This is a genomic window from Lactiplantibacillus sp. ME-2, assembly GCF_022549155.1.
In the GTDB taxonomy this organism is placed as follows: domain Bacteria; phylum Bacillota; class Bacilli; order Lactobacillales; family Lactobacillaceae; genus Lactiplantibacillus; species Lactiplantibacillus plantarum.
Genome location: NZ_JAKZEQ010000025.1, coordinates 1 through 53,536, shown reverse-complemented (window position 1 = coordinate 53,536; position 53,536 = coordinate 1). Strand labels below are relative to the sequence as shown.

Annotated in this window: 54 protein-coding genes, 1 tRNA gene and 1 other annotated feature; of the genes, 6 read left to right on the top strand and 49 right to left on the bottom strand. The window is 45.6% G+C overall.

The features are described from left to right. The 17 genes from MMY95_RS10135 to MMY95_RS10055 form a co-directional block, all read right to left on the bottom strand. The coding region (locus MMY95_RS10135) for a KxYKxGKxW signal peptide domain-containing protein (protein ID WP_241277628.1) at window positions 1-4,654 on the bottom strand (4,654 nt) is incomplete at its 3' end. A 628-nt stretch (window positions 4,655-5,282) separates the two neighbouring features. Continuing rightward, on the bottom strand, window positions 5,283-5,603 hold the full coding sequence (locus MMY95_RS10130) for a bacteriocin immunity protein (RefSeq protein ID WP_003640386.1): 321 nt from the start codon (window positions 5,601-5,603) through the stop codon (window positions 5,283-5,285). Window positions 5,604-6,038: 435 nt separating this feature from the next. After that, window positions 6,039-6,395 (bottom strand): 50S ribosomal protein L19, encoded by a 357-nt coding sequence (rplS, locus tag MMY95_RS10125; RefSeq protein ID WP_003640385.1) that lies wholly within the window; start codon window positions 6,393-6,395, stop codon window positions 6,039-6,041. A 157-nt stretch (window positions 6,396-6,552) separates the two neighbouring features. Then, window positions 6,553-7,293: a tRNA (guanosine(37)-N1)-methyltransferase TrmD gene (gene trmD / locus MMY95_RS10120; protein ID WP_087509322.1), complete on the bottom strand. Its 741-nt coding sequence runs from the start codon at window positions 7,291-7,293 to the stop codon at window positions 6,553-6,555. Further along, the gene (gene rimM, locus MMY95_RS10115) at window positions 7,293-7,817 is read right to left on the bottom strand and encodes a ribosome maturation factor RimM (protein ID WP_003640383.1); all 525 of its coding nucleotides are present in this window, start codon (window positions 7,815-7,817) and stop codon (window positions 7,293-7,295) included. The genes trmD and rimM overlap by 1 nt, the downstream gene beginning before the upstream one ends. Window positions 7,818-7,977: 160 nt before the next feature. Beyond that, the gene (locus MMY95_RS10110; protein WP_003640382.1) at window positions 7,978-8,235 is read right to left on the bottom strand and encodes a KH domain-containing protein; all 258 of its coding nucleotides are present in this window, start codon (window positions 8,233-8,235) and stop codon (window positions 7,978-7,980) included. Window positions 8,236-8,252: 17 nt separating this feature from the next. Next, on the bottom strand, window positions 8,253-8,525 hold the full coding sequence (rpsP, locus tag MMY95_RS10105; RefSeq protein ID WP_003638633.1) for a 30S ribosomal protein S16: 273 nt from the start codon (window positions 8,523-8,525) through the stop codon (window positions 8,253-8,255). A gap of 96 nt (window positions 8,526-8,621) precedes the next feature. Beyond that, window positions 8,622-10,076, bottom strand: a complete 1,455-nt coding sequence (gene ffh / locus MMY95_RS10100; RefSeq protein ID WP_011101484.1) for a signal recognition particle protein — start codon at window positions 10,074-10,076, stop codon at window positions 8,622-8,624. A gap of 22 nt (window positions 10,077-10,098) precedes the next feature. Then, window positions 10,099-10,446: a putative DNA-binding protein gene (locus tag MMY95_RS10095; RefSeq protein WP_003640380.1), complete on the bottom strand. Its 348-nt coding sequence runs from the start codon at window positions 10,444-10,446 to the stop codon at window positions 10,099-10,101. Window positions 10,447-10,623: 177 nt separating this feature from the next. Next, window positions 10,624-12,162, bottom strand: a complete 1,539-nt coding sequence (gene ftsY / locus MMY95_RS10090) for a signal recognition particle-docking protein FtsY (protein ID WP_003640379.1) — start codon at window positions 12,160-12,162, stop codon at window positions 10,624-10,626. An 18-nt stretch (window positions 12,163-12,180) separates the two neighbouring features. After that, entirely contained in the window at window positions 12,181-15,738 is a 3,558-nt protein-coding gene (gene smc / locus MMY95_RS10085; RefSeq protein WP_021355950.1) for a chromosome segregation protein SMC, read from the bottom strand. A 30-nt stretch (window positions 15,739-15,768) separates the two neighbouring features. Then, window positions 15,769-16,464 (bottom strand): ribonuclease III, encoded by a 696-nt coding sequence (gene rnc, locus MMY95_RS10080; protein WP_003640377.1) that lies wholly within the window; start codon window positions 16,462-16,464, stop codon window positions 15,769-15,771. Between the two features lie 416 nt (window positions 16,465-16,880). Continuing rightward, complete coding sequence (gene acpP, locus MMY95_RS10075; RefSeq protein ID WP_003640376.1) at window positions 16,881-17,126, bottom strand: acyl carrier protein; 246 nt, start codon at window positions 17,124-17,126, stop codon at window positions 16,881-16,883. 38 nt (window positions 17,127-17,164) lie between these two features. Next, a complete protein-coding gene (gene plsX, locus MMY95_RS10070; protein WP_003644323.1) occupies window positions 17,165-18,211 on the bottom strand; it encodes a phosphate acyltransferase PlsX in 1,047 nt (348 codons plus the stop codon). 41 nt (window positions 18,212-18,252) lie between these two features. Further along, window positions 18,253-20,292: an ATP-dependent DNA helicase RecG gene (gene recG / locus MMY95_RS10065; protein ID WP_241277627.1), complete on the bottom strand. Its 2,040-nt coding sequence runs from the start codon at window positions 20,290-20,292 to the stop codon at window positions 18,253-18,255. 142 nt (window positions 20,293-20,434) lie between these two features. Next, window positions 20,435-22,141, bottom strand: a complete 1,707-nt coding sequence (locus MMY95_RS10060) for a DAK2 domain-containing protein (protein WP_003644321.1) — start codon at window positions 22,139-22,141, stop codon at window positions 20,435-20,437. Between the two features lie 36 nt (window positions 22,142-22,177). Further along, a complete protein-coding gene (locus tag MMY95_RS10055; protein ID WP_003638623.1) occupies window positions 22,178-22,540 on the bottom strand; it encodes an Asp23/Gls24 family envelope stress response protein in 363 nt (120 codons plus the stop codon). Between the two features lie 235 nt (window positions 22,541-22,775). Between MMY95_RS10055 and rpmB the strand changes: the two genes are divergently transcribed. Beyond that, window positions 22,776-22,961 (top strand): 50S ribosomal protein L28, encoded by a 186-nt coding sequence (gene rpmB, locus MMY95_RS10050; protein WP_003638622.1) that lies wholly within the window; start codon window positions 22,776-22,778, stop codon window positions 22,959-22,961. Between the two features lie 85 nt (window positions 22,962-23,046). Here rpmB and MMY95_RS10045 read toward each other — a convergent pair whose 3' ends face one another. The 12 genes from MMY95_RS10045 to gmk all read right to left on the bottom strand — a co-directional run bounded on the left by MMY95_RS10045 (window position 23,047) and on the right by gmk (window position 35,383). Then, a complete protein-coding gene (locus MMY95_RS10045) occupies window positions 23,047-23,190 on the bottom strand; it encodes a hypothetical protein (RefSeq protein ID WP_013355499.1) in 144 nt (47 codons plus the stop codon). Between the two features lie 128 nt (window positions 23,191-23,318). Next, the gene (locus MMY95_RS10040; protein WP_063722802.1) at window positions 23,319-23,978 is read right to left on the bottom strand and encodes a thiamine diphosphokinase; all 660 of its coding nucleotides are present in this window, start codon (window positions 23,976-23,978) and stop codon (window positions 23,319-23,321) included. After that, window positions 23,978-24,631: a ribulose-phosphate 3-epimerase gene (gene rpe, locus MMY95_RS10035; RefSeq protein WP_053267673.1), complete on the bottom strand. Its 654-nt coding sequence runs from the start codon at window positions 24,629-24,631 to the stop codon at window positions 23,978-23,980. Before rpe ends, MMY95_RS10040 begins: the two co-directional genes overlap by 1 nt. Before the next feature lie 9 nt (window positions 24,632-24,640). Continuing rightward, window positions 24,641-25,537, bottom strand: a complete 897-nt coding sequence (gene rsgA / locus MMY95_RS10030) for a ribosome small subunit-dependent GTPase A (RefSeq protein WP_003644320.1) — start codon at window positions 25,535-25,537, stop codon at window positions 24,641-24,643. An 84-nt stretch (window positions 25,538-25,621) separates the two neighbouring features. After that, on the bottom strand, window positions 25,622-27,646 hold the full coding sequence (pknB, locus tag MMY95_RS10025; RefSeq protein ID WP_241277626.1) for a Stk1 family PASTA domain-containing Ser/Thr kinase: 2,025 nt from the start codon (window positions 27,644-27,646) through the stop codon (window positions 25,622-25,624). Continuing rightward, window positions 27,643-28,389 (bottom strand): Stp1/IreP family PP2C-type Ser/Thr phosphatase, encoded by a 747-nt coding sequence (locus tag MMY95_RS10020; protein WP_003640367.1) that lies wholly within the window; start codon window positions 28,387-28,389, stop codon window positions 27,643-27,645. Before MMY95_RS10020 ends, pknB begins: the two co-directional genes overlap by 4 nt. A gap of 17 nt (window positions 28,390-28,406) precedes the next feature. After that, window positions 28,407-29,750 (bottom strand): 16S rRNA (cytosine(967)-C(5))-methyltransferase RsmB, encoded by a 1,344-nt coding sequence (gene rsmB / locus MMY95_RS10015; protein ID WP_053267670.1) that lies wholly within the window; start codon window positions 29,748-29,750, stop codon window positions 28,407-28,409. Next, window positions 29,747-30,700, bottom strand: coding sequence for a methionyl-tRNA formyltransferase (gene fmt / locus MMY95_RS10010; RefSeq protein WP_241277625.1), 954 nt, complete (start codon window positions 30,698-30,700; stop codon window positions 29,747-29,749). The genes rsmB and fmt overlap by 4 nt, the downstream gene beginning before the upstream one ends. Window positions 30,701-30,723: 23 nt before the next feature. Then, a complete protein-coding gene (gene priA, locus MMY95_RS10005) occupies window positions 30,724-33,141 on the bottom strand; it encodes a primosomal protein N' (protein ID WP_053267669.1) in 2,418 nt (805 codons plus the stop codon). A gap of 22 nt (window positions 33,142-33,163) precedes the next feature. Then, the gene (coaBC, locus tag MMY95_RS10000) at window positions 33,164-34,501 is read right to left on the bottom strand and encodes a bifunctional phosphopantothenoylcysteine decarboxylase/phosphopantothenate--cysteine ligase CoaBC (RefSeq protein WP_173670121.1); all 1,338 of its coding nucleotides are present in this window, start codon (window positions 34,499-34,501) and stop codon (window positions 33,164-33,166) included. 52 nt (window positions 34,502-34,553) lie between these two features. Then, window positions 34,554-34,766, bottom strand: a complete 213-nt coding sequence (gene rpoZ / locus MMY95_RS09995) for a DNA-directed RNA polymerase subunit omega (RefSeq protein ID WP_003640362.1) — start codon at window positions 34,764-34,766, stop codon at window positions 34,554-34,556. Beyond that, a complete protein-coding gene (gene gmk / locus MMY95_RS09990) occupies window positions 34,763-35,383 on the bottom strand; it encodes a guanylate kinase (protein WP_003640361.1) in 621 nt (206 codons plus the stop codon). The genes rpoZ and gmk overlap by 4 nt, the downstream gene beginning before the upstream one ends. Before the next feature lie 192 nt (window positions 35,384-35,575). Here gmk and MMY95_RS09985 point away from each other — a divergent pair, with 192 nt between their 5' ends. Further along, complete coding sequence (locus MMY95_RS09985; protein ID WP_003645156.1) at window positions 35,576-35,911, top strand: hypothetical protein; 336 nt, start codon at window positions 35,576-35,578, stop codon at window positions 35,909-35,911. Window positions 35,912-36,116: 205 nt separating this feature from the next. On the opposite strand, the gene MMY95_RS09980 is transcribed toward MMY95_RS09985, so the two are convergent. The 19 genes from MMY95_RS09980 to MMY95_RS09890 all read right to left on the bottom strand — a co-directional run bounded on the left by MMY95_RS09980 (window position 36,117) and on the right by MMY95_RS09890 (window position 51,096). Then, a complete protein-coding gene (locus MMY95_RS09980) occupies window positions 36,117-36,770 on the bottom strand; it encodes an ABC transporter permease (RefSeq protein ID WP_003640359.1) in 654 nt (217 codons plus the stop codon). Beyond that, a complete protein-coding gene (locus MMY95_RS09975; protein WP_003640358.1) occupies window positions 36,770-37,705 on the bottom strand; it encodes an osmoprotectant ABC transporter substrate-binding protein in 936 nt (311 codons plus the stop codon). Before MMY95_RS09975 ends, MMY95_RS09980 begins: the two co-directional genes overlap by 1 nt. 12 nt (window positions 37,706-37,717) lie before the next feature. Next, window positions 37,718-38,347 (bottom strand): ABC transporter permease, encoded by a 630-nt coding sequence (locus MMY95_RS09970; protein ID WP_003644316.1) that lies wholly within the window; start codon window positions 38,345-38,347, stop codon window positions 37,718-37,720. Continuing rightward, complete coding sequence (locus MMY95_RS09965; protein ID WP_003645157.1) at window positions 38,344-39,528, bottom strand: betaine/proline/choline family ABC transporter ATP-binding protein; 1,185 nt, start codon at window positions 39,526-39,528, stop codon at window positions 38,344-38,346. The genes MMY95_RS09970 and MMY95_RS09965 overlap by 4 nt, the downstream gene beginning before the upstream one ends. 377 nt (window positions 39,529-39,905) lie before the next feature. Continuing rightward, window positions 39,906-41,600 carry a DNA repair protein RecN gene (gene recN, locus MMY95_RS09960; protein WP_003645158.1) on the bottom strand — a complete coding sequence of 565 codons (1,695 nt, stop codon included), beginning with the start codon at window positions 41,598-41,600 and terminating at the stop codon, window positions 39,906-39,908. A gap of 102 nt (window positions 41,601-41,702) precedes the next feature. Beyond that, on the bottom strand, window positions 41,703-42,161 hold the full coding sequence (locus MMY95_RS09955; protein WP_003640354.1) for an arginine repressor: 459 nt from the start codon (window positions 42,159-42,161) through the stop codon (window positions 41,703-41,705). Between the two features lie 83 nt (window positions 42,162-42,244). Then, a complete protein-coding gene (locus tag MMY95_RS09950; RefSeq protein ID WP_003640353.1) occupies window positions 42,245-43,063 on the bottom strand; it encodes a TlyA family rRNA (cytidine-2'-O)-methyltransferase in 819 nt (272 codons plus the stop codon). Between the two features lie 14 nt (window positions 43,064-43,077). Next, window positions 43,078-43,968 (bottom strand): polyprenyl synthetase family protein, encoded by an 891-nt coding sequence (locus MMY95_RS09945; protein ID WP_011101471.1) that lies wholly within the window; start codon window positions 43,966-43,968, stop codon window positions 43,078-43,080. Then, on the bottom strand, window positions 43,961-44,191 hold the full coding sequence (locus tag MMY95_RS09940; protein WP_003640351.1) for an exodeoxyribonuclease VII small subunit: 231 nt from the start codon (window positions 44,189-44,191) through the stop codon (window positions 43,961-43,963). The genes MMY95_RS09945 and MMY95_RS09940 overlap by 8 nt, the downstream gene beginning before the upstream one ends. Then, window positions 44,191-45,534: an exodeoxyribonuclease VII large subunit gene (xseA, locus tag MMY95_RS09935; protein ID WP_104795688.1), complete on the bottom strand. Its 1,344-nt coding sequence runs from the start codon at window positions 45,532-45,534 to the stop codon at window positions 44,191-44,193. The genes MMY95_RS09940 and xseA overlap by 1 nt, the downstream gene beginning before the upstream one ends. Next, window positions 45,527-46,387, bottom strand: a complete 861-nt coding sequence (locus tag MMY95_RS09930; protein WP_003645162.1) for a tetrahydrofolate dehydrogenase/cyclohydrolase catalytic domain-containing protein — start codon at window positions 46,385-46,387, stop codon at window positions 45,527-45,529. Before MMY95_RS09930 ends, xseA begins: the two co-directional genes overlap by 8 nt. A 146-nt stretch (window positions 46,388-46,533) precedes the next feature. Then, window positions 46,534-46,953: a transcription antitermination factor NusB gene (gene nusB, locus MMY95_RS09925; RefSeq protein WP_033608626.1), complete on the bottom strand. Its 420-nt coding sequence runs from the start codon at window positions 46,951-46,953 to the stop codon at window positions 46,534-46,536. Then, complete coding sequence (locus MMY95_RS09920) at window positions 46,950-47,408, bottom strand: Asp23/Gls24 family envelope stress response protein (RefSeq protein WP_003640347.1); 459 nt, start codon at window positions 47,406-47,408, stop codon at window positions 46,950-46,952. The genes nusB and MMY95_RS09920 overlap by 4 nt, the downstream gene beginning before the upstream one ends. A 49-nt stretch (window positions 47,409-47,457) precedes the next feature. Next, window positions 47,458-48,015 carry an elongation factor P gene (efp, locus tag MMY95_RS09915; protein WP_003640346.1) on the bottom strand — a complete coding sequence of 186 codons (558 nt, stop codon included), beginning with the start codon at window positions 48,013-48,015 and terminating at the stop codon, window positions 47,458-47,460. Window positions 48,016-48,085: 70 nt separating this feature from the next. Continuing rightward, window positions 48,086-49,147 carry an aminopeptidase P family protein gene (locus tag MMY95_RS09910; protein WP_241277624.1) on the bottom strand — a complete coding sequence of 354 codons (1,062 nt, stop codon included), beginning with the start codon at window positions 49,145-49,147 and terminating at the stop codon, window positions 48,086-48,088. 193 nt (window positions 49,148-49,340) lie between these two features. Next, complete coding sequence (gene rpmA, locus MMY95_RS09905; protein WP_003638594.1) at window positions 49,341-49,619, bottom strand: 50S ribosomal protein L27; 279 nt, start codon at window positions 49,617-49,619, stop codon at window positions 49,341-49,343. Window positions 49,620-49,643: 24 nt separating this feature from the next. Further along, window positions 49,644-49,979 carry a ribosomal-processing cysteine protease Prp gene (locus MMY95_RS09900; protein ID WP_003640344.1) on the bottom strand — a complete coding sequence of 112 codons (336 nt, stop codon included), beginning with the start codon at window positions 49,977-49,979 and terminating at the stop codon, window positions 49,644-49,646. A gap of 21 nt (window positions 49,980-50,000) precedes the next feature. Further along, on the bottom strand, window positions 50,001-50,309 hold the full coding sequence (rplU, locus tag MMY95_RS09895) for a 50S ribosomal protein L21 (RefSeq protein WP_003640343.1): 309 nt from the start codon (window positions 50,307-50,309) through the stop codon (window positions 50,001-50,003). A 22-nt stretch (window positions 50,310-50,331) separates the two neighbouring features. Continuing rightward, window positions 50,332-50,405 (bottom strand) — a sequence feature (ribosomal protein L21 leader region). 61 nt (window positions 50,406-50,466) lie between these two features. Then, on the bottom strand, window positions 50,467-51,096 hold the full coding sequence (locus MMY95_RS09890) for a TetR/AcrR family transcriptional regulator (RefSeq protein ID WP_003645165.1): 630 nt from the start codon (window positions 51,094-51,096) through the stop codon (window positions 50,467-50,469). A gap of 403 nt (window positions 51,097-51,499) precedes the next feature. Between MMY95_RS09890 and MMY95_RS09885 the strand changes: the two genes are divergently transcribed. Next, window positions 51,500-51,655 carry a hypothetical protein gene (locus MMY95_RS09885; protein WP_003640341.1) on the top strand — a complete coding sequence of 52 codons (156 nt, stop codon included), beginning with the start codon at window positions 51,500-51,502 and terminating at the stop codon, window positions 51,653-51,655. 90 nt (window positions 51,656-51,745) lie between these two features. Here the strand turns inward: MMY95_RS09885 and MMY95_RS15965 are convergent, their stop codons facing one another. Then, window positions 51,746-51,871 carry a hypothetical protein gene (locus MMY95_RS15965; RefSeq protein ID WP_015380266.1) on the bottom strand — a complete coding sequence of 42 codons (126 nt, stop codon included), beginning with the start codon at window positions 51,869-51,871 and terminating at the stop codon, window positions 51,746-51,748. Between the two features lie 476 nt (window positions 51,872-52,347). Here MMY95_RS15965 and MMY95_RS09880 point away from each other — a divergent pair. The 3 genes from MMY95_RS09880 (at window position 52,348) to MMY95_RS09870 (ending at window position 53,448) form a co-directional block, all read left to right on the top strand. After that, window positions 52,348-52,421, top strand: a tRNA-Arg gene (locus tag MMY95_RS09880). A 430-nt stretch (window positions 52,422-52,851) separates the two neighbouring features. Beyond that, window positions 52,852-53,052, top strand: coding sequence for a hypothetical protein (locus MMY95_RS09875; protein ID WP_003640338.1), 201 nt, complete (start codon window positions 52,852-52,854; stop codon window positions 53,050-53,052). 57 nt (window positions 53,053-53,109) lie between these two features. Then, complete coding sequence (locus tag MMY95_RS09870; protein WP_241277623.1) at window positions 53,110-53,448, top strand: hypothetical protein; 339 nt, start codon at window positions 53,110-53,112, stop codon at window positions 53,446-53,448. Window positions 53,449-53,536 lie beyond the last annotated feature (88 nt).

The window sequence follows — 53,536 nt, the reverse complement described above, 5'->3', positions numbered from 1 at the left end:
CCGTGGCTAACTTATGCTTCAGTGTCACGGTATAAGTTTTGGCAAAATTATCGACATCGAACAGCATCCCCGATACGGGATAATTATCACGTACCAGTTCATAACCGTTTTTAACATAACCTGCAATGGTTTCAGCGGTCCGATAATTGGATTGTGTCCGATAGCCACCAGTCAAATTGGCCGTAGCGATCGTTTTCCCCGTCGTGACATCCACATAAGTGACCGTTGCTTTTTCAGGTTTGGCCGCATAGGTGACGACCACCTGTGTGTCTGAATCTGTATTAGCAACTGAATCACGACCAGCAACCTGTGTTTTATCAGCTGTATAGCCAATAATAACGGGTGACGTCACGGTGGTATAACGACCAGTAGCTGAAGTCCCATCCAGCCAATCAGTATAAACTACGGTAGGCTCAACTTCATCAATCGTGGCATCCCGATTAAACGTAATCAGTTGAACGCTGTCAGTGCCAGCCGAAGCCCCATTTTGATACCGATACTTAATCGTTTGACTAACTTGTTTCGTCAGATCTTGAGCGGTCGTTCCTACTGGATATTTCGGTCCGTCTGGATTGTCTGGATCAATTGGTTGGCCCGGCGTACCCGGATTCTCTGGTGTAACCGTGGCTAACTTATGCTTCAGTGTCACGGTATAAGTTTTGGCAAAATTATCGACGTCGAACACCGCCCCTGAAGTGGGATAGTTATCACGTACGAGTTGATAGCCATTCTTGACATAGCTCGCAATCGTTTCAGCCGTCCGGTAACTGGACGTAGTCTGATAGTCACCAGTCAAGCTTTTTATAGCGAGCGTTTTACCCGTAGTGACGTCTACATACGTGACCGTGGCGTTCTCTGGCTTAGCCTGATACGTGACCACGATGTTCGTGTCAGCATCCGCATTGTGCACCTCGTCATTACCCGCAATACGCGTTGAATCAGCAACATAGCCTTTAATTTCCGGTGAATCGACTGGCATGTAACGACCAGTCGTTGCCGTACCAGTCAACCAATCGGTATAAGTTAGCTTATTGTTAACCTCATCGACCGTCACGCTGCGCTTGAAAGTGATTGTTTGCGTATTAGCGTCGGCAGCAGTACTTTTATCCTGATACTGATAGTGAATGGTTTGATCAACTTGCTTAATCAAGTCTTGCACAGCCGTACCCGCTGGATATGTGGGTCCGTTTGGATTATCAGGGTCGATCGGCTCGCCTGGCGTACCCGGGTTCTCTGGGGTGAGCGGCAGGAGTTTATGTTGCAATTTGACAGTATAAGCCTGAGTACTTCCGTCTTTATCAAACACAGCACCGGATGTTGGATAATCATCACTGACCAGTTCATAGCCCATATTAAGGTACTGAGCGATTCGATCTGCTGTCCGATAATTCGAGACGGTCTGATAATCACCAGTTATCGGATCTGTCGTCAGCACCGCTCCCGTTGTCGTATCTTCATAGGTCACCGTGGCTTTTTCAGGATTAGCCTGATAATAAACTTGTACATCTGGACTGAGATCCGTCCCACTCACCGTATCACGACCCGCAACACTGGTTGGGTCAGCCGTATAACCAGTAATCGAAGGTGAATCAACAGCCTCAAAACGACCAGTCATGGTCCCATCATCAGTCAACCAATCCGTGTAGACGACTGTGCCATTAACTTCATCCACCGTGACGTTACGACTAAAATTAACCGCTTGAACATTGTTCGGTTTAGCAGTGCGACCATCCTTGTATAAATACTGAATGGTTTGACTGACTTGCTCAGTTAAATCCTCAAAGTCAGTCCCCACTGGATATGTGGGTCCGTTTGGATTATCGGGGTCGATCGGCTCGCCTGGCGTACCCGGATTATCTGGCGTGCGTGTTACAAATTTATGAACAAGTGTAACCTGGTACTTTTGAACACTGCCGTCATGGTCATAGATCACCCCGGCTGTTGGATAGTCATCACGGTACAATTGATAGCCCGCATTCTCATATGCGGCAATCGTATCAGCTGTCCGATACGCATCCGTTGTCCCGTACGCTCCTTGTAAGGGTTCCGTCTTAATAACCTTGTTATCAGTTTGGTCAAAATACGCTACGATCGCCGTTTCAGTCTTGGCCAAATAACGATACGTCACGGTACCGCCCTGATCAGTTAACGTGCCATTATAGGCTAGTCCAGTATTGGGTGCTAACACATAGCCCGTCTTGGGTTTGGCTGCCGTCGTGTAGGTCAAATAGTCCGTGGCCGTTGCGTCCGTAGCATGTGTCGCCGTACCAGTTTCCGAAGCATCTACCTGAGTCTCACCATTAGCATCTACATGTTCGTAGAGGTACTTAACCGCAATATCACCAATTGTCAAGGTGCCAGGAATGACTGAAATGGTATAGTTTTTATTCACCGAATCATCAGCATCAGGAGTGGCCGTAATTGTCTTAGTTCCAACCGCACTCATGCCGTTGGTCACACGATACTTTAAGGTCTCACCATTAACTGTCCCAGTAACCACCGCCGCCAAATTCTTTTGCGTCCCATCCGACCAATAAATCTTGTTGGGAATCGTAATTGTTGCTTTGGCTGGATCAATTGTCAGCGTTCCATTGACATACGAAATTTTATAATTACTGGTATCGGCTGCCGTAGTCCCAGTCATTGCATAAGTGCCGACCGTAGTATAAGTCGTCGCACCACTGCCATCTGCTGCAACTGCGGTAAATGCTAACTGACCATAATTGGTCCCGCTAGTAACAGTGGCAGTCGTGCCATGTGATCGGCCGTCATAAACTGCATTATCATCCTTGACCGTGACTGTCAGATCTGCTGGCGTGATCACCAACGTCCCATCCGTCGTGGTAACGGTATAGTTTTTAGCCAAAATCGCCGCTTGCGTGGGATCCGCTAACGCGTATGTCAGGTCGTCATAGGTACCGACGTTCGTGTCAGTCGTCGTGGTAAAGTCAAAATGATCATACACGGTTCCAGTCGTTACGGATGTCCCCTGAGGCTTGCCATTATAGGTCACTGTACCACTAGCTATCTTTAACTCGAGACCAGCAGCCTGCACCGCACCAGTCGTGGTGAAAACGGCCGCATCATCCAGAATATAATTCGACCCCAGCGCAGCTTGAACTGCCTTCCGACCAGCGTCATTAAGGGTGATTGCATATTTGCCAGTGTCCGCACCGGTCAAGTTAGTTTCGGTGCCTTGATACGTATAAGTAAAATCTGCCAACGTTAAAACACGTTGACCGACCTTGCCGGCTACGCCTGGTTTAGCATCGCCGATTTCGCCGTTACTAATTTGAAGGATATTTTGCTTTGTTGCATTTTTAACGGTGACTACCGGCAACATTGTCAATGATCCCGTATACAACTGTGAAGGCCGAAGTATAATTAGCCCATTCTTACCAGTGGTGGCTGTGATTTTTACAGGGACAATGTTAATTGTAAAGGTATAATCGGAGGCCCCAGTCGAAAAGGTTGGGACAAAGTCATCCAAATCACTGGTCGAGGTATCGTAAGCATTATAGTCTTGCATAACCCGGCTCATCCCAGCTTTACCCGCTGCATTGATCGTCACTGAGTAACTACCAATTTGGTCGAGCGTTGAAAAGTCCGTATCTCCGGAATATTTCGTGACCTGCCCATGTTCATCCGTATACACAACATCAACGTAATCATTGACATCAGCAGAGTCCAGAAAAAGTGCATATAGCAAATTGACCTTGTTGCCGTTTACATCTTCTAAGTAATTGCCCGCTGCATCTTGAATGTAGTAGGCGACGTCGTTAGCCGGCGTCTCATCTGGAGAACTAATATGAGATTCTAGATCCGCCAGCGACGCCTCGCCATAGTCCATCGACACGGTCCCCGTAGTTACTAACGATACGGTCGGCTTCGTTTCAGCTTCACTGGTGATAGCTGAAACCGCCTGTACTGTAGACTTAGTGACCGGCGTGTTTGCTGACCTGCTCGCTAGCGCACCCGTCAATGGGAGTGCCCGACTTGTCACTGCAGTCGTAATGGTCGGTGCTTCAGCAGTAGGTATGCTGGCTGTTTTCCCAGTTTCCGTACGCGTTTGGCTAGCTGTCGTAGCATCAGTGAGATCATTTGCCACTGATGAACTTGTCGTCTCAGTGTTTAGCACATCTGTGTCAGCACTCGTAGTAGCCGTTTTAGTTGCGGATGCTGATGTGGCTTCCTTGTCAGTAGATTTACTGGTGACACTTGGTGCACTAGCACTTGCGCCATCAGTACTTGATATACTAGCACTTGAGTCAGCGCGACTTGAAGCAGTACCGACTTCGGCAGCTGGCTTCGTAGCTGCTGTCGACTGACGATTACTGGAAGCTGATGTTGCCCCAGTTGAATCAGTAGCAGCTTTTGCATCCTGAGTCGCGGTCTTAGTAGCTGTCGCCGTACTAGCTGATTTTAGTACGACGGCATTGCTCGGTTCTGCCATGTCGGAACTAACGCTAGCGCTATTGTCGGCCGTGTCAACCCCCGTACCCGTTGCGGCTTTCACTTGTTCAACTTGGCTAAAAGTCAAACCGATGCCAACTGAAAATACTGTGATACTAGCAGCCACCCAGCGCCGCCCCGATTTATAAAGCTTATAATGAGACTTACTTTCCAATCCCAACCTATTTAAACGATTCCGCATAATTCTGCCTCCAAAGTTCAACCGTACCTGGAGCAATCAAGTTATTTAGCTGAGTAATATTTGGTGCGTTTCGTACCGTGCCGAAACGATTGTGTTAATCATCAAACCATCACCTAATTGACCCCTTCAATCATTAGTATACGTTCAAATAAGTTGAAATAACAAGTGCATAACAAAAAATAGACGAAATTATTTTTGAGATTATTTAATTGTAGTATCAGTTCACGCTATAACACTGCATTAAAATACTGATATAACCAACATATTGACACACTTATTTTGAATCTGGCTCATCCGCATCCCAGTTCGGTACTTATCAAACAATGTATAGCATTTGTTCTACGGCTGAAATCGTTTACCAGCTATTTAGCAGCACCAAACAATTTTTATCGCCCGCCAACCACATCACCTAATATTGTTAAGACGCGCAGATCATGAACTGTTTTTCCACACCAAAAAGCCCCTCTGAATGGGTTTCATTCAAAGGGGCACGGACATGCCGCACGATGTTCTCATTTAAGCTGTTATCAATACACTTCCGATGACGCCCGGCCGCTTACGTTCAAAAACCATCGTCAGCCGACTGGAGACGGTCTGGTTTCGCTAGTAACTTCATCACTGACACACCCTAATCTAAATAGGTACTATGCATCCCAATATAGCCTAAATTCGTTCCCATTGGTTTGGCCGCGACTAATATTGGATAAATCTGATCATAAAAGTTTGAAGCAGCCTTCGAGAGGCCCTTGTTGCGTAGCGCCTCCATTTGAAAACTGACCACTAATTTATTTAACACAGCAATTGAATAGCGATGATGCTCCAAATCGGCTTTGGCCATCAACCCGATCTTACGTTCACGGTCGGTAAGATTAGGGTCGAGAACGAAGTCAACCAATTGACTCAATAACGCCTGTTCATCGACCTGATGTTTCCCCGTACGTCCAAACATCGGCTTTCACCTAACTCTCTTTTATTTTATCGTGCTCGCTTTGAGCAATCTCCCGTTTAGTTAACCCGGCCGCCAGCTTAGCACTAGTTATACACGTCAGGTACGCGACAACCCTGTTCAAATAAATCAGTTTAGTCTGATATCAAGTGATTCATATTCAGCTAATTGACGCATCCCAAGAAGCATTGCGTACTCGTATTACTATCATAATACTTCAAATTAGGAATTACGAGCTATCTCGTAAGATTGTTAAATTATAAATCCAAGCACAGCATGCTCACATTGTGAACCGACCTAAATTGGTCGATGATTTGACGATTGAGCGTGTCACTAACTTCGCCAATAAAAAAAGCTAGCTAATCATTAAAAATGATTAACTAGCTTTCCATCATCAGCTCAGCCTAAGCTGCAACCGATGACTGTTGACGTTGTGATTTAGCCACGACGACGTTCTGGGATCCGAGCAGCCTTACCATGTAAGTTACGTAAGTAGTATAACTTGGCACGACGTACACGACCTTGACGAACGACATCAATTGCGGCAACGCGTGGTGTGTGTAATGGGAATGTCCGTTCCACACCAACACCGTTACTGATCTTACGAACAGTATAAGTTTCGCTGATACCGGAACCATGGCGCTTGATAACAACACCTTCAAATAATTGGATCCGTTCGCGAGTACCTTCAACAACTCGTGCATGAACACGAACTGTGTCTCCAGCACGAAAATCAGGGATGTCCGTACGAAGTTGTTCATTGGTGATCTTTTCGATCAATTGGTTTTGACGCATAATGTATTTCTTCCTTTCGCCGACATTCGTGACAACCTGGTCAGCGGAACATCGTTAATGGGCACAATAGCCAATAAACAGAATACCATATTCGAGGGTGGGCACGCAAGTTTTTTTGAACTCTTCACGACTAACTTGTCCTAATTAACGGCATAGCCTACACTTCCGACTCATCCGCCTTGATATCTGCTAACATCTGTTTAGCTTTTCCTGACAATGATAGCCCCGTCAACATGTCCGGGCGCCGTTTATAGGTCCGTTTCAGTGCCTGTTCTAAGCGCCAATCATCAATTTTTCCATGATCACCACTCAGTAAGATATCTGGTACCTTCATACCACGAAAATCAGCAGGACGCGTATATTGTGGGTATTCCAGGAGACCGCTCGAAAAAGAATCCCCCGGAGCCGATTCCGAATTACCAAGCACACCTGGTAAGAGCCGCACCGTCGCATCAATCATGACCATTGCACCCAGTTCACCACCAGTTAAAACGTAATCACCTAGCGAGACTTCATCGGTGACTAATGACCGAATCCGCTCATCATAACCCTCATAGTGGCCGCAAATAAAGGTCAAATGTTCTTCCTGAGCAAAGTCTTCAGCAACGTGTTGATTGAACTGGACTCCCGCCGGATCCAATAAGATCACGCGACCGGGTGCCGGGTGTTTTTCCTGAACGCTGGCCAAAGCATCAAAAATCGGTTGTGGTTGGAGTAACATGCCCGCACCACCACCATACGGATAATCATCCACATGGTTATGCTTGTCGGTCGTAAAATCCCGAAAATTAGTGACATCAACATTGATGACGTCATTTTCAATGGCATTGCCAATCATCGACTCATGAAGCGGCCCCGCAAACATCTCTGGAAACAGGCTTAAAATATCGATTTGCATTAATCAATCAGCCCTTCCATTAGTTCAACAGTCACCACGCCCGCATCCAAGTCAACATCTTTAATGACCTGGGGAATCTTAGGTAGTAAGACGTCAGACTGACCATGATCCCGTTTGACCACCCAAACATCATTCGCACCAGGTGACAGAATCTCTTTAATAGTCCCTAAAGGCTCGTCAGCGGTCGTCACAACTTGTAGGCCGACAATCTGGTGATAGTAGTACTCACCCGCTGGCAAGGCATGTAATGCTTCAGCAGGAACTTTGATCGTCCACCCCTTATAGCGCTCCACATCATTGATGTTATCGAGCCCTTCAAAGGTAAGAAAGTACAGCCCCTTTTGCTCACGGGCCTTCGCGATTTTGACAGTAATCCCGCCAGTCGTTTCATCTGGGGTTTTAAATAAACTCAATTGTTGCCCTACTTTAAAGCGTTCTTCTGGAAAATCAGTCACGACAACGACTTTCACTTCACCACGAATGCCGTGGGTGTTAACTAGGGTGCCAACACGATAGTAATCCATTAGCTTCCTCCTCTTAATTAGCTTGATTGTTATTCGTTTTAAATGTCATCAACATGTTACAACTAATCTACTCAACGACGGTCATCGAGATACTTTGACTCGTCCTCAAAAACCGGAACAAGATATAAAAAAACTCTTAAACAAAACATCACTGCTTCGCTCAAGAGTTTTTTTGTTGTCCGTCTTCGATCGTAAGCCGGACACGTTTAGGTCCTGAAACTCGGACACTATACACAATTGTCCGAATTGCCGAAGCAACCCGTCCCTGCCGACCAATGACCCGGCCGATATCTTCAGGATTAACCGTTAAGTTGTATTCAAGATAACGCGTGGTTTCCTTAAAATCAACTTTAATATCGTCTGGATATTGAACTAACGGGGTGACAACCGTGGTGATTAAAGCTTTAATATCTGCCATGATCTATTACCGCTTTATTATTTAGTGAACTTAGCTTCGTGGTACTTCTTCATGATACCGGCCTTAGATAAGATATTCTTAACCGTATCTGAAGGTTGGGCACCATTGTTCAACCAACCGAGGATATCTTCCTCTTCAAGTTTAACTTGGGCTGGTTCTGTAAGTGGGTTGTATGTGCCGACTTGGGCGATAAAACGACCATCACGTGGTGAACGTGAATCTGCGACAACAATCCGGTAAAATGGATTTTTCTTAGAACCCATCCGCTTTAGACGAATCTTGACTGACATTTAAACACCTCCCGAATTCTTTAACAGGTAATAATATACCAGTAAATCAATAGCTTGTAAAGGACTTTTTCTTGACAGGCTAAAAAAACTTATAAATTAGCGTTTGCGACGCCGCATTGCTTTGGCTAAGCGCTTTTGTTTTTTCTTCTTAGTTTGACGAACCATTCGCTTCATGGCCATTTGTTGCATCTTACCACCGATACCGCCACCGCCATTGGCACCACCCATGAGACCTTCCATACCAGCAAAGTTCCCTTTGGACATTTGATTCATCATCTTTTTGGTCTGGTTGAATTGCTTGATCATCCGGTTGACTTCATGAATTGGCCGCCCGGAACCAGCCGCAATCCGTCGACGCCGAGATGGGTTCAACAAATCCGGATCTGCTTTTTCGGCATTGGTCATCGAATAAACGATTGCCCGGATATGGGCAATGTCTTTCGGGTCCATGTTGATATTTTTCATCGCTGGATTGTTAGCCATGCCGGGAATCATCTTCATGATATCTTCCATGTTCCCCATCTTGTCAACTTGGTCTAATTGGTCGATAAAGTCATTGAAGTCAAAAGTGTTTTCCTGAATCTTCAGGTTCATTTCTTCGGCTTGTTTTTCGTCATATTGCTGTTGCGCCTTTTCAATCAGCGTCAGCATATCACCCATGCCAAGAATCCGATCCGCCATCCGGTCTGGATGGAAGACATCAAGATCAGTCATCTTTTCGCCTTGACCGACAAACTTGATTGGCTTACCAGTGACGGCCCGAATTGATAGTGCAGCCCCACCACGAGTATCACCATCTAACTTCGTCAAGACGACCCCGGTCACATCCAGCTTATCGTTAAAGCCCTCCGCCGTATTAACGGCGTTTTGACCAGTCATCGCATCGATCACTAACAAAATTTCGTCAGGATGAACGAGATCTTTAATATTGGCCAACTCGTTCATCAACTGCTCATCGATTTGTAATCGACCAGCCGTATCAATAAACACGTAATCATTGTGGTTTTCTTTCGCCTGTGCCATCCCTTGACGCACAATCTCAACGGGATCGACATCGGTTCCTAGTTGGAAGACTGGAACGTCGATTTGGCGACCAACTTGTTGCAATTGTTCAATCGCGGCTGGCCGGTAAACGTCGGCCGCAATCATTAATGGTCGGGCATCCTGTTCGTTCTTTAATTTGAGGGCTAATTTTCCGACCGTCGTCGTTTTCCCGGCCCCTTGGAGCCCAGCCATCATGATGACCGTTGGAATCTTCGGCGATTTGTTCAGTGGAACTGCCTTTTCACCCATTGTTTTCGTTAATTCTTCATCAACGATTTTAACGATTTGTTGGGCTGGATTTAAACCTTCCAGCACCTTTGCGCCGAGCGCACGTTCGCGAACCGTTTTAACAAAATCCTTGACCACCGTAAAGTTAACGTCGGCTTCAAGTAATGCTAACCGAATTTCACGCATGGTTGCTCGAAGATCACTTTCCGAAATCTTCCCCTTGCGCCGTAAATTGGTCATTGCTTTTTGTAAACGTTCCGTTAGGCCTTCAAATGCCATTAGTGTCACCTAACCTTTATTATTATTCTGAGTCAGCTTCCAAGTTGACTAGTTGTTGAATCATCTTAATTAACTGGGTATCCCCATGGTAATTTTGCTTAATATAGTCAGAGATCGCGTCAACTTCGTGATTACGTTCCACAAAGTCGTGGTAGAGATGCAGCTTAGCCTCATAACCTTCTAAAATCTTTTCGGTCCGCTTGATGTTATCATAGACGGCCTGGCGCGAAACTGAGAACTCCGCTGCAATCTCGCCTAAGGAATAGTCATCAGCGTAGTACAGTTGAATATAGGCTTTTTGCTTATTCGTTAATAACGGTTCATAAAACTCGAATAACGAATTGATTCGATAATTTTTTTCAATTTCCATGTGGGGACTCCTCACGCTTATCATACAGACTACACACTAAATAAGAGTACCGATTTTATCGCCATTCGTCAACTATCAGTCGCTATTTGTGGTAAAAATAAATGGTAATCGTCCTCGTGCTGAGAACAATTACCATTTCGTTAACTGGCTTTCAATTTAAGACCATCATCAACTGATTTAACCCGTGATAATATCTTTAAATAACCCGTAGACAAAGTCATTGGCATTGAATGGTCGTAAATCAGTCACCTTTTCACCTAAACCAACGTACTTTACAGCAAGATGCAATTCATTACGAATAGCTAAGACGATCCCACCACGTGCCGTACCATCAAGTTTAGTTAACACAATCCCACTGACATCCGTCGACTGTTTAAACAATTTGGCTTGGTTCAGCGCGTTTTGCCCAGTCGTGGCATCCAGCACCAGTAAGACCTCGTGTGGTGCATCAGGGATTTCACGGGTGATGACCCGCTTGATCTTTTCCAATTCATTCATCAAGTTGACTTTGTTTTGAAGCCGACCAGCAGTGTCCACAAAGAGCACGTCATAATCTTCGGCCTTAGCCTTCTTAACCGCGTCAAAGCAAACGGCCGCTGGATCACTTTTTTCGGCCTTAGCGACCACGTCAACCCCGTCTCGTTGCCCCCAGACTTGCAACTGCTGGATTGCACCAGCTCTAAACGTATCACAAGCCGCCAACAAGACCTTCTTGCCTTGCTGCTTGTACATGTTCGCCATCTTACCGATTGTAGTGGTCTTACCAGCACCATTGACCCCGACAAATAAAATAACGGTTGGACCACTCTTAGCCATGTGAATCGAGTTATCCTCGCCTTCACCAGCTTCACCGTACATATCAACGAGCTTTTCGACGATGACGCTTGAGATTTCTTTCTTGCTCTTCGCGTTCTTTAATTTAACTTCGTCACGTAGCTCGTCACTAATTCGCATCGCGGTCTCATAACCCACATCAGATTCAATCAGCGTATCTTCCAAATCATCGAAGAACGCTTCGTCGACATGGCGGAAATTAGCCAAGAAGGCATTGATACGATCACCAAACGTTTTCCGCGACTTTTTCAGTCCTTCATCATAACGTTCTGCCTCAGTTGGCTCCGGCTCAGCCGATTCCGAATCAGCCGCCGCATTAACAGTCGGTGCGGCGGATTCAGTCGCAGTCGTCGCTGATGACTTGACTGCTGGCGCCGTACTGGCTACTGATTCTGACATAGCATTGCCTTCAACTACCGCATCAGACTTAGTCGCTAACGCCACGTCGCTCGCGGCCGCTTGACTAACTTGTGCCGCACTCGCACTTAATGCAGCTAGTGACTGGGCAACCATTGCACTGGCTGTGAGTGGCGCTTCCGACACCGTCGCCGATTGCAGTGATGCTTGTGAACCAGACTGTGCACTCACTGCCGCCGTGCTATCGGCCGGGGCTTCACTAGTAGCTGCCGATTTTACTGTCGCTGGTTCGTCCGCAGTGCTTGTCGCTTCGCTTACGGCTGTACTGGACACCGGTGTCGCAGTTGATTCAGTTGTTGCGCCCTCCGAGCGAGCTGGCTGTTGTGACGAAGGGGCCCGGTCGTCACTGACCGGTGCGTTAGCTTGACTTGTCGTTGCTGGCGCTTCACTGGCAGCTGACGTTGTTTGAGCGTCATCTGATTCTGGTAAACTAAACGCTTTTTTTAACCGACTAAATAGTCCCATCTTCAACACTTCCTTTAATTATTTTTGTTCATCTTTTAAATCTGCCAAGGAGACTGAGACCATCTTGGAGACACCTGACTCTTCCATGGTTACCCCATAAAGTACGTCAGCGTGCATCATTGTTCCTTTTCGATGAGTAATGATCACAAACTGCGTTCCCGTTTGAAAATCATTCAAATACTGACTGAACCGATCCACGTTGGCATCGTCTAACGCAGCTTCGGCTTCATCTAAGATACTGAATGGCACGGGGCGCACTGCTAAAATGGCAAATAATAACGTAATAGCCGTTAACGCCCGTTCCCCACCAGAAAGTAAGCTTAATCGCTGAAATTTTTTGCCCGGTGGCTGGGCCATGATATCAACCCCACTGGTCAATAAATGTTCTGGGTCGGTCAAGATCAATTCAGCCTTACCGCCGCCAAACATCTGTTCAAAAATCGTACTAAATTCGCTAGCGACTTGATCAAATGCCGTTTTAAAGCGGGTGGCAACGGTCGTATCCAAATCAGCCATTGTTTGCAGTAAGTGTTCCTTGGCTTCAGTTAAATCGGAAGCTTGGTTATTGAGAAAGTCAAAGCGTTCCTTGACCCGCTCGAATTCGTCAATCGCGCCGAGGTTTACCGTTCCAATCTCATCCAAGCCCCGTTTAAGCAGTTTCAACTGTTCTGTAATCGCAGGTAACGCTAAGTCACTGACGTCAGCTTGTGCTGCGGCAACTGTCAACTGGTACTTTTCAGCCAGATCAGCCGTGGCGTGGTCGACTTCGCCAGTCAATTTTGTTTGGCTTAATTCCAAGCGACGGTAATCATCCGTTGCGGCCGCTGCGAGTTGTTGCAACCGAACTTGCTGGGTCGATAATTCTTCAACCTGATCATTAAGCGTTGCTAGCTGTTGTTCACACGTTTTCCGTTGTTCTTCAACCGCAGCCTGTTTAGCCTTAGCTGTTTTCAAGACCGTATCGCGTTCTGCGACCGACATTTGCTGGCTCGCTAACGTTGTTTTAATTGCTGTTAAATCCGCTTGAATTTGCTTTTTCGTCTCTTCATTTTGCGCCAAGGTCGCCTGACATTGTTCTAATTGTCGTTGCGTTTGTTTCACGTGTTCCTGCAACGTAATCAGTTGTTCACGCTGGGCTTGTAATTTCGTCGTTTGAGTCTGTTGATAACTTTCGTAATCCGTTTGCTGTTGTTGGACTGTTTTCATTTGGTCCTGATAGTCTTTAAGCTTAGCCGCATTAGCCGCTTGCGCTTGTTGATTACGAGCCACTAAGTCTTCATAGCTATCATCAGCTTGCGTCTGTTGCTGCTCATAAGTTAAAGCCTTAACTTGACGACTTAGCTGCGTTTGCTCGCTCTGTGCCGCCTGTAACTGGGCCTGTGTCTGACTAAGGCGATCCTTAAGTTCACTTAGTTGTTGGCGGGTCGTTTCAACCTGAACCGTCAAGTCTTGGTTAGCTTTTTTAAGGTCTGCTAGCCCTTGTTCATAGGTTACTAATTCAGACTGCATCTGGGCAACGTTAGCTGCAATTTTTTCCGCGGATTGTTGCTGTTGGAGTAGCCCATTATCATCATGGCGAGTCGCACCACCGGTGATGGCCCCACTGGCCGCAATCGTTTCACCATCAATGGTTACCAATTTGCACCGAAAACGTCTGCTCCGTGAAATTGCCATCGCGTGGTCTAGCGTGTCCACAATCGCCGTTGTTCCTAACAAGTAACGTTTGATTGCCGTCAATCGTGATTCACAATCGACCAACTCGCTAGCCACGCCCAACACACCAGGTTGTTGTGATAAATCGCGCTCAGTGTTAACGGGAAGTTGACGAGCCGTGATCCGCTCGATAGGCAAAAAGGTTGCCCGACCGGCGTGATTTTGTTTTAAGAAATTAACAACAGTTTTAGCCGTCTGTTGTGTGTCACAAACAATATTTTGCAACTGTCCGCCCAGTGCAACTTCGACCGCCTTAGTATACTGATCAGGAACGGTCAGGAGTTCTGAAACGGCCCCGGCAACGCCACTAAACTGTTGGCGATGTTGTAAGACCATTCGAACGCCCGCATAAAAGTTCGTATAGCGTTCCTGAACAGCTTGCAACGCCTCTAGCCGTGACTTTTCACGCTGCATCAAGCCAGCCGCGTCTAACCAACGTTGCTGTTGCTCGTCGATCCGCTCTGCATTCGTTTTTACTTGGGCTTGTTGGGCTGTTAGCGTGGCCTGCTGCTGACTGACTTGGTTTTCTAAATCACGTTGCTCACGATTGTGCACGTCCACGGTCGTCTGCACCCGTTTCAAGTTAGCCTGAGCCTGAGCTAGCCGTTCTGCTAACGCTGTGCTCTGACTGCCAGACTGTTGATGTTGCTTAACGAGGTTCTTCGCTTCGTTATTCAGTTCAGCCTGAACTTGTTTTTCATCAATATAAGCATTGCGTAATTTTTCCAGCTCATCAGCCAACTGCTGACGGCCGGCCGCACTCGTTGCCGTCGTTAACTCGGCAACTTGCGCTTTGACTGCCTTAACTTGGGCTTGCTGCTCAGATAATGTTTGTTCTAATTGGGTTTGTTGCTCGGTTTGCGTCGCAATCTGTTGCTCAGTTGCGGTCAAACTGGCCGTCAGCCGTTCCTGCTCAGACTGTTGGTTTTGCCGCCGTTCAGCGTCAACCCCTTGTTGTCCTTGCGTGTTTTCGATGGTCTTAATCAGCTCAAGATTTTGTGCTACCAGCTCATCTTTTTGCTTTAATTGAGCTGTCTGCTGGGTTTTTAAATTAGCTAGCTTGGTTGCACCAGCATCAACTTGTTGCTGATACTTAGCCACTAACGCCTTGGCACTAGCTAACTTTTCATTGACACCTTGTAGTTGATCACGAGCAATCGTCAACTTCTTAACGAGCCGCGAACGGTCCAAATAATCAAATTTTTGTTTTTGATCTTGATAATCCCGGGCAAGACTCGCCTGTTCTTCCAACGGCCCCTTTTGCTGATTCAATTCAGCAATGATATCGTTCACGCGGTCTAAATAATCCGTCGTTTCCGCTAATTTATTCTCCGTCGTGAACTTGTCCTTTTTGTACTTTAAGACCCCAGCGACATCTTCGATAATGCTGCGGCGCTCTTCTGGTTTCGCATTAAAGACCGCCTCAACACGACCTTGAGAAATCACTGAAAATGAGTCTTTTCCCAGACCAGTATCAATCATCAAATTCGTAATATCTTTCAACCTGCAACTCTGATTATTAATTAAATAATCGCTGTCACCGTTACGAAAGAGTTTCCGCGTAATACTAACTTCTGCGTAATCCAAAGGTAAAAAGTGGTCACTGTTATCAAACGTGATCGTGACTTTAGCCATATTCAACGGTTTTCGATTAGCCGAGCCGGCAAAAATGACGTCGGTCATCTTAGTGCCGCGTAAACTTTTGACGGCCTGTTCTCCGAGGACCCAGCGAATAGCTTCAATAATGTTACTCTTACCACTACCGTTTGGGCCGACAATCCCCGTCATTCCGGCTTGAAAATCAATTTTGGTTTTATCAGCAAATGATTTAAATCCGCTGATTTCTAATGATTTAAGTTGCATTCGACACAAACTTCCTGTAATTATTAATGGTTACTTTTGCTGTAATTGTGAATAAGCTTGCCGAGCAGCGCTCTGTTCGGCTTCCTTCTTGGAATGCCCCCAGCCCTCACCGATTTTTTGACCATCGGCAAGTACGGCAATCTCATAAGACCGCTCATTGGCTGGACCATCTTGTTCAATTAATTGATAGTCGATTGCGACATCGCCATCCCGTTGCAAGTATTCTTGCAAGGTCGTCTTATAATCAAAAACGCCATCAAAACGACCCTCATCCAGCTTAGGAAAAATTACTTGATGAACGAACTTCAAAACAGGTTCCCGTCCTTGATCCAGGTACAGTGCCCCGACAAATGATTCAAAAATATCACATAAAAGTGAATCTCGTTCCCAAGCATGCGCTTTTTGTTCGCCCTTGCCTAACCGGATGTACTGAGGAAAGTCACATTCACGGGCAAAGCTTGCAAAACTTTCTTCACAAACCATGGCGGCCCGTAAACGAGTCAACTTACCTTGGGGCATGTCTTTATAACGTTTGTATAAATATTCGGACACCACTAACTCCAAGACGGCATCCCCCAAAAATTCGACCCGTTCGTAATACTTCAACTGTTGGTCCTGATGTTCATTGACATACGAGGCTTGTGTAAACGCCTCCGCCAATAAATCGGGATCGTTAAACACAATGCCAAACCGTTCCTTCAACATTGCAGCTAATTCTGTAATCATTTGAAACTTCCTTTCGTTATCATTCTATCGACTAACCCCATTGGATCAGCCAGTTATCACAATCTGTTACTGGTGGTGCCTAACTTAGCATGAATCATTATTTAAGGTGGTCATTCATCTGCCGTTCGAGTGCTTCCGACATGTATTCAGTGCTACTCTTACACGCAATGTTCAGTTTCACCCAGCCGTGGCAATCGACCGTGGATGATCAGAAGCCAACAATATAGAAACACAAGTTAAAAGTCCGCTTAAGTAAGGATTCATCTGATAATCAGTCAGTCAACAGGTCACACATTGCATATCATAGCATTATACTATGATTTAGTGGTCAATAACAATGATATCGGTACTTTCGTAGTCAGACAAGCAAAAACAGGTAACCATGTTGGCTACCTGTTTTTGCTTGGTCAATTAACTTATTTTGCTTGGTGCGCTGCCACGTAATCGACGACTTCGCCGACCGTTGACAATTTTTCGGCATCTTCGTCTGAGATTTCGCTACCAAAGGTGTCTTCTAATTCCAGTACAAACTCAACAAAATCGATGGAATCAGCATCCAAATCGGTTTGCAAGTTCATTTCGTTGGTAATCGTTGCTTTATCAACTTCGAACCGATCAGCAATGATATCCGCAATTTTATCGAAAATTTCTTCTTTCGTCATGTAAAGATCCCTCACTAACTTGAATTCACTAAAGTATTCTAATCGTTTTCAGCAGGAATGTCTACACTTGCTTGCTGATTAGCTTGTTGATTAGCAAAATATTCCGCAACTCCTGGGACGATATCCGTACTGACCATCTGGCGAATTTGACGGATAGTATTCACGATTGTTGGCGCTTTGCTGGAACCGTGCGTCTTAACGACCGGCGCCTTCAATCCTAGTAAGACCGCGCCACCGTACTGAGAATAGTCCATTTGAGACCGGATTTCATTAAACCCATTTTTAAGCAATAGGCCGCCTAACTTGCCACTGATACCGGTGTTATAGACGGCATCTTTCACTAAACCGAGCATGGAACGCGCCGTACCTTCAATGCTCTTCAAAACGGCATTACCCGTAAAACCATCCGTTACGACGACATCAGCAACCCCGTTCAACAAGTCCCGGGATTCAACATTACCGACAAAATTGATACCGTCAGTCTGTGACAAGAGTTCAAACGCTGCCTTATGGACCTTATTTCCCTTGTCGTCTTCCGTCCCGTTGTTGAGTAAGGCGACCCGTGGATGCTTAGCTTGCATCATCCGTTCTGCATAGTACGTCCCTAACACACCGTATTGTTGCAAGTTCAGTGGCTTACTATCAGCATTAGCACCAATATCCATCATCACAAAGTTCGATTGGTTAGCATTGCGTACCACTGGCAATACCGTCACTAATCCCGGTCGGTCGATGCCCTTGATCCGGCCCACGATAAATAACCCGGCTGCCAGAACGGCCCCCGAATTACCGGCAGAAAAGAAGGCGTCCGCCTGACCATCCTTCACGGCCTGAGCCGCCATTACGATTGATGAATGCTTCTTACGGCGAACGGCACGTACGGGTTCATCCTCCATCGTAATAACTTCATCAGCATTGATGATTTGAATCCGATCACGGTTCTTCAGTTGCGCGTTAATCACGTCGCGTTGACCATATAATAAAAAGACCGTATCCTCAAACAAATCACGAGCCTGCTCGACCCCCTCGATCACAGCGTTAGGGGCGTAATCGCCACCCATGGCATCAATCGCAATTTTAATCATTGTGTCACCATTCCTCTCATCACAGTACTGTATTTAGGTTATTAATCGAGCGTCCCCACCGCAGCCAACTTCTGGCTCAAATAGGCGGCTAGTGCCCGATTATCCGGTTGACTTTGCCAATCCGGTTGCTGCACGATTGCGTGGGCATCTTGCTGGGCAACTTGTAGCACGGTCAAATCCGCAATCGGATCACCCACTTTAAATTCCGGCATTCCCGATTGCTTGACCCCCAGCACATCACCGGCTCCTCGTAATTCTAAGTCTTTTTGTGCCAAAACAAAACCATTTGTTGTCTGCGTCATGATCTGCATCCGCTCAATCCCTTGCTGGTTCTTGGGATCAGCCACCAAAATACAGTATGAAGCCTTGGTCCCACGACCGACGCGTCCGCGTAATTGATGTAGTTGCGCCAAGCCAAAACGGTCAGCATCATAAATCATCATGATTGTGGCATTCTTGACGTCAACACCCACTTCAATCACGGTCGTGGAAACAAGTAACTGAATGTCTCCCGCCTTAAAAGCCGCCATGACCGCGTCTTTTTCCTCAGGTTTCATTCGACCGTGCAACAGTCCAACTTTAACACTCGCCCCAAAATACTCTTGTAAATTAGCTGACAGAGCCTCGGCGTTTTTAACATCCAGCGTCTCGGATTCCTCAATCAATGGTGTCACCACATAGGCTTGCGATCCATTGTCAATCTGTTGATGAACAAAGCTTAGCGCCGAATTAGCTTGGTTGCTCCGTACCCAAGTGGTTTGAATCGGTTGCCGACCAGCCGGTAATTCATCAATTTCAGAAACGTCCATTTCACCATACGCCGTAATCGCCAATGTCCTTGGAATTGGTGTTGCCGTCATGGCTAGTGCATCAGGTTGCCCGCCTTTTTGACGAAAGGCGGCCCGTTGGTTAACCCCAAAGCGATGTTGCTCATCGGTAATAACTAATCCCAAATTAGCATAAGTCACCCCGTCCTGGATCAGGGCGTGCGTGCCAATCAATAAGTTGATCTCACCAGTAGCCAGCGCTGCTAACAATGTCTTGCGGGCAGCTGGCTTGGTCGCACCCGTTAACAGCGCAACGTTGACATCCGTGTCGGCAAAGACCTGGGCCAAGTTATTTGCGTGTTGTTCAGCCAAAATTTCGGTTGGCGCCATCAACGCGGCCTGATAACCAGCGGTAATCGCCGCATACATGACAATGGCAGCCACAATCGTTTTCCCGGACCCCACGTCACCTTGAAGCAACCGATTCATATGCTTCGGTGACTTCAAATCCAAACAAATTTCATTGACGACACGTTTTTGGGCGTGGGTCAATTCAAATGGCAGTGTTTTAATAAACGCCTTTAGTCGGTCATTGTCATAAGCGATCGCAATACCGTTCGTCGTCGCGTCCGTTTGCTTCAGAACTTGCATTTGCATTTGAAACAACAAGAACTCCTCGTAGGTCGCTGAGCGTCGAGCAGCCGTTGAATCGGCTTGACTAGCCGGGAAGTGCATATCATGAATCATTTGGCGCCGCGGTAACAGTCGGTATTTAGCACGTAAGTTAGCAGGCACAATGTCCATAATGACTGGGGCATATAACTCATATGCTTGTTTGATCATCTTCTGAATCGTCCCCTGCTTGACCGTCTTGCTGGCCGGATAAATCGAACCAAACGCTGAATCCGCATTATTGGGATTGATGATCTTCATTCCCGTCAAGCTACTGCGCGTGGCGTCCCACTTGCCATAAACGGCTAAATCTTGGCCAGTCTCAATCTGTTTCATCAAGTATGGTTGATTAAAAAAAGTCACCATATAGACATCATGGTCGATTAACAAGCGAAAATTCAGGCGATTCTTCTTACGGCCAAACCGTGCTAGCACAGGTTCAGAAGCCACGGTACCCTTTAGTGTCACCTTTTCTTGATCGGCGATTTCATTGACGTCTTTGACCTGTAGATCTTCATAGCGAAAGGGATAATAGGTCAATAGATCTGCAATCGTATTAATCCCAAGCTCCGCTAAACCTTTTTGGCGGGCTGGGCCGACACCACTTAAAGTTGCAACCGCGTCACTCAACTGTTGTCCCATGCCTGACCACCGCCCTTTCTAAAATAATTGCCTTTACCAATATTAATTATACCAAAAAAACGTTTCAATCCCGCGGGAAGTATCCGTCCGTACAAAAACAGGCCCCAGCATCACTGCTAAGCCCTATTTTTAACGGTTAGTCCTATTCAACTGACACAAGGAATGGGTAAACTGGTTGGTCACCTTCATGAATTTCAATTTCTAATTCATCATCCAACTCTTGCACCTTAGCTGCCAAATGATCAGCGTCAGTTTTAGTTGCATCCTTGCCGTAAATAATCGTTACGAGTTCGCTATCTTCGTCGAGCATGGCTTTGACCATATCCAAAGCAGCGGTATCGCGATCTGGATTCGTAATTACGATTTTGCCATCAACTAAGCCCATGTAATCATCTTTCTTGATTTCAAGGCCATCAATCGTCGTGTCGCGAACAGCATGTGTGACTTGACCACTAACAACCGTACTCAAGGTTTCTTCCATCGCGGCCTGATTATCGTCTAAATCAGCTTCAGCATTGAATGCCAACATTGCAGTCATGCCTTGCGAAATCGTCTGACTGTGGATAATTTTAACTGGGACATCGGCAACTTCCGCAGCTTGTTCAGCTGCCAAAAAGATGTTTTTGTTGTTTGGCAATACTAATGCTTGTTGGGCACCACTGTCATTAACAGCTTTGACGATATCCGCGGTACTTGGATTCATCGTTTGACCACCAGCAATGATGTCGGTGACACCCAAGCCCTTAAATAGCTTGCCGATCCCATCACCCGATGACACAGAGATGATCGCATAACCATGCATGTCAACTTGTGGTTGTGAAGGTAAGGCGGGCTCAGCAGCGGCTTGCGCTTCGTCTTCCTTATCATGTTCCATGATGGTTTCTTGTTGTAGACGCATATTATCAACTTTAACTTTGATCAACGCCCCAAAACGTTGGCCCCACGTCATGACATCGCCAGGATGTTCCGTATGAACGTGCACCTTAACGATTTCATCATCGTTGATGACAAGTAATGAATCGCCTAATTTTGCTAAGTACTCATAGAAAGTGTCATAGTCGAACTTGTGATCAACTAACTTACCATCGCCGATTCGCACCATAATTTCGGTACAGTAGCCATACTTGATATCATTCGGGTCTAATTGCCCCTGCACACTTTGATGGTGGGCAGCATCAATCATCGAATCCATTTCAGCATCGTCCGGAACATAGTCCTGTGATTCGTCGACCTTGCCGCTTAATGAGTCACTAAAGGCTTCCAGCACGAAGGTCAGCCCCTGACCACCGGAATCAACAACCCCAACTTGTTTTAAAACGGGTAACAAGTCCGGCGTGGACTTCAATGCAGCTTCAGCAGCCGTAACGACGGCATCCATAACTTCACAAATATCATCGGTCGTTTTAACAGCTTCCTTACCGGCACCAGCAGCTTTGCGGATGACAGTGAGGATAGTTCCTTCAGTCGGCTTCATAACGGCCTTGTAGGCGGTCTGAGCACCGGCTGCGAGGGCGGCTGCTAAATCGTTAGCGGTTAAGCTCTCCTTATCCGCTACGGCTTTAGAAAAGCCCCGAAAAATTTGTGATAGAATCACACCAGAATTACCACGGGCCCCCATCAAGAGTCCCTTGGCTAAGGCTGACGCTAGGTCGCCTACTTTTGTACTGGTTTCTTCACGTTCATATTTGGCACCGCTGGCCATCGATAAGCTCATATTAGTCCCGGTATCACCATCTGGTACCGGAAAGACGTTCAAAGAATTAATAAATTCAGCACGTTGGTTCAGCTTTTGTGAAGCAGCCTGCACCATTTTGCCAAATTCAAGATTAGTAATCGTGGTGATTTTCAATTTCAAAATTCCTCCTTGGCTTCCACCAACATCAATTTAGTCGTTCATTACCCGGACACCTTGGACAATGACGTTGACCGAATTGGCCGTAACGCCAAGCATGTTTTGTAAGTTATATTTGACCTTGGCTTGGACATTGCGTGAGACTTCTGAAATTTTGGTCCCATAACTGACGATAATGTTGACATCAATAGCCACCCCATTATCCTCTTGGCGAACAACCACACCGCGCGCATAGTTTTCGCGGCGTAAAATTTCATTAACATTATCACGAATCTGGTTCCGACTCGCCATACCGACAACCCCGTAGTTATCCGTTGCGGCGCCACCGACGACCGTCGCGATAACATCATTATCAATATCAATGGTTCCAAATTGCGTTTTGATTTTGACAGCCATGAAAATAGCCTCCTTGTTTTAACGCGTTCATTTACGATAGTTTATCATAGCACAACCACTCTTGAAAGAAAAATTAAGCGACTGCTTAACAGAAGCCCGGAAACTGGGAATTTAGCAGTAAAGTAAAATTACTTGATAGAAATGTATTGCAACCTTTATTAATCTATGATAAATTATTCTAGTGAATGATAAAGACGACCTTTTATCAATGAATTACCGAAGGAGGCAGATCAACATGGCAAAAGACTACGTTACAGGCAAACGGACGCACTTTGGTAACACGCGTTCTCACGCTTTAAACCACAGCCGCCGCAGCTGGAAAGCTAACTTGCAAAAAGTTCGCATTTTAGTTGATGGTAAACCAAAGAAGGTTTGGGTTTCAGCTCGGACTTTGAAATCAGGTAAAGTTACGCGCGTTTAGCGCAGCAAATCGCCAGCACATTTTTTTGTGGCTGGCGTTTTTTGTTGTCTAAAATTACTAATTTCTCGTCAACTTTTTATAAAGTTTATAATTCAGCCTTGACCAGCCCATTATGATGACCTGAATCATTGAGGGTGCTTGCCGTACCATCGTCGGAAACAACCAGCTGGGTCTGACCAAAAAGTTCTGCTTCAACATAAGCTTTCCGGTTAGGTCTACTAACGACCACCGACCTAAACATCAGCACGTTTCACCAACAAGCGCCCCGATGATACGTCGTTACTGCATATTAAAAGACCGGTTGATGAGTTTATGACTCACCGACCGGTCTTATTTTAGCTGAAACCTTGGGGTACCCTACGCATCTGCCATGCTGTCATCACGACTTTGAATAACAGCTAGAACCCCCGCATCAAAGCTAAAGTGACCAGTATTGCCACTGAATTCGTTACTGGCCCATGAAATCGGGTACGCATTATAAGCAGCGTCCAACTGATACTTTTCATCGGGTAACGTGAGATGCATCGGCATCAGCGGTACAAACGCCAAATAGCGTTTATCCGCTTCCTTCGTGATCTGGTAGTCCCCAGGTAGAAAGAACTGAACCGAATTTTGCTTATCAATCAGTTTGATCTGCGGAGCCCACTGACGAAATACCGGATCAAGTACTAACCACATATTGGCCAGTAAATGGTCTAACCGACCACCCGTGGCACCATATAGATGCACTGCATCCGGTTGCAACTGCTCGAAAATGGATTTAATCGCCAATTGTGTATCCGTATGGTCTTGGTCGGGTTTGACAACGATAGCGCCCACCAACGCATCTTTGACAGTCTGGAGTTCAGCCGCATCAATTGAATCAAAATCACCTACGACCATCACGGGCTGGATACCACGTTTCACCAAACGCAACGCGCCACGGTCAGCGCCGACCCATGGCCCTGGAATCGTCGTTAAATCTGCTGGATAATTAGCGGTCGGTCCGCCAACCAGTAAGTTTACGATGGTTGCCATTAATTGGTCGCCACCTTCAAATCTTGAATACGTTGCGCTGGGTCCGCACTGTCATAGACATACGAACCAGCAACAGCGACCGTAGCACCAGCGTCATAGCACGCCTTGACGGTCTGGTCGTTGATTCCACCATCAACTTCAATCTCAAATTGATAACCGTGTTGTTGCTTCAATTCGTTCAACGCCGTAATTTTAGCAACCATTTGGTCCAGAAAATGTTGACCACCAAAACCAGGATTGACGGTCATAATCAAAACTTGATCCACTAGTGGGAATAATTCACTAATCATGCTGAGTGGTGTTCCGGGGTTCACGACCACTTCGGCTTTCACACCAGCATCTTTGATTAATTGTAAGGCGTGATAAATGTGACGGGTACTTTCAACGTGCACACCAATCAAATCTGCACCGGCCTTTGCAAACTGCCCAACAAACCGCTCTGGGTCCATAATCATTAAATGACAATCTAACATTAATGACGTTACTGGCCGTAAATCCGCCACAGTACTCATTCCGAATGACAAGTTGGGGACAAACTGACCATCCATCACGTCAATATGCAACGCATCGGCACCGGCATTTTCAGCCATCTGAACGTCACGTTGAAGGTTCGCAAAATCTGCACTTAAAATTGAAGGGGCAACTTTAATCATTAGTCTCACTCACTTTTTCTTATTATAGATTACTTTTTTATTTTTAATGGTTTCATAGAATTGTAAATAATTATCATAGCGACTTGCTAACAACTCCCCAGCTGCCAATGCCTGTTTAACCGCACATTGCGGTTCGTTAATATGCACACAGCCTCGGTATTTGCAATCAGCGCTAAGTCGCACAAATTCTGGAAAATAATGGGTCAACTCGTTAGCGGCAATATCGAAAACTTCATAGGATGAGAAACCCGGCGTATCAGCAACCAACCCATCCGCAATCGGAATCAAGCTGACTTTACGGGTCGTATGTTTCCCACGATTCAGCGCCTGCGAGATTTCACCAGTCGCTAACGCCAGCCCTGGTTGTAAATGATTTAGCAGTGTTGACTTACCAGCACCAGTTTGGCCCATGACAACCGCCACATGACCAGCCAGAGCCGTTTTAACTGCGGCTAAGGCGGCCGGTGAAAATGCGGTTCGTTCGCAGATGACCTGGTAACCAATCTGCCGATAAGCGTCCGCTAATGTTAATCGTTGTTGGTACACCTCATCGGTTAGTAAATCAGTCTTCGCAAAGTAGAGTAATGGTTCAATACCTGCCACTGCCAAAGCTACCAGTTGTCGATCCAATAAATTCGTTGAAAATTCTTGTTCCGTTGTAGCGGTTACCACGATACCTAAATCAACATTAGCCACTGGCGGCCGTACCAACTGGGTCTGTCGATCAAGAATATTTAACACGTAGCCCTCTTGTGGGGTCGCCGCATCAAACTCCACATTGTCGCCGACAAGTGGCGTAATCCGCCGCTTCCGGAAATTCCCGCGTGCACGGGTCCGATACATTTGGCCATCAGCATAAACGTCATAAAAGCCGCTTAGCGATTGCCGAATTTGTCCAATTTTCAAATTAGCACCACCTTTTATATTATTTGGTACGGTCCACTTTTCTCTATTGTACCAAAAAAGTCATGCATTGCGCATGACTTATCTTTATTTTGTTGCACTTTTGCTTGTAATATTCTTCTTTTCCATGATCGTAACCCCGTTACGCACGATTCGGTAATGCCCCTTCGTATTACCGGTCAGCTGAAACGGTAAACTAATCTTAGTCGACCGCATGATTGCAATATCGCGATAAACGGTCTCAATCATATGGGTATCATCATACAAATAAATCTTAACATCGTTGGCCTGGTCAGTGGTGGCCGATAACGCTTTGTATGGCACCGTTAGTTTAACATAAAAATTCTGTGGTGTCGTCACGTTATTATCACTGCCCCTTGACATGGTCACCGTAATAGTCGACCCAGTCCGGACATTGCCACCGCCATCTGGATCTTGATCATAGGAATAACCTGCCTTCTGTTCCGAAGAGTAGCCCTGCTTAAAGTTAACATTAAGATCATTTGCCTCAGCATAGTCCAGAATATCGCTCTTGCTCTCACCAGTTAAATCTTTTAGCTCGACGTAGCGGCTACCAGCGCTGACCGTAAACGTCACCGTCGTATCTGTCGGCATCACGCGACTACCAGCGACAACATCCTGACTGATGATTTGTCCTGCTGCAACCGACGACGTACTGTAAGTTTCCTTAACTTTGAACCCCGCCGATTTAAGCGTCTGTCGAACATCATGGTAATTATCATTGACATAATTACCAAAGCTCATAACCTTGGCACCGTTGCTGATAACCAAATTAATGCGAGCACGTTCTTGGACCCGCGTCTTAACACTGGGCGTTGATTTGATCACCTGATTTTTGGCTACCTGATTACTTTTAGCATGTTGAACAGTCCCGACCGTGAGATGGTGTTTTTTGAGGACCTTAGTTGCGGCACGCTGACTTAAGCCCGTTACTTTCGGCACCGTCGTCATCTGTGGCCGACTTAATTCCAAACCGACGATCACGGCCACGACTAATAACAAAATAATACCGCCCCAAAAGAGGAGCCGACGCCGCAACGGATGTCGTTTGGACCAAGAACGTGTTGGTAACGGTTCTTCATCAGCATCTGTCTGACTCTCAGTCGTTTCAGCCGGGCGCTGGAGTGTTGGTTGCTTTCTTTTATGCGCCACGACCTGGGTCTTACCGTCTTGATTGGCCGCAATTGCTGCTTGAATATCCGCACTGGGCATGATCTTAGTCTCATCATTACCGACATCTTGCGGTACAAAGCGCTTTTCGCCCGCACGGCTACTAGCAAGCACCGTCAATAAGTCAGCGGCCATGTCCTCGACCGTAGCATAACGTTCCCGTGGATCTTTCGTTGTCGCCTGCAAGACGACGTTTTCAAGTGCCTGCGGAATATCCGCATCAAACTCTCGCACGGATGGCATTGCATTTTGAAAATGCTTTAACGCAATGGAAACTGCCGTCTCACCCTTGAAAGGAACTGAGCCTGTTAACATCTCATATAAAATAATCCCTAACGAATAGATATCCGATTGTTTTGTCGCCATGCTACCGCGGGCCTGTTCCGGTGACAAATAATGGACCGAACCTAAAATCGTGTTAGTCTGCGTCATGGTATGTTCAGATAACGCAACCGCAATACCGAAATCAGTGATTTTAGCATTGCCCTGCTCATCAATTAAAATATTTTGTGGTTTTAAATCCCGATGAATAATATTATGCGCGTGGGCCGTTGCCACGGCACTTAATATCTGCTCCATGATGTCGATTACTTGCTGTAACGGTAACGGAAAGTTCTCTTTAATATAATTTTTAAGATCCATCCCTTTGACGTATTCCATGACCAAGTATTGCATGCCATTTTCTTCGCCAATATCGTACAAACTGACAATGTGGGGGTGAACAAGTTCCGTCGTTGCCAGTGCCTCACGTTGGAATCGCTTGATGGTCTTAGGATCATCACGTAAGTCTAACCGGAGCAGTTTGACCGCAACATCACGATCTAATATTAAGTCATGTGCCAAGTAAACGTTGGCCATCCCACCTTCACCTAAGGACCGAACGATCCGATATCGTCCGCTAAGGGTATAGTTGGGTGTCATTTACTGGCCACCTCACCATCAAGCGCCATCAGCAGCGCCGTAATGTTGTCCTTACCACCAGCTGCATTGGCTAATTTGATCAACGTCTCACACTTCTGGGTCGAAGTCTGCGTCGTTGCCAAAACCGTCGCAAGCTGTTGGTCAGTCACCATATTCGTCAGCCCATCTGAACATAATAACAATTGGTCCCCAGGTTGTATCTGGTAAAGGTTCGTATCGATATCCGCATCTGGTGAGATTCCTAGTGTCCGCGTAATAATATTTTTCTGCGGATGTTGTCGGGCCTGTTCGGCTGAAATCTCTCCTCGCTTGACCAACTCATTGACTAAAGAATGATCCTCCGTCAGTTGGTGGAGTTGCCCATCGCGAAAAAGATAGCCCCGACTATCACCAATGTTAGCCATCAAAAACTTTTGATCAAAAAGCAAAGCGGCGACCATTGTCGTACCCATGCCGTTTAGATCTGAAAATTCACGGGCCTTTTCAATAATATGCTGATTTTCATCTTGAACTTCACTTGCTAGCCACTTGACGGCATCATTGGGTTCCTTGAATGTTGTATTTTCAAACCGAAAACCCATGTGCGAGACTGCCATCTCGGAAGCGACATCGCCCCCCTGGTGGCCACCAATACCGTCCGCAACAATTGCAAAATTGATGCCCGCTTTATTTTGAAAAAAGCCGACATAGTCCTCATTTTCTTCACGTTGTTGGCCAATATCCGACCGGTATGCAAAATCCATTGTTTACCACTCCACCATTATTTTTTTCGCAAACAAGCAATGAAAAAGCCGTCGGATAAATAATCATCGGGATAAATCGACAAAGTCTTTTCCGTTCGATCAGTTTTCAAGTCTCGTTCAGTTGGCGTTGTTTGCAACTCAAAATCTGGGTGATCCGCTAAGAATTTGGTAATCACATCCTGATTTTCCTGTTGCAAAATCGTGCACGTACTATACGTCATGATACCACCTTTTTTCAAGGTTGGGGCGACTGCTGTCAAAATTGCCAGTTGAATTCGTTGCAAGTTCAAACTATCCTGCAACTGTTTCTCATAGCGAATCTCAGGTTTCCGGCGCATCAATCCCAGTCCCGAACACGGAGCATCGACTAAAATTCGATCAAAACTTTCAGCATTAAACTGCGTCTCAACTTTACGAGCATCGAGTTCGGTGGCTTCAACGCGATCAGCAACGTGCATGCGCGCCGCATTTTGGCCGATCAGTTTCACTTTATTAGCATGAATATCAAGGGCAACGACTGTGCCACCCTGCTCAGCATCTAAACTAGCCGCAATCTGGGTCGTCTTGCCCCCGGGGGCCGCACAAGCATCCAAGACTCGATCACTCGGCTGCGGATTGAGTGCTGGCACAACTAATTGTGCACTTTCATCTTGAACTGTGAACATGCCATACCGCATCGCTTCAGTATTAATGGCCTGACCATCCGTTGCAATCAGCCCTAACGGTGAGATTTCACTCGGCGTAATTGTCAAACCATCATTAATCAGCACCGTTGTCACATCTTCAACCGTCGACAGGGCCGGGTTGACACGTAAGGCTTGCTTAGCTGGTTGGTTCAATGATGATAAGATTCGCTCCATCTTTTCAGCACCTAATTGACGCCGCAATTCTTGAATCAACCATATTGGCATGCTATAAGTCACACTCAACCGTTCATCAGGATCCTTAATCGCATCAAAACTCGGTAATCCTGAGCGATCCATTTGATGTAAGACGCCGGTTACAAACCGCCGAATGCCAGGGTGACCTTTGACCTTAGCAATTTCAATCGTTTCGTTGAAAACGGCCCGTTGTGGAATCTTATCCAGATACTGCCATTGATACAATGCGCTCAATAAGAGTTCCCGTACCCAGGGGTCAATCTGGTGCGGATGTCGAACAAACGGGGTCAACCAGTATTCGAGAGTCAACCGATGTTGAATGACACCGTAAACCATATTTGTCAGCAGATTAATGTCACGCCGATCCATCTGATGATCATTGATTAACTGGTTTAATTGCAAATTTGAATATGCACCGTTCTTAATCTTCGCTAAGGCGGCGACCGCTAACCAGCGGGGGGTATTACCAACTGTACTCATTTATTAATAACCTGCTCTCCGGTAGCGAACTTATCTGCCGCCCCATTTAAATAGTCTGTAATTGTCATCTTCGGTTTACCAGCTGGCTGCAACAGATTGATTGCAATCGCTGTGTGGTTAGCAGCTGCAATCACAAGCTCATGTTTCGTCTTGCGAACCACTTGTCCAGGAGCTTGCGTGACCACTTCGTCAGCTAACGGGGTCACATCCCAGAACTTCGTGCGCTTCCCATCCAAGACCGCATAGGCGATTGGTGCTGGCCGCATACCCCGAACTTGATTATCAATTTCAATGGCCGTTTTTGTAAAGAAGTCTAAGACCTCTTGTTCTGGCTGAATGTTCGGTGCAAAGGTCACTTGGGATTCATCCTGTGGCACCGCCGTAATTTCGCCAGCAATCAACTTGGGCAATGTTTCCAGTAACAAGTCGCGACCAACTAAGCTCAACTTATCAAACATCGTCCCGGTGTCATCGTTTTTTTCAATTGGAATCGCACGCTGCGCCAGCATATCGCCCGCATCCATCTTTTTAACCATGTAAATGATAGTAATTCCAGTTTCAGACTCACCGTTGATAATTGAATATTGAACAGGCGCACCACCACGATACTTAGGCAACAACGAGCCATGGACATTAACGGCACCAATTTTGGCAGCTTTCAACAATTTTGTTGGTAAAAACTGTCCAAAGGCGGCCGTCACAATTAAATCGGGCTGCAAGTCAATAATCTGTTGCATTTCAGGACTACCACTAATCTTTTCCGGTTGGAAGACGGGAATATCATGGGCAACCGCGACTTCTTTGACTGGCGAAGCTGTTAAGACGTGTTTGCGACCAACTTTTCGGTCTGGCTGGGTCACAACGCCTAGTACCTGGTATTGTTCTTTAATTAAACTTTTGAGAATCGGTGCCGCAAACGCAGGCGTTCCCATAAAAACGATTGATGTCATTGTCAAACTTCCTCCTAATCCCATTACATGAAATGTAAGGGTTCTACGTCAATTCCAATCTGTAGCCCTTGTCGTTGTTGCGCCTGCGTCTCATGCAGTAGCGTTGTCAGCGTCTGAGCTAAATTGGGTTCTTGTTTATATTTAATCACGATTTGATAATAATAACGGCGATTGACTCGTGCGATTGGCTTGGGCGTTGGACCTAATAGAATCGTTGACGGTGCCAACCGCGGGCGTAACCATTGCAATAACTGATACATGCGCTTGGCCGCTACCCCTTCATCTAAGTCACTCGCTGTAATTTGAACCGTAAAGTAGTACGGCGGATAGCCACCCCGGTGCCGCATCTGCATCTCATACTTGAAAAAGCCTTCGTAATCGTGGTGTTGTGCAAACCGAATCGCATAATGATCCGGATTAAATGTCTGGATATACACGTGACCACTCTTTTCCGCCCGTCCAGCTCGACCACTCACCTGGGTTAATAGTTGGAAGGTCCGTTCACTGGCGCGAAAATCTGGCAATCCTAGGGCCGTATCAGCATTCAAGACACCGACCAAGGTCACATTAGGAAAATCCAGTCCCTTCGCAATCATCTGGGTACCAATCAAAATATCAGCTTCACCACTCCCAAACTGTGCTAAAAGCTTGGCATGGGCGCCCTTTTTACGGGTCGTATCATTGTCCATCCGAATAATGTTAGCGTCCGGAAGCAAGTCTTGCAATTCTTCTTCGACTTTTTCAGTTCCCGTCCCATAATAACGAATCTGACGACTATGGCAGTTCGGACAATTCCGCGGAATGGCTTCTTCGTGACCGCAGTAATGGCACTTCATCGTGTGCGTATCCATGTGTAGCGTGAGTGAAATATCACAATTAGGACACTTCAAGACAAAACCACAATCTCGGCACAACACAAACGATGAATAGCCCCGCCGATTGAGCATTAGAACACTCTGCTCATGACGTTCAAGCCGATCCTGCAAGGCAACTAACAGTGGCGCTGAGAAATTGCTTTCAGCGTGTTGTTGCATTTCCTTTTTCATATCAATAATTGAAACCTTAGGAAGGGGCCGTTGATTGACCCGATCCGCAAGCAGTAAGCGCTGATAAACGCCCTTTTCTGCGCGGGCGCGCGTTTCTAACGATGGGGTCGCCGAGCCCAGTACGACTGGACAGTTATGATAACGACTACGCCATAAAGCCACTTGCCGAGCATGATAACGCGGGGCATCATCCTGCTTATACGTGCTCTCATGTTCTTCATCCATCACGATTAAGCCAAGATTTTTTAGCGGGGCAAACACCGCTGAGCGTGCGCCAACCACCACCTGAGCCTCACCTCGTTGGATTCGCCGCCACTCATCATACTTCTCACCACTGGACAATCCACTGTGCAAAACGGCAACAGCTTTACCAAAGCGCCCCTTCACGCGTTGAACCATTTGGGGTGTCAGTGAAATCTCCGGCACTAACATCAACGCCGTTTTTCCTTGTGCCAATGCGGCCGCCATCGATTGCAAGTACACCTCAGTCTTACCGCTCCCCGTCACACCCTCTAACAAGAACGTGGTGGTTGCGGCTTGGTCAACAGCTTGCGTAATCTGATCAACGGCCACTTGCTGTTCATCATTCAATTGTAATGCCTTGGTAGTCTTAATATCACTAGTTGCGTAGGGATCACGATAAACCTCGACGGCCACTTTTTTAAGCCAGCCTTTCTGTACTGCTGTACGAATGGCACCGTCCGTGACATCAAAACGAGTACAAAACGCCTTTTGAGAGAGCTGTTCACCATTTAAAGTGAGCAACCCCTGGAGCACTGCCAATTGTTGTGTAGCCCCGGCGCGTACCTGGCCCACTGCAGCCTTTAGCGCTTCGTTAGTTAAGGCCGCTTTCACCGCCGTTTGCGTTTTACGCCGTGCTTGATTTTTAACTTGGTAGTACACATCGACTTGCCCAGCCGCCTGCAGCCGTAATAACTGGCTGACGATTGCCGGCGTCGTGGCGACGTCATCAAACGGCACCATCGATTGGTCCCCAAACAGCGTCGTTCGAATCGTCGCGGGCGTTGTTGCTGTTGTTCGCAACTGTTTTTCATACTTTGCACGCATGACCGCCGGCAGCATGGTCTGTGCACAGGTAATCTGAAATGAAAACGTGCTGGCTGCCAACCACTTAGTTAGTGCTAGGGCTTCAGTATTCAGAACCGGTGCTAGGTCAACGACCGCGTCGATTGGTTTCAGCTCACCATCAAAGTTAGTAACGTCATCAAGAGCTAACACAAACCCCTGCACCCGCCGTTTACCACGGCCGAATGGCACCACGACGCGCATGCCGGGTTGCACTTGTGATTGCCAGGCGGTTGGAATTCGATAACTATAAGGTCGATTTGTCTGCATAGTGGGCACATCGACTAATACTTGGGCAATTTGTGCCACACAACTCTTCCTCTCTACTTAATCATGCCTGTGTTCCTGCACCATCCGCAATTGCCGTCATCAAGATCTGTTTGGCAATTGCAGTTTTCGTTGTCAATTCCGTCGTAACTGGTTGTTGCTCAGGCCGCAACAGTGTGACCTGATTAGTATCACCATTGAACCCAACTCCCGGTTTGGAAACATCGTTAGCAACAATTAAATCTAATTTTTTACTAGTTAACTTACGATTGGCATTAGCCAGCAATGATTGCGTTTCAGCTGCAAAACCAATCACATACTGTCGGTGCTTCCGGGCCGCTAACGTTTTTAAAATATCCGGTGTTTCTGTCAATCGTAACGTTAAGTCAGCATGGTCAGCTGGCTTTTTAATCTTCTGATCAGCTAATTCAGCCGGCCGATAATCAGATACGGCCGCCGCCATGACCAAGATATCCGTATCATCAAAAATATCACTGACTGCCGTCAATAAGGATTGAGCCGAATCAACCGTCACGACCTTAACACCACTAGGCGCTGCTAAATGAGTCGTGGCGCTGATCAGTGTCACAGTTGCACCTAACTCCCGTGCGACTTGAGCAACTGCGTAGCCCATCTTCCCCGATGAACGATTCGTGATAAATCGTACCGGATCTAAGGCTTCTCGGGTTCCGCCGGCAGTGACGACAACTCGCCGTCCTGCTAATGGCAAATCAGGTGTCAACTGAATCAGTTGATCTGTCAACCAGGCCAAAATCACCGCTGGTTCCGGCAAGCGTCCTTGACCACTGTAGCCTTCCGCCAACATACCCGTAGCAGGAGTTAAGACGTGTAACCCATCCGTCGTCAGCTGCTTCAAATTGCGCTGAGTTGCTGGATTAGCGTACATATGTGAATTCATTGCTGGCACCACAAACTTGGGTGCGGTCGTCGCTAAAATTGTCGTCGTTGCGGCATCATCGGCTAGACCGTTAGCCACCTTAGCAATCAAGTTGGCGGTAGCCGGAACGAGAATCATCACTTCAGTCCAGTCAGCTAACGCGACGTGGACGACGTGATGCGGGTCAGTCGTTGTGAATTCATCAATGACCACTGGCTGCTGCGTTAAAGTTTGAAAGGTCAATGGTGTGATAAACTTTGCCGCATGGGTCGTCATCGCAACTCGCACGACGGCGCCCTGTTTCATCAAACTACGAATCAATACTAACGCTTTATAACTCGCAATCCCACCACTAACGACTACCGTTACATGGCGTTTTGTCCATATACTCACTTCTTCACGTCCTTTGAAAAATCTCGCAACCGTACCAGCGAGATTTTTACACTTTAATAAAACAATTGTATCAAGAATCGACAGTAACGTGAAGCTGAACGTCCGCGTCATTCTTCATAAAAAAAGTGCCAAGCCCCAGCTGGCTCAGCACACCGTTTTGTTACTAATCTTTGTCAGTTTCATCTGGATCGATCATTAAGTCACCGGCCGCAATTTCTTCCATGGCCCGACCAATCGTTTTAACCGATTTGTATTCGCTAAGCATTGGTGCTGCACCAGCGTCCAATTCATGGGCCCGCTTGCTAGCTAACATAATCAATGAGTAACGCGAATTAACTTGCTTCAATAAGTCATCAACTGATGGATATAAGATCATGATTCCGCATCTCCTAACATTTCTTCATACTCGGGCATGACCCGTTTAACACTAAACCGTTCACTACGAATAATAGCCTTGATTCGTTCAGCAGCTAGCGGGACTTCATCATTGATAACCGCATAATCATAATTACGCATCATCTTGATTTCATCAACCGCTTTTGCCATCCGCTTGTTGATCACACTCATATCATCAGTCCCACGACCAATGATGCGGTGCTTCAATTCCATCAAATCCGGCGGCGTCAAGAAAATGAAGACGCCATCAGGCATTTTTTCGCGGACTTGCATGGCCCCGTTAACTTCAATTTCTAAGAAAACGTCTTTGCCAGCCGCCAACGACTGCTTAATATATTTTAAGGGCGTCCCATAGTAATTGTCAACATACTTGGCATATTCAAGCATACCGCCGCTCTTAATTTCATCCTCGAACTCTTCTTTGGACACAAAATAGTAGTCCTTGCCATCTACTTCGCCCGGACGCATTTGCCGCGTCGTCATCGAGACTGAATATTGAAAATCGTTATCATCTGAGTCAAAGATTTCCTTGCGGACGGTACCTTTACCGACACCCGAAGGACCTGATAAGACGATTAACATGCCTTGTTTCGCCATGATCACAAATTCCCCTTAATTAAAATATGTTTTAAAGTTTATTTTGCACTTTTTAACCCTATATTGCAAGTATTATCAAGGTTACACAGCTTTTTTTCATTTTTATTCGTGAATTTTCTCAAATTTTAGGCTTGCTTTTTAGAACGCCTGTTCGTATAATGGAAACACAAACAAATGTTCGAGGTGGCTAATATGCAAAATCAACAATCTAATTTGAAACTAATTTCCAAGAACTTACACGCTTCCTATCGCCAATTTATGGATGACTTTACTGCTGCCCCGACCGTCGTTGCGCCGTTACTGCCAATGATGCCGGCTTTCCAGCGGGATTTGTTCTTAGCTCAAGCGCACACGGAACACTATCAAATCATGCTCCAGATGCAGCCTCAGCTCACTGAGTCCCGACCATATAATATTCATGGAGTGTTAAAAACCCTCGCTAGTGGTCAGTTGGTTCTAGTTAATCGGCAGTTACACCTGACCCACTTGGTCGACCCGGACGCCATCCGTTATATCAAACGCGTTTAGTTTAATCATTAATACTTGCATCAAAAGATGAAATCATGTTCAATACAACCTTGCGTATTCTCATGGTGTTTTTGATGCAAATCAAAAAGATTGATGTTACAGCTCCACTGACTTCCCTGAATGAGTGAGTACGGAGTACCTGTAAATCAATCTTTTTTAGTAACTTAATTTTTATATTGCTTCTTTTACTTGTCGCTCACTGACGTTATTTTTGAGTTGGATCAGCACGCTTTTCAATCCAAGCCAAGACCGTATCAGCAATGATTGCCATTAAAGCTGTTGGTAACGCCCCGGCCAAGATAATGGCACCACCATTCGTAGCATTGGTTCCTCGAATAATGATATCCCCTAAACCGCCGGCACCAACGAAGGTCCCAATGGCCGTAATCCCGATAGCCAACACTAATGCGTTCCGGAGTCCAGCCATAATGACGGAAAGTGACAGTGGCAACTCCACCATTCGTAACAATTGCCAACGCGTCATCCCCATCCCCTTACCGGAATCTAAAATACTAGCACTCACATTTTGCATTCCAGTATAGGTATTCTTGATAATCGGTAGCAATGCGTATAAAAAGACCGTGACGATTACCGTGTTCACACCTAAGCCCAAACCAATCATGATGATTGATAACATCGCTAGTGACGGAATCGTTTGAATCACATTGGCAATCGCGATCACTGTCGCACTCAACCGACTATGATGGGCAATGAAAATGCCAATTGGAATCCCAACAATTGCCGCAAACAGCACGCCATAAATTGAAATCAAGAAGTGACGTGAGAACTGGCTTAACACGTACACACCGTTTTGTTGGTAATAATATATCAACTGTTGCAGTAAGTTCATCTGAGCCATTATTTGTCACTCCCTTCAAAGTAATTATGTTTTTCAAGGAACTGTTTAGCCACAACTTCCGGTTCCACTAAGTTATTATCAACTTGATAGTTCAAGTTTTGCATCGTCTTTAAGCTGATTTTACCGTTTAATCGATTCAAGATTGGCTTCAACTTCGGATGAGCTTTCAAGATCTTGTTCGTTGCAACCGCACTCGCATTGTATGGTGGGAAGAAATTCTTATCATCCTTTAAAATCTTCAGATCATAACTACCAATCCGACCATCAGTCGAGTATCCGAGGATGGCATCCATTTTACCTGATTCCAAGGCATCATAAACTAAACCAATTTGCATTGGATAAGTCTTCCCAAATTGAAAGCCATACAACTTCTTAAAGGCAGGATAGCCGTCACCTTTTCGTTCAGTCCAGATTTGATCCAAACCGACCGTCAGCTTCGAGGCTACTTTTTTCATATCACTAACCGTATTTAGATGATATTTTTTGGCCGTCGCTTTCGTCACCATAAAAGCATAGGTATCTGCGAACCCATAACTTGGGAAATAGGTCATTTGATACTTGCTGTTGAACTGTGATCGAACTTTTTGGTCAATCGACTTGATATTACTCCGATCCATCTTTTCGCCCAGAATCGTCGTTAAGTCCGTCCCAGTGTAACGAATCGCTGAAATATCAGCCTGATCATTCTTCAAAGCATTGAAACTAACCGTCCCAGAACCTAAATTGTTAATGATCGTCGTATTCAAATTAGAATAATGCTTAATCATATCTTGAATCATGTACGCCATGATCTGTTGTTCAGTCGTGTTTTGTGACGCAATCCGGATCGTATCGGATGAAGTTCCTGACAAACCCGGAAAGCCACAGCCGGCCAATAATAACGCACTGGCGACCGTTGCGAAAACACCTAACAACCACTTTTTAATTTTCTTCATCTTTAATCCCCCTTACGCTTGTGTGGTTCTTGGGGTAACCGCTGCTTCTAGTTTACCCAACAGCCAATCAACGATGAGGGCTAAGATAATCACTGGAATCGAACCGCCTAAAATCAAGTCAGTTCGATAGAGGTTTAACCCATTAAAGATAAAGTCCCCAAGGCCACCGGCACCAATGTATGATGCTAACGCGGCCCAGGCAATAACGTACGTTGCGGATAATCGAATACCAGCCATAATAACTGGGGCTGCCATCGGTAACTCAACTTTAACAATTGACTGCCAACCGGTCATTCCCATTCCCTTAGCCGCATCGATCAAGGCCGGATCAACGTCTTCCAGTCCAAGATAGGTATTGCGGAGAATCGGTAATAAAGAATAGATGAACAGCGCAATGATAGCTGGAATTGCACCAATCCCGAAAAACGGGATCATCAATGCCAACAACGCCATCGCTGGGATCGTTTGTAACATACTAGCGATTGACATGACCACATTCGCAATCGGCTTCACCCGCGTAAGCAGAATTCCAATCGGAACCGCTACGATAATGCCTAAGAACAATGAAAACGCCGAAATATACAAGTGTTGCCACGTCTTAACCAGCAGCTGCATGCCGTAGTTTTGTAGGAAAGTTATCATGCCTGTTCACCGCCTTCAGCGGGCGCATCGTCCTCCCCATGATGAATATTATTTTCAGCTTCATCTTCGTCTTCATCACCCCAGAGAGCATCATAAACAATATCGACCAGGGTGGCCCGCGTTACAATTCCGACCAGGCGATGTTGTTCATCTACGACTGGAATGTTCTTCAAGCCGCGTTTCAAAATACGTTCGACCGTATCCCGAATCAATGAATTTGACTGAACATAGAACAAATCAGTCTTCATAATGTCGCCCACACTAGTAGCCGAGTTAAAGTTGTAATCAACGTCTTCAATGCCGATCACACCCTTCAAGATGCCGGCTTCATCGGTGACTAACAACGAGTCAACGCGTTTATCATGCATTTGTCGTAATGCGACCGTCAATGACTTTCCTGGTGTGGTGGCAATTGGGTCTTTCAACATCACTTGCCCAACAGTGGTAATACTTGGCCGTGCTTGAATCAAGCGATCCTTACCAATTAAGTTCTCAACGAATTCATTAGCTGGATGACGTAAGATACCGTCTGGCGTATCCACTTGCATAATGTCGCCACCATCCATGATTACGATTCGGGTCGCTAATTTTAACGCCTCATCCATATCATGGGTTACAAAGACGAACGTCTTACCTAAGCGTTCCTGCAAATCCTTAACGAGATCTTGCAAAGATTCACGGGTAATCGGGTCTAACGCCCCAAATGGTTCATCCATCAATACTAAATCTTGGTCTGCTGCTAACGCCCGAACAACCCCGATCCGTTGTTGTTGCCCACCGGAAAGCTCCGACGGGTACCGATCCAAGTAATCTTCTGGCAATTCCACCAGCTTGATCATCTTCTTAGCACGTTCATTCATTTTATCTTGGGGCCACTTTAGCAATCGTGGTACCAAAGTGATATTGTCTCGAATCGTCATATGGGGCATTAGCCCAATATTTTGAATCACATAACCGATTTGTCGCCGTAATTTAACCGGGTCAATCTGGCTAATATCCTTACCATTAAGTTTAATGGTACCGGAAGTCTGACTTAACATCCGATTAATCATCCGCATCGTGGTCGTTTTACCTGAACCAGACGTCCCGATGAAACAAACAAATTCACCTTTTTCGATTTCCAAATTAAAATCTTCAACGGCTACTTTGCCACCAGGATACGTTTTATTCAAATGTTCCATTGTCAGAAACAACCTCATCACTCCAATCATTTACTCAGTTTATTTCGTTGCCGAATAAACTGTACTGTAATTAAGCATAACTTATAACGAAAGCAAAATGCAAACGTCATGACATGTAAACTGAACATTTTATCGTTTTAACGGTATATTTTTGTAGTCGGAGCTTCAGATTACCCACCCACTACCAACCAGCCCGACAGTTCATTAAAACGTGTCCGTTGACCCATATTTCGTCTATTTGCGTTTTATATTGTAAAGAATTATCGTCGCCTTGGCAATAATACCGAAACCTCACTCGACACTATCGTCACTAATTAACACCATCAAAAAAGGACCGACCATAGTTGTCCGTCCCTTGTGGTACCGATCAATTAAGCTTAATCATCTTTTTCCTCATCGGCCAGTCGCAATAACTCTTCCGCATGTTCAAGCGATAACTTAGTGACTTTAGTTCCCGCCAACATGCGTGCCAGTTCTTGAACCCGGGCCGCATTATCCAGCTTAGTCACACTCGTTTTCGTGCGTTTACCAGTAATCTTCTTGGCAATGAAGTAGTGGTGATCACTCATCGCCGCAACCTGTGGCAAATGGGTAATACAGAGCACTTGTGAAAAGTGTGCAATACCATTGATTTTCTCAGCAATCGCTTGAGCAACCCGACCGCTAACGCCCGTATCAACTTCGTCAAAAATGATACTGGTAATTCCCTGTGATTCAGAAAAAATGGTTTTCAAAGCCAGCATCATCCGTGAGAGTTCCCCACCAGACGCAATTTTAGCCAATGGGCGCATGCGCTCACCAGGATTAGTCTGAATATAAAATTCAACACTGTCCAGACCACTCCGATAGATCTGACCCTTAGTCGGTTTGAATCGTACTTCAAAGATTGCCTTATCCATATACAGATCTTTGAGTTCTTGATGGATCTGTCGTTGTAACACTTTCGCCGCAGCCCGCCGTTTATCGGACAACGCTTCGCCCGTCGTAAGTAGTTGTTGTTTCAGATCGGCGACCCGCTGGGCCAAATCTTCACTATTTTCTTCAGAGTCAGTCATCTTGGCTAACTCAGCCGCGATTTTTTGGTAATAATCTAAGATTTGTTGTTCAGAGTCCCCATACTTACGTTTTAACTGGGCCAAAACGTCCAGCCGCTGTTCGATTTCATCCAAGCGACCCTCGTCGAATTCTTGCAAATCGAGCTGATTAGAAATCTGACCGGCCGCGTCCTGCAGCCCATAAAAGGCATTTTTGACATTCACGGTAATCTCATTAAAGGCGGGGTCCAAATTAGCAATCGGTTCTAGTGCATTCATCGCCGTACCGACCATATCAACCGCACCAGTCGTCTCCTCACCTGCAGCTAACAATGTGTAACTCTGTTGAAGCGCTTGATTGATCATTTGGTAATTATCCAAGCGGTCACGTTCCGCAGTTAAACTGGCCTCTTCACCCACTTTGACTTGTGCTGCTGCGATTTCGTCCACTTGAAAGTTCAGCATATCTAAGCGTTGAGCCCACTCTTTTTCATTCGCATTCTTTTGCCGCAGTTCACGGTTTAACTGCTGATAACGATCATACTGTTGCTGGTAACGCTGCTTCAATTTACGAATTTTAGCGGTGGCAAACTCGTCCAGCAATCCCAGGTGTTTTTCAGGTTGCATCAACTCTTGATGTTCATTCTGACCATGAATATCAACAATTGTTTCACCAATCTGTTTCAAAGTCGTCGTATTGACCAGCATACCATTGATGCGACATGTATTACGGCCACTTTTAGTAATCTCGCGCTGTAGAATGACGGTATTATCCGCATGTTCGATCCCCGCTTCGTCCAACAATTGGGCCGTCACGCCGTCAGCCGGCAAAATAAACATGCCTTGCAAAACGGCTTTATCAGCACCGGTCCGAATAAACTCTGCCGAGCCGCGGCCACCCGCTAATAAACCGACTGCATCAATAATAATTGACTTACCAGCACCGGTCTCACCAGTTAAAACCGTCATGCCGGCTTCAAAAGCAATGTCTAAGTGTTCGATAATTGCAAAGTTCGTAATTGATAATTCTTGTAACACTGCAAGCCCTCCTTAAAAGCAATTGGTTACCAGCATCCGTTAGTTAATTTTGAAAAAAAGCGACCTGACACACATGTGAGCAGGTCGAAGATAGCTTACTAATTAGTGATCACTCAGTAAGCGTTGAATTTTTTGTTGTAGCTCTAAAGTCATCGCTAACGACTTGCAAATAATCAGAACATGAGCATCATCGCCTAGCGTTCCAAAAATTTCGTCATAATGCATTGCTTCAATCAACGTTGCTAGTGCTGGTCCGTTACCCGGCAACACCTTGATGAGGACAAATTTATCCTGAGTCGCATACGAGACATAAGCATCTTTCAGTGTCCGCTTGAGCTTTTTCTCCGTATCCATTTGTTTCTGAACTGGCATACTATAGTGGTAACCGCCCGTTGCCGAGGGAACCTTGACCAGCTGCATATCTTTAATATCGCGCGAAATGGTTGCCTGTGTCACGTCAATATCTTCAGCACGTAACAGCTTGACAAAGTCTTCTTGACGTTCAATTTCGTTCGAACTCAATAATCGTTTAATGTAGCGTTGGCGCTCTTGCTTCTTCACCCGATCACCCCCGGTAGCTATTCATACTTATTTAAACACATCATAAGCCAAAATGCATAAATATGAAAGTCCGGATTTCAATTTTAAGCTTGATTTAATTGTTCATAAGCGGCCGCCTGAGTTTTTTCAATCGACACAGTCGGCGCAATCCGTGGTGTTTCATCGGTAGCTTGTAAATGAATTAGAAACTCAATATTACCTTCACCACCCTTGATTGGTGAATAATCAAGCCCTAGAACGTTATAACCATTCGCTTGCGCAAATTCCACGATATCTGTCAACACCGCCTGATGAACAGCAGGATCACGGACAATTCCGTGTTTGCCGACATTCTCACGGCCAGCCTCAAATTGTGGCTTGATTAGAGCAACGACTGAACCACCGTTTTCAATAATCGCGTGTAATGGGGGCAAAATTAAGTGTAGTGAAATAAATGAAACGTCGATGGACGCGAAGTTAGGTTGCCCCTGCGTGAAATCTGCCAGTTTACTATACCGAAAGTTAGTATGTTCCATCACAACCACGCGCGGATCTTGGCGTAACTTCCAGACCAACTGATTACTACCGACATCCAAGGCGTAACTCATTTTTGCCCCATTTTGTAAAACCACGTCGGTAAAACCACCAGTCGACGAGCCAATATCTAGGACCGTTTTGTCGGTCACGTCAATTTCAAAACTTTTGAGTGCTTTTTCAAGTTTGAGACCGCCACGTGAAACGTAGGGCATCGGTTTGCCTTTCAAATGTAATTCAGTTGCCACTGGGATCTTCATGCCCGGCTTATCTAAGCGTTCTTCGTTGACACCTAAGATTTCACCGGCCATTACGGCACGCTTAGCCTTTTCGCGGGTATCAAATAATCCTTGTTGTACTAATAATACGTCAACTCGTTCTTTTTCCATCTAAATTTAAGTCCTTAATCTGTAAAATACGTTAGAAAAGCTGCAAGCAAGCCCATGCCTCGTTGACTAGCAGCACTAGCTTTTACTAACGCCGTTTGAGCAGCTGTTACCGCTTGTTCTAACGCTGTTCGTGCGCCTGCAAGCCCCAGCAAACCTGGATACGTATTCTTATGCTCATCGGCATCCTTATGCGTAGCTTTTCCTAACTGAGCAGGCGTACTCGTCACGTCTAAAATATCATCGTAAATTTGAAACGCCAATCCATAGGCATCAGCATATTGTAATAGCAATTCCTGCACGGTTGGTTGCACTTGAGCTTGAATCAACCCTGCCTGGACAGCGTAGTGAATTAACGCCCCCGTCTTCTCGCGATGCAGCTGTTGTAAGGCTGGCAAAGCCAGATGTTGTCCCGCTCCAAGGACATCAGCAACTTGACCAGCCACCATCCCGCGAGGTCCGGTGGCCTGCGCTAATGCTAAGGTTTGATTAGCGACGATCGATGCCGGTAACCCACTATCCGCAATCCATTCGAAAGTCAACGGTTGTAAAGCATCCCCTGCAAGAATGGCAACGTCTTCCCCAAACTTAACATGGTTAGTCGGTTCGCCACGTCGTAGCTGATCATTATCCATCGCCGGTAAATCATCGTGAATTAGCGAATAAGTATGCATCAACTCAACGGCCACACTTGCCCGCAAGTTTGCAGCCGTCGTTGTGATATCAAAAGTATCTAAAATGGCTAACGTCAATAACGGCCGTAACCGTTTGCCACCTGCTAGTACCGAATAACGCATGGCGTCAGTCAGGGTTGATTGGTCAGAACACGCTTGAAGCTGCTCATCTAAATACTGATTAATCTGAGGACGCCACTTGGATTCAAATTCAGTTAATAATTGCTTATTCATTGGCGTCAGCTTGCTCAAATGGAACTTCGTCGCCATTTTCATTCATCATCTTAGTGAGCGTCTTTTCAGCACCTTCAAGGGTTGCTTGCAACTGCTTGCTAAGTGCCACGCCCTTTTGAAATTGATCCAAGGCTTGTTCTAAAGGGACATCGCCTTGTTCTAATTGATTAACGATCGTCTCTAATTGTGATAAATTCTGTTCAAAAGTTGGTTGTTCAGCCATTATTTTCCTCCATCAATCTTCGTAATCTGTGCCTGAGCCTCACCATCAGCCATGTGAATTGCAACCGTTTGTTCTGGCTGCAATTGTTTGACCCCGTGAACCACCTGTTCATCCGCCGTCACAAAGGCGTAACCACGCGTCATGATTTTAAGCGGACTAAGTAGATCCAACGATTGGACGGTCTGCGTCAGTTGTTGCCGTTTTTGCCGCACGACTAACTGGGTACCCCGATTCAGCCGTTGCTGCAAGTTAAGCAGTTGCGTTTGTGCCTGGCGAACTTGGTGAATCGGCGTTTGCTGTCGTAATTGTTGAAAAACACGCTGGTAGTGCTGGCTTGCCAGATTAAAGTTATTTTGACCAGCCTGTTTAAGTCGCTCATTTAAGAAGTCTAACTTCTGCAAATACCCTTCGTACAAGCGGTTCGGCTGAATAAACACGTACGACGTTTGTAATTTATTAAGTCGTTGTCGATCGCGTTGAACGAAATTCTGAAATGCATTGAACACGCGGGTCTGGTCTTGCTTTAATTGTAATAAAACATCGTTATATACTGGTACCGCTAATTCGGCAGCCGCAGTTGGGGTGGCCGCCCGCACATCTGCGACTAAGTCAGCAATTGTCGTATCCGTTTCATGACCCACGGATGAAATAACTGGCAGTTGACTCTGTGCGATTGCACGCGCAACCACTTCTTCGTTGAATGGCCACAGATCTTCGATTGAACCACCACCACGCCCAATAATTAATGTATCAAAATCACCTTGCGCATTGGCACGTTCGATCTGCCGACTAATTTCGGCCGCAGCCGCATCACCTTGAACTTGAGATGGAAACAAAACGATCTGCGCAATCGGAAAACGGCGCCGAGTAGTCGTGATAATATCGCGAATCACTGCGCCACTGCGACTAGTGACCACTGCAATTCGCCTTGGAAAGCGCGGAAGCGGCTTTTTGGGTGCACTAAACAAGCCCTCAGCCGCTAATTTCTTTTTAAGTTGTTCGTAGGCTTGATACAACGCACCCACGCCGTCTGGTTCCATGCGTTCCACATAAATCTGGTAACTACCACTGGGCTCATACAGACCAATCCGGCCCACGACCAGAACCTTCATACCTTCTTCAGGCTGAAATTTGACCTTGGCAAACGCCGACTTGAACATAATGGCTGAAATCTTGGCATGGTCATCTTTCAAACTGAAATATTGATGCGTATTAGGCCGGGGACGATAATTAGAAACTTCCCCCGTTAGGTACACTTTACCTAAATATGGATCAACCTCGAATTTACGTTTTAAATACTGAGTTAAAGCTGTCACTGTCAAATATTGTTGACCTTCACTCACTTACATCACTCCACTTTGCAAGTTCCACCGTTGTCTGCATCAAGGTGGCAATCGTCATTGGACCCACACCACCAGGAACGGGCGTAATCAACCCTGCGATGCCTTGAGCAGAATCAAAATCGACGTCACCCACTAGTTTACCATTTTCATCACGATCCATGCCAACATCAATGACCGTCGCGCCTGGTTTGATATCAGCACCAGTGATCAGGTGTGCAATCCCCGTTGCAACCACCAAGATATCCGCCGTCCGGGCGACCGCCTTTAGGTCAGCTGTTTTACTATGTGCAATCGTTACAGTTGCGTTAGCATTTGTTAACAAAGCGGCCATCGGCTTACCAACAATGGTACTCCGACCAATAACAACCGCCGTTTTACCAGCCGGATCAACCCCATAGTCAGCCAACATCGTCATAATACCGCGAGGCGTATTTGCTACAGGATAATTACCTGGAAAATTGGTGATCAACTTACCAACGTTCGTCGGGTGAAAACCATCGACGTCCTTTTTAGGATCAATGGCCATCGTGATCAATGGTTCATTAATTTGGGCTGGTAGTGGCGACTGCACCAAGATGCCATGAATGCTGTCATCCGCATTGTATGCCGCAATAATGGCTAACAGTTCGTCCTGACTAGTAGTCGCTGGCAACTGCCGCACCACGGAGTGCATCCCCAACTTAGTGGCTTTACGATTCTTATTTCGAACATAGATTTGACTGGCTGCATCGTCCCCAACAATAATTACAGCAATCCCTGGTTGAATTCCCTGAGCAGCCAATTCCGCTACTGCCGTTGCCGTCTGCGCGTTAACTTTCTTAGCTACTGCCTTACCATCAATAATCTTCGTCACAAGTGCCACACTCCTCTTTCTCTGTCTGGTCTTATTTTAGCATATTCACCACAATGATTTATGACCGGTTTACTAATAAGTTATTAAAAAAAGTCTGGCAAATCGCCAGACTTTTACGGTAGAACATAAGATTGTTCGGTTTTAGACTAATTGGCTTGGTTTTTAACCACTTTACCAAGCACCCCGCTAACGAATTTCCGAGAGCGGTCATCACTGAACGCCTTTGTCAATTCAATTGCTTCATTAACCGCGACCTTAGTTGGAACGTCGTCAACAAATTGCAATTCAAAGAACGCGATGCGTAAGATAATCAAATCGGTCTTAGCCAGTCGGTCCAACGACCACTTCTGACTTAAATAAGGCTGAATTTGAGCGTCTAATTCAGCTTGATGTTCACGAACACCAGTTACTAACGTACTTAAATATGCGGGAATTTCAACTGCATCCGCTTCTTCAGGGTTGAGTAACTGTTGGAACAACTGATTTTCATCAGCGTCTGGGTTAGCATTCAACGCGAATAAAGCTTGAAATGCTTTTTCCCGGATTTCATGACGCGTTAAACTCACGATTCTTCACCATCTTCATTTTCATCGGTCTGGGTATCTTCATCACCAAACAAGTTGTTTGGATCAATGGCACTTTCAGTCTTCTCAGTCACGATACCAGTGATGTGGACATTGACTTCACTTAAGGCGAGGTCGGTCATAAATAAGATTTGTTGCTTGACCTTATCTTGAATCGCTAAAGCGACTTTTGGTACCGAAACACCATAGTCCAAGTATGCGAACACATCAACACTAATCTGATCATCGACGATTGTTAACTTGACACCCTTACCAAGATTCTTCTTGCGACCGAACAACTCATTTACACTGGAAGAAATCGTCCCTTGCATCCGGTTAACGCCATCAATTTGACTTACCGCTATACCAACGATTATTTCAAGCACTTCTGGTGCAATTTGAATTTGTCCTAAGCTGGGTTCTTTGCTTTGTAACGTAATATTGCTACTGTCAGCCATTTTGACATTCCTCCAATTCCATGTTTGCCGGTATTAGTTTTTCTAAAAATTAAGCCCGTGAAACGTAAGTGGAGTCAACGGTGTTAACGATCAGCTTGTCACCGGCCTTAACGAAGAATGGTACCTGAATAATTGCACCAGTTTCCAACGTAGCTGGCTTGGAGCCACCGGAAGCGGTATCACCCTTAATCCCTGGTTCAGTTTCAGCAACTTCCAAAGTAACCGTGTTTGGCAAATCGATTCCCAACACTTCACCCTTATAAAGCGTTACTTGAACTTCCATGTTTTCCTTCAAGAACTTCAATTCGTCTTGAATGTGGTCGCCAGGAATTTCAATTTGTTCATAAGTTTCCGTATTCATGAAGACATAGCTGTCACCATCGGCATAAAGGTATTGCATCGTACTCTTTTCAATTGGCGCTTGTTCCATCCGCGCACCGGCACGGAAAGTCTTGTCTTGAACGGCTCCTGTCCGTAAGTTCTTAAGCTTTGAACGAACAAACGCGCCACCCTTACCAGGCTTAACGTGCTGGAATTCCACGATGCGCCAAATTGCATTGTCTACTTCAATCGTCAAACCATTTTTAAAATCTGCAGTTGAAATCATTTTTAAAAATCCTCCTCAAATATATCTTTATAACTATAACAAGACCGAGCCGCTGTGGCAACTGTCTTAACTATAAAATCAGTAAATCACGAGTTGCAGTCGTCAGTCGTTCATGGCCCTCAGCAGTCACTAAGACATCATCTTCGATCCGCATTCCGCCTAAATCTGGGAAATATACCCCGGGTTCAACAGTAATCACACTGTTTGCAGCTAAGGTGCCAGTCGTGTTTTTTGAGATCAACGGGCCTTCATGAATGGCAAGACCAATGCCGTGACCCATACCATGATTGAAGGCGTCACCATAGCCCGCTTTTGTCAGCAAATCGCGGCCAACTGCATCCAGTTGAGCAGTGGCTGCTCCTGCTTGGACCTGATCGATCACAGCCTGTTGAGCGGCCTGCACCGCCTGGTAGGCCGTAACCAACTTATCATCCGGAGTACCTAAAGCAAACGTCCGTGTCATATCTGACGTGTACCCGTCCAAAAAGTAACCAAAATCAAGAGTAACAAGTTGCCCGGCCGTCAAGAGTGCTTTAGAAGCCGTCCCATGTGGCAAAGCCGCTCGTGCACCACCAAGTACGATTGTCGTGAACGACGGCCCACTTGCACCGTGCGTCCGCATAAACGCGTCTAACAGGTTGCTAACGTCGATTTCACGCATGCCTGGTCGCACGATACTCGTTACGTATTCGAAACCAGCATCCGCCAAACGTGCACTCGCTCGTAGCCGGTCAATCTCATCAACACTCTTGGTGATGCGCAACTCATCGACCACGTCTGGTAACGCAACCAAATCACTGACCAAGTTCTCATCTAAGTAACTGTAGGCTGTATATGGAATCTCGGCCTCGAAGCCCATGACCCCAGTACCGGTTTTGGCAATAATATCACAAACGGCCCCCAGATAATCACGTGTAATGACTAGGTGCTGGTCATCATAGTGACCGGCAAAAGCTGTCTGATAACGGGCATCCGTAATCAGATAGGCTTCCTGTGCCAGTACTAGCAGATAACCATCGCCGGCCATATCAGCCATTCCTGTTAAATATTGAAGATTAGCTCCATCTGAAACTAAAAACGCATCAATTTTTAACTGATCAAACTTATTTTGTAACCGTTCAACTCGACTCATTATTTCGTCACTCCCATCATTACCTCACGCTTCATTATACCAAACTTTCCAAAAACTGAAGGTAATGATTTATTGAAGGCCATTCGTCAATCAATTACGTTTACGGCTAAGCGGCCCGTGAACCAATAATAGTCGCAGGTATCCCTAGATTGCTTCACAAAAAAAGAGCCTCCCTGCAGAGGCTCTTCAAAAATTATTTTGCTGGGTAAACAGATACTTGGCGCTTGTCGCGACCTTTGCGTTCAAAACGAACGACACCGTCAGCCATTGCAAATAATGTATCGTCGCCACCACGGCCAACGTTTACACCTGGGTAAATATGGGTTCCGCGTTGACGATAAAGAATGTTACCATTCTTAACAGTTTGGCCGTCAGCCCGCTTAGCGCCTAAACGCCGACCAGCTGAATCCCGACCGTTGGCAGTTGAACCGCCACCTTTATGGTGAGAGAAGAATTGCAAGTTCATTAACATAGTAAAGTCCACCTCCGAATGTGGTTATCGTGTTTGTTCACGAACTCGGATGTAATCTCCGTAATTCGTGGCCACATCGTTCAAACCAAGTGTGAAACTTTCAAGTAAGGTTTGTAATTGTGTGTTCGCCAAGTCCAGCTTAGTGAAATCTGCAATTAATAGCCCACCATTGGTTTCATCACTTTGTACTACGGGTTGCAAGCGGGCAACTTGTTCAATCCCATTGATTGTACTAATTGCTAACACCGAAACCGCTGCACAAACGATGTCTTGTCCATAAGCACCTGAATCAGCATGTCCCGTCAACTTAAAAGCGGTCACTTGACCGGTCGCATTACGAGAAATGGTTGCCTGAATCATAAAGAATGCCTACTTTCTTAATTATGCATTAATTGTGTCGATCGTTACCTTAGTGTATGGTTGGCGATGACCCTTCTTAGTATGTTGGCCCTTCTTGGCCTTGTACTTGAAAGTAACCACTTTACGGTCACGGCCTTGCTTTTCAACAGTACCTTCAACCGTCGCACCATCAACAGTCGGCGTTCCAACCTTAGTTGTGTCACCACCAACAAAGACTACTTGATCAAAAGTAACCTTGTCGCCAGCAGCAGCGTCAAGTTTTTCAACGTAAATTGCTTGGCCTGCTTCAACTTTATATTGTTTACCACCAGTTACAATAATTGCGTACACGTTTGTGCACCTCCTTAAATTATAAATCACTTAGACTCGCCGAATGTAAGTGCCATTGCTGAACTTAAGACTCAATCCGTGCGGTTGTAGCTGTAGAAGTCCACAAATACAACAGGAAAATATTATCAAATTTTTTCATAATAGTCAAGGATTGATTTCACTTCACAAAAAAGTCCGTGAAACTAATGCTCCCTACCGTCATCAAATGGTGCATTTTTTTAATACACTTGGTTAAGTAATGTGGCGTGTAGATCATATCATTAGCTAACCAATCAGTAATCAGGCCGACTGTCGCAGAAACGTAATACGCGATTTGAATGCTGACCGGTACTTCCAAATCAGCAAATTGATCCTGAAAATCACGGTGAAATTTCGTCATCCACGTCGTCATCTGCTGATTGATCCGTTGATTGACCGCTAACTGGCGCTGATCTAACAATAGCGTCTCAAAGGCTTCCGCGTGCTGACTGATGTAACCGAGTGCCTTTGATAAGGAAAAAACATGCACCCGCTGTAACGGGTCAGCCGGATTGGTCATAATATCACCCACTGAAACCGTCACGATGGCCGTTTCAAACAATTCACTTACCAAGTCATCTAGGGCCTGATCAACAAATGCTGGCTTGTCTTTATAGTGGAGATAAAATGTTCCGCGGGTAACTGCTGCCGTACTAGTCAGTTTTTGCACGGAAATGTTATCGACTGTTTCTGTCTGTAATAGTGTAATTAATGCTTGTCGCAAGCGCCGCCGAGTTTTATCGACACGCGGATCAACTTCATGACTCATATCTGCTCCCTACTTTCATTTCATAATTAATATAACATTAATTACTAAGAGCGTCTAACAGATGATAATCAGCCGGACAAATAGTTAGATTACGTCTAAGATGGTTCTCAGTGATCTATCTGGCCCATTCATTCGACTGACACATGATTGATATGGGGCTCACCTACCTGCCACTATCATACTAGCTGGTTAGTCCTTACATGCCTTAGCATCAATTCAAAGCTAAATTGATCTTTAGAAACGCTGTAAAGGATTTTATCTTGACAACCGACCGAAATAACCGTTATACTAATAATGCAATTTTTGGGAAAAGTCTGGCTTTTCCTGTTAATTCGGTTGCAATGTACACTATTCTTGTTTAATATAGTCGTTATTGGACTAATCAAAGGAGGGACATACTCTTATGACTGTTGTTGCAAAACCATATAACACATGGGCATCACGTCGGCCAGTTGCTGGGAAGCAAAAGCGCATTCGTCGCGAAAAAGAAGTTGCTGCTATCCAACGTTGGGCTGCCGGCAAGACTGACACCATCGAAAAAACACCAAAAATCAAGTAATTAAAAAAGAACTGCTCATCTTGAATGAGCAGTTCTTTTTTAATTACTTGATTTTATAATGCCAATGTGCAAGATAAGAACTCCCGTTGACTAACGGTCATTACGGGAAGCAGTGAAATGCTTACTGCTTGCATTTTCTTTGGCAACAAAGTTTGAATAATATTGAATGCCACCAGCGATGGCGATGATCCCGACGATTGCAAATACTGAACCCATAAGAATTCTCCTTCCTTGTTACATGATTATTATCGTTTTGTTACAGTAACATTTCAAGCGAAATAAACTATTTTAGTCAGTTTTGTTAATTTCTTTATCTTTTCTTAAGTATTTTAGGAGATATTGGTTCTTCGCCGTCGCCATTTAACAACCCCGTCTTGCAAAAATTAAATTAATGATGACCGGACTTAGTTACCGCTATTACAGCGTTTATATTGTGTCGTTCTTCAAGCATTAATTGGTATTCATGAAAACAATTTCCTCGTTCACCAGGCTAACTTCATTTTTGACTTTCACCATAATGACCAATTATCTCAGCAAAATGTGCTTACTGTAATTTAGTGCTTTTTCATTACAAATATTACATTTTTACATCATTCTGCTTACTCACGCCTTTTTTAACTGCTGCACATCGGTGAAAAATTAAATAAAAATTGACACTCTCCAGCTTCTTAACTATAATTAATCTTGTTGTTGTCACGGTAGCTCAACTGGATAGAGCATCCGCCTTCTAAGCGGAGGGTTGTGAGTTCAAGTCTCACTCGTGACATACCATCGATTCGGACCTGCCATTTTAAAATAGAGAAGCTTGTTAAACCAACGTTTAGCAAACTTCTCTATTTTTGGTTTCTAATAAATTTCGGCAGCCAAATCGTATTCGTGCTTATTAAATCAGCCAATTGACGGCATAGATATTAAAAAGGTCAACAACTACCTAAACTGAGCATCCACATAAAAAAACAAAAGTATTAGGTTCACAGCTTGTATGAGTGAAAGAGCATTTGCCGCATTGGACAATATCACCCTATTACCTAAAAATTGCATTCTATCCAATTAATTTGGTGGAAGACAAACTGAAAATATCAAAATTGTAACAGTCGTCGTTTATAATACCAATTTACAATCAAGACACCGTCCAATCCACCACAACCTTGGTGTAGTACAATCAACGTATCTAATACTGTCTGGGGGAATCAACAATGCTTTTACGCCATGGCTTAACCAGTAACATTTATCTGAACGATTACTTAACGTTTATTCAGCAAGGGCGTGACACCTTTGAATTTCATCATAACTTATTAGTCGCACAGCACCATTACCACCTAGTCATCAACGCCCACCACGCCTTTAACGCTTTCTACGCTGAACAGAAGCGGCTGGCCGAGCAGCTGATGGACTAAATCAATTCTCGCATCCCATCCTAATAGTGCGTATAATATGTTTTGAGGTGAAACATATTGAAACTTGAAGCAATTGCCGGAAATATCACGCATGCCATCAAAGATCGTTCAACTGACGGGCCCTACGTACTCGCGGTCGAGTTTACGGACAAAGCCACCAAGGGAAAGTCAGCCACTGGTTGTGTCATCGTCCGGATGCCAGATCACCAGCACTATACGATCACCAGCAATGACTTTCGGTATATGGATGCGGGCAAAGATACTTTAGCTGAGGAACTCGGGGCCTTCTTTGAATGCGACGATGATCTTGATCAACGACAAACATTGATCGACCAAGTTAATGACTTAGTTGCACAAGACGCCGATAACGACGCGCAATTAATGACAGAGGCTTAAAAAATAACCTAGTTACGTGATCAAATCGCGCAATGAGGTGTACCCCAAAAGTTAAAGTAAATATTTGCTTGTCTTTCCTAGGCGGCAC

Coding starts and splice junctions, on each gene's coding strand:
- MMY95_RS10130 (WP_003640386.1), bottom strand. CDS start 5,603: ATGTTTGGACGTACGGGGAAACATCAGGTCGATGAACAGGCGTTATTG.
- rplS (WP_003640385.1), bottom strand. CDS start 6,395: ATGCGTCAAAACCAATTGATCGAAAAGATCACCAATGAACAACTTCGT.
- trmD (WP_087509322.1), bottom strand. CDS start 7,293: ATGCAAATCGATATTTTAAGCCTGTTTCCAGAGATGTTTGCGGGGCCG.
- rimM (WP_003640383.1), bottom strand. CDS start 7,817: ATGGATTACTATCGTGTTGGCACCCTAGTTAACACCCACGGCATTCGT.
- MMY95_RS10110 (WP_003640382.1), bottom strand. CDS start 8,235: ATGGCAGATATTAAAGCTTTAATCACCACGGTTGTCACCCCGTTAGTT.
- rpsP (WP_003638633.1), bottom strand. CDS start 8,525: ATGTCAGTCAAGATTCGTCTAAAGCGGATGGGTTCTAAGAAAAATCCA.
- ffh (WP_011101484.1), bottom strand. CDS start 10,076: ATGGCATTTGAAGGCCTAACGGAACGTTTACAAAAAGCAATGACCAAT.
- MMY95_RS10095 (WP_003640380.1), bottom strand. CDS start 10,446: ATGGAAATTGAAAAAAATTATCGAATCAATTCGTTATTCGAGTTTTAT.
- ftsY (WP_003640379.1), bottom strand. CDS start 12,162: ATGGGACTATTTAGTCGGTTAAAAAAAGCGTTTAGTTTACCAGAATCA.
- smc (WP_021355950.1), bottom strand. CDS start 15,738: ATGCAACTTAAATCATTAGAAATCAGCGGATTTAAATCATTTGCTGAT.
- rnc (WP_003640377.1), bottom strand. CDS start 16,464: ATGATTACAGAATTAGCTGCAATGTTGAAGGAACGGTTTGGCATTGTG.
- acpP (WP_003640376.1), bottom strand. CDS start 17,126: ATGACGAAAGAAGAAATTTTCGATAAAATTGCGGATATCATTGCTGAT.
- plsX (WP_003644323.1), bottom strand. CDS start 18,211: ATGATTAAAATTGCGATTGATGCCATGGGTGGCGATTACGCCCCTAAC.
- recG (WP_241277627.1), bottom strand. CDS start 20,292: ATGGGACAACAGTTGAGTGACGCGGTTGCAACTTTAAGTGGTGTCGGC.
- MMY95_RS10055 (WP_003638623.1), bottom strand. CDS start 22,540: ATGGCTGTCAAAATCAAAACGCAATTTGGAACCATTGATATTGATAAT.
- rpmB (WP_003638622.1), top strand. CDS start 22,776: ATGGCAAAAGACTACGTTACAGGCAAACGGACGCACTTTGGTAACACG.
- MMY95_RS10040 (WP_063722802.1), bottom strand. CDS start 23,978: ATGGCAACCATCGTAAACTTACTGGTTGGCGGACCGACCGCTAATTAT.
- rpe (WP_053267673.1), bottom strand. CDS start 24,631: ATGATTAAAGTTGCCCCTTCAATTTTAAGTGCAGATTTTGCGAACCTT.
- pknB (WP_241277626.1), bottom strand. CDS start 27,646: ATGACACCCAACTATACCCTTAGCGGACGATATCGGATCGTTCGGTCC.
- MMY95_RS10020 (WP_003640367.1), bottom strand. CDS start 28,389: ATGGATTTTGCATACCGGTCGGATATTGGCCAACAACGTGAAGAAAAT.
- rsmB (WP_053267670.1), bottom strand. CDS start 29,750: ATGAGTACAGTTGGTAATACCCCCCGCTGGTTAGCGGTCGCCGCCTTA.
- fmt (WP_241277625.1), bottom strand. CDS start 30,700: ATGACATCAATCGTTTTTATGGGAACGCCTGCGTTTGCGGCACCGATT.
- coaBC (WP_173670121.1), bottom strand. CDS start 34,501: ATGACGCGGACGTTCAGCTTCACGTTACTGTCGATTCTTGATACAATT.
- rpoZ (WP_003640362.1), bottom strand. CDS start 34,766: ATGATCTTATATCCATCAGTTGATGACTTATTGAAGCAAGTTAATTCG.
- gmk (WP_003640361.1), bottom strand. CDS start 35,383: ATGGCGAAACAAGGCATGTTAATCGTCTTATCAGGTCCTTCGGGTGTC.
- MMY95_RS09985 (WP_003645156.1), top strand. CDS start 35,576: ATGCAAAATCAACAATCTAATTTGAAACTAATTTCCAAGAACTTACAC.
- MMY95_RS09980 (WP_003640359.1), bottom strand. CDS start 36,770: ATGGCTCAGATGAACTTACTGCAACAGTTGATATATTATTACCAACAA.
- MMY95_RS09975 (WP_003640358.1), bottom strand. CDS start 37,705: ATGAAGAAAATTAAAAAGTGGTTGTTAGGTGTTTTCGCAACGGTCGCC.
- MMY95_RS09970 (WP_003644316.1), bottom strand. CDS start 38,347: ATGATAACTTTCCTACAAAACTACGGCATGCAGCTGCTGGTTAAGACG.
- MMY95_RS09965 (WP_003645157.1), bottom strand. CDS start 39,528: ATGGAACATTTGAATAAAACGTATCCTGGTGGCAAAGTAGCCGTTGAA.
- MMY95_RS09950 (WP_003640353.1), bottom strand. CDS start 43,063: ATGGAAAAAGAACGAGTTGACGTATTATTAGTACAACAAGGATTATTT.
- MMY95_RS09945 (WP_011101471.1), bottom strand. CDS start 43,968: ATGAATAAGCAATTATTAACTGAATTTGAATCCAAGTGGCGTCCTCAG.
- MMY95_RS09940 (WP_003640351.1), bottom strand. CDS start 44,191: ATGGCTGAACAACCAACTTTTGAACAGAATTTATCACAATTAGAGACG.
- MMY95_RS09920 (WP_003640347.1), bottom strand. CDS start 47,408: ATGGCTGACAGTAGCAATATTACGTTACAAAGCAAAGAACCCAGCTTA.
- efp (WP_003640346.1), bottom strand. CDS start 48,015: ATGATTTCAACTGCAGATTTTAAAAATGGTTTGACGATTGAAGTAGAC.
- MMY95_RS09910 (WP_241277624.1), bottom strand. CDS start 49,147: ATGAGTCGAGTTGAACGGTTACAAAATAAGTTTGATCAGTTAAAAATT.
- rpmA (WP_003638594.1), bottom strand. CDS start 49,619: ATGTTAATGAACTTGCAATTCTTCTCTCACCATAAAGGTGGCGGTTCA.
- MMY95_RS09900 (WP_003640344.1), bottom strand. CDS start 49,979: ATGATTCAGGCAACCATTTCTCGTAATGCGACCGGTCAAGTGACCGCT.
- MMY95_RS09890 (WP_003645165.1), bottom strand. CDS start 51,096: ATGAGTCATGAAGTTGATCCGCGTGTCGATAAAACTCGGCGGCGCTTG.
- MMY95_RS09885 (WP_003640341.1), top strand. CDS start 51,500: ATGACTGTTGTTGCAAAACCATATAACACATGGGCATCACGTCGGCCA.
- MMY95_RS15965 (WP_015380266.1), bottom strand. CDS start 51,871: ATGGGTTCAGTATTTGCAATCGTCGGGATCATCGCCATCGCTGGTGGC.
- MMY95_RS09875 (WP_003640338.1), top strand. CDS start 52,852: ATGCTTTTACGCCATGGCTTAACCAGTAACATTTATCTGAACGATTAC.